Source organism: Mesorhizobium sp. W067 (assembly GCF_054719525.1).
Genome location: NZ_JBTTII010000001.1, coordinates 5,848,309 through 5,904,761 on the forward strand (window position 1 = coordinate 5,848,309; position 56,453 = coordinate 5,904,761).

Genomic DNA, 56,453 nt, shown 5'->3' on the forward strand with positions numbered 1-56,453 from the left:
CTTCGGCAACCCCGTCCTGCGCGACGTTTCAATCGCTCTCCAGCCGGGCCGCGTGCATGCGCTGCTCGGCGAGAACGGCGCCGGAAAGTCGACCTTGATCAACCTTTTGTCCGGCGCCTTGAGACCGGATGGCGGGACGATCGAGGTCGATGGACGCGCGGTCTCACGCATGACGCCAGCTGTTGCGCGGCAGGCCGGCATCGCCGTCGTCCAGCAGGAACTCAGCCTGACGGCCAGTCTTTCCATCGCCGAAAATGTTGGTCTCGGCGCCTATCCCAAACGGTTCGGCCTGATCGACTACCGCGAACTCGCTGCGCGGGCGAGGGCCGCATGCGAACTTGTCGGGCTGCACGAGCCGCTGTCGACGCCGGTCGGGAATCTGTCGCTCGGCCGCCGCCAAATGGTGGAGATCGCCAAGGCGCTCTACCGCCGGCCGCGCGTGCTCATTCTCGACGAACCGACATCGTCGCTATCGGCAACCGAAACCAAAATCCTCACCGATCTGCTGCAGCGGTTGCGCGGCGAAGGCATCGCCATTCTCTACATCTCGCACCGACTGAACGAAGTCATGGCGCTGTGCCAGCACGTCACCGTGCTGAAGGACGGCACCTGCACGGCCGACCGCGCCCTGGAAGGCACCGACGCCGCCGGGTTGGTTCGGCTGATGGTCGGCCGCGATCCCGGTGATCTTTTTCCGCAATGGCAGCCTTCCAGTTTGCTTGCCGACGCTATCTCCGTCCGAAATCTTTCGGCCGGCCTGATGCGCGACGTCGATCTGGATATCAAAACGGGCGAAGTGCTTGGCATTGGCGGCCTGGTCGGGCAAGGGCAGGAAGATCTGCTGCTCGGTCTCTACGGCGCCATTCCGGCACGGACGGCGTCGGCGACCGTCAACGGCGCCTCCGGCCTGCCCGGCGGCGTGCCGAAAGCCAACGCGCTGGGGCTGGCCTATGTGCCCGCGGATCGCAAGCGCGAGGGCCTGCACCTGATCCATCCCATCATCACCAACATGATGCTGCCCGCCTTTGCCAGGCTGCCGGCGCTGAAGCTGCGCAGCCGCCGCGCAGAGCGCGAGACGGCCAAAAGCCTTGCCGCCCAACTCGGCATCAAGGGTCACCTCGGCCGGGCGGCGCAGGCTCTATCGGGCGGCAACCAGCAGAAGGTGGCGCTGGCGAAATGGATGCCGCACGACCCGTTGGTGCTTCTGCTCAACGATCCGACGCGCGGCGTCGACGTCGAAACCAAGCGTGAGATCTACATGATGCTTCGCAATTTCGCCGCCGCCGGCAAGGCGGTCGTGCTGCTCAGTTCCGACACGCCCGAACTCGTGCACCTTTGCGACCGTGTAGCCATCGTCCGCGAAGGCCGCATCGTCGCCATGCTGGCGCGTGGAGCGCTGAGCGAGGAAGCCATCGTCTCCGCGGCGATGGGCGCCGAACAGCGGAAGGTTGCGGCATGAACACATCTTCCTCCGCCCGGCAGACCGGCGCGCTCTACTGGCCGGTGCAACTGCGTCGCAATGTCGGCGTGCGCAGCCTGTTTGCCGTCGTCCTGGTGTTTCTCATCGCCTATGGCGTCCTCTTTCCGGGTCTGTTCACGGCGTCCGGCTTCGCCAAATTCACGCAGAGCTGGTTTCCATTGGCTCTGGTCGCGATGGCGCAGGCGATCCTGATGCTCACCGGCGGCATCAGCCTGGCCATCGGCGCGACGGTCAGCTTGGGCGCGGTCATCGCCGCGACGACGATGGCCGGGCCGCTGGGCGTCGCCGGGGGCACTGCCGCGGTGGCGCTGACGGGCCTCGGCATCGGGGCGGCGACCGGCTTCATCGTGGTACGGCTTCGGCTGCCGGCCATCGTGGTGACGCTTGCCGGGTCGTTCATCATCGGCGGCGCCGCACTGCTGATCCTGCCGCGGCCCGGCGGCGCAATCCCGGCGTGGCTGTCCGACCTGCTTGCCGGCAACACACCGGCGGCATTCGTGCTGCTGGTGCTCATCGTTCTCCTGTGGAAGCTCTATCTCGCCACGCCGCTTGGCTTGAGCCTCTATGCCGCCGGCGAGAATCCGGTCGGCGCCTATCGCTCCGGCGTGCCGGTCGACGGCGCGCGCATTGCGGCCTATGCGATCAGCGGTCTGCTCTCCACCGGCGCCGGCTTGTTCGTCGCCGCACAGACCGGTTCGGGCGACCCGGTCATCGGCGCCGCCTTTACCCTGAACTCGATTGCCGCTGCGGTGCTCGGCGGCATCGGCTTCCTCGGCGGCCAGGGCACGATGCGCGGCGCGCTTGCCGGCAGCCTGCTGCTAAGCCTGATGATCAGCGTCATGTTCTTCCTCGGCTTCACGCCGGTCGCACAATATGTGGCCCAGGGCCTGATCATCATCGGCGCGGTCGCCATCCCGCAATTCCGCAAGGCACAGCAATGACAGCATGGAATGACAGCGCGGGCGGCAAACGCGCCCTGACGGTCCTGCGCAGCCGGCCGTTTCTCACCGTTGCCATCGTTGCCGCGGTCTGGATCGTGGCGAGCTTCGTTTCGCGCGGCTTCGGCGCTTATGGCCATCTGCGCTATCTGGTGGAGCTCGGCGCCGTCATCGGCCTGGTTGCCGCGGGCCAGACTTTTGTGGTGATCGCCGGCGGCATCGACCTTTCCGTCGCGGCCATCGTCACGGTCAGCGCCGTCAGCCTGCCGCTGCTGTCGTGGCAGGTGGATCCGACCGGCATCACCGCCATTCTTGCCGTTCTGGTGCTGACCACGGCAATCGGCCTGGTCAACGGGCTCGGCGTCGCTTTGCTGCGCGTCCACCCGATGATCATGACATTGGCCATGGCGACATTCTTGCAGGGTCTGTTGATCATCATCGCCGGCGGCAGCGCCGTGACCGCCGAGAACCCGCTGGTCCACTGGCTCGGCAATGGCCGGCCGGCCGGCATTCCCGCTGGCGTATTGTTGTGGGTGGTCGTCTCGGCGATCGTGCTGACCACGATGCATGCGACATCGCTCGGCGCCCGGATTTTTGCCATGGGCGCCAACCCGCTTGCCGCGGCGCTGTCCGGTGTTCCGGTCACGTCCACGACGCTTGCGGTCTACGGCATCAGCGGCTTCTGCTCGGGACTTGCCGGCGTGCTCGTGTTGGGCATGAACGGACAGGGCTATGTCGGCATCGGCGATCCCTATCTGCTCGCCTCGATTGCCGCCGTGGTCCTCGGTGGCACCTCGATCCTCGGCGGGCTTGGCACCTATGCCGGCACCATCCCCGGCGCCATCCTGCTGGTCACCATCACCGCGCTGATCACCGTCGTCAACGCATCGCCCGGCTGGCGCAGCATCCTGTTCGGCTCGCTGATCCTCGGCCTGCTGCTGCTCTCAGGCCGGGAGCAGGCGCGCCGATGACACATCGTCGAGCCGATAGATGCGCCTTGCGTTGCCGAAGAACAGCGCCGTCTGCTCGTCGGCGGAAAAGTCCGCTGTGATGGTTTTGAAGCCGTCATATATGTCATCGAACGAGGCATGCAGGCCGGCGACCGGAAAGTCGCTGCCGAACATGGCGCGACCGGTGCCGAAACAATCGATGCAATGCAGGACGACGGGCTTCAGGCTGTCGAGCGTCCAGTCATGATCGTAGGCGACCAGATCCGATATTTTGATGGCGACGTTGTCGAATTGCGACAGAAGCCGCAGCCCGTCGCGCCACACCTGCATGCCATCGGCGTCGCGGTCGATCGGGCTACCGCAATGGTTGAGCACGAATTGCTGATCGGGGAAGGCCCTGGCAAGCAGCCCCGCGTCGGCGAGCTGGCGCGGAAACACCATCATGTCGAAGGCCAGCCGATGCTGGCCAAGCAAGGCAAGCCCGGCGCGCCAGGCCGGATCGTCCATGATGCCGTCACGGGCCGCAAAACGGCGGGCAGGGTCGGGATCCCAGCTCAATATGTCGCGCACGCCGGCGACACGCTCGAACGCGGCTTGCGCTTCGATCAGCGCCGGCGCCTGGCGATCGGCGAGCGGCACGTGAACGACATAGCGGGCGGCGACGCCGCGCGATTTGTCGAGTGTTTCAAGCCAGCGCGTTTCTCCGATGCAGTCGCCACTCGCCCAGCCGGCTTCGACATGGACGGTGGCGACGACATTATGCCCTATGGCATCGCGCGCATAATCCCCGGGCAGATAGTTCCGCCGCAAGGGGCCAAGCTCGCCGAGGCCGCCGCGCTCGCTGGCCGTGGCGGCGAGCCAGGGATGCCGTCCCAGTCTGAGATCCCAAAGATGATGATGGGCGTCGATGATCGGTCCGGCGTAAGGTTCTGGCACGTATCTCTCTCAGGCTGTGACCGGCGATCGATCCTGGCTTCGTTCTGCGACGGTAAAAGGGTTAGCATCGCATGACTGAAAACTCACCGGTTCCAGCCCTTTCGGTGCGCGAAAATTTTCGGCTCGACGACCGCATCCGCGGCGTGCCTCCCGGCACAACCGGGCTGGACAGCAGCCTTGTCGCGGCCGAGCACTGGCATCCGGCCGATGGACGCATGGCGCTTCCGGTGCTGACCCTCGACGAGGCGGCCTTCTCCGCCAATCGCGACCTGTTCCTGCGCTATGCGCGCGAACACAATGTTGCGATCGCTCCGCATGCCAAGACGCCGATGGCGCCCGATCTTACCCGGTCGCTGGTCGAGGCCGGCGCATGGGGCACGACGGTCGCCGACATCAGGCAAGCGACAGTGATGCTGAAGGCCGGCTTGACACGGCTGATCATCGCCAATGAGGTTGGAGGAGCCGGCGGCGCCAACCGGCTGGCCGTGCTTGCTGGTGCCTGGCCGGATGCCGAGCTCTATGTCTTTGCCGACTCGGTCGACGCCGTGAACGCGCTTGCCGAGGCTTGGCGCGCCAATGCGGCGCTGCCGCCGCTGCGCGTGCTGGTCGAACTTGGTGCGGGCAGGGCGGGCGCCCGCACCACCGCGCAAGCCGAGGCCATCGCCGATGCGATCACGGCTGCCGGCGGGCGGCTGCTGATCGCCGGCGTTGCGACCTATGAAGGGGCGGCGGCGCAACCCGAGCCCGGTCGCACCGATGAGGTGATATCCGGCCTGCTGGCAATGACCGCCGACATGTTCCTGCGGCTGCGTGCCCGCGTCGGCGGCGACGCACCGCTGATCGTCACAGCCGGCGGCTCCGCCTTCTTCGACCAGGTGGTCGCGGCGCTTGCACCCCTCGTTTCCAGCGACGGCAACGCAACGCTGGTGCTGCGCAGCGGCGCCATCTTCTTCCACGACCACGGCACCTATGACCGTTCGCTCGGCGCCCTCGATGCCCGCAAAGGTTTTGCCATAGGCGGCATCAGCGCTTCGGCGCGGCATTCCTTTCGCCCTGCGCTACGCCTTTGGGCCGAAGTGCTGTCGCGTCCGGAGCCGGGCCTTGTCATCTGCGGCATGGGCATGCGCGACGTGTCGTTCGACCAGGGCTTTCCAACGCCGCTCACCGTCTTTCGTGCCTGCAAGCCGCTGCCGATGCCGGCGGCGCGCGCCGAGGTGGTCAAGCTCAACGACCAGCATTCCTTCCTGTCGATTGCACCGAGCGACGACGTGGCCGTCGGCGACGTCGTCGAATTCGGCATCTCGCATCCCTGCACCTGCCTCGACCGTTATCGCGTGATCTTCGGCGTCGACGCGACCGGCCACGTCCGCCACGCTTTCCCCACCTGGTTCGGCTGACCAGATCCCCCAAAAAGAGAACCTCGAAAGGATCCGATATGATCAAGTATTTTCAGTCCGGCTCGCGCATGTCGCAGGCAGTCGTCTATGGCGGCCTCGTTCACATAGCCGGCCAAGTGGCCAACGATCGCAAGGCCGGCATCGAAGGCCAGACCAGCGACGTGCTTGCCAAAGTCGAGGCGCTGCTGGTCGAGGTCGGCAGCAGCAAGTCGAAGTTGGTGGCGGTCAACATCTTCCTGCCGCAGATCGGTGATTTCGAGGCCATGAACAGCATCTACGATGCCTGGATCGATCCTGCCCGCCTGCCGGCGCGGGCCTGCGTCGAGGCGCGGCTTGCCGACCCTGATCTCCGCATCGAAATCACCGCGGTCGCGGCGGTCTGACCATGCACACCGGCCTCGCCCACACGCTCGATTTCGACCGCGACGGCAAGACGCTCAGCCATCTAAGCATTCCGTTCTCGATCGATCGCTCGCCCTACTTTCAGGTCAAGGTGCCGATCTGCCTCATCCGCAATGGCGACGGCCCGTCACTGCTTTTGATGGCCGGCAATCACGGCGACGAATATGAGGGCGAGCTGTCGCTGGCAAAACTGGCGCGCCGGCTCGATCCGAAGCGGATCAAGGGCCGCATCACCATCATGCCGATGGCCAACGCCCCTGCGGTGATGGCCGCCAAGCGCTGCTCGCCGCTCGACGGCGGCAATCTCAACCGGGCGTTTCCCGGCGATCCCTCGGGAACGCCGACAAGCCGGCTCGCCAATTTCCTTGAGACGGAGCTGTTTCCTCGTCACGACGTCGTCTTCGATATCCATTCGGGCGGCACGTCGATGGAGCATCTGCCGACCGCGCTGGTCGAACGCAACGCCGATCCCGAGCGCCACCGGCGTGGCGTCGAGCTGATGCGCACGCTCGGCATGCCCTACGGCTTTATCGCTGACAACGGCCAGGCCTCGCCAACCTCGATGGGCGCAGCGCGCCGCGCCGGCGCCGTCGGCGTCAGCGGTGAGTTCGGCGGCGGTGGCACCGCAACGGTCGATTCGATGGCGATCACGGCCCGCGCGCTCGACCGTCTGATGATAGCAATGGGTGTGGTCGACGCGCCGGTTCTTGGCGCTGGCGAAAAGCCTTCAGCGCCGACAAGGCTGCTGTCCCTGTCCAGGCACAGTCAGGGCCTCTATGCCACCCGCCGCGGCTGGTTCGAGCCCGCCGCCAGGCTCGGCGACAGTGTCACTTCAGGACAATTGGCCGGCTGGTACCACGATCTCGAGCGGCTCAATGTTGCCGAGGAGGCCCTGCATTTCGCCGAAAGCGGCTTGGTGCTGTCGCGCCGGCTGCACACGATGTGTGAGGCGGGCGACTGCCTAATGCAGGTCGCAGAGCCGGTCGACGGCTGAGCCAAAGGCAGAGGATATTCCATGCAGCAACTGTCCATGTGGACCTATCCCTGGGACATCCAGGATCTCGGCCTGGAGACGGTCGAACGTGATCTTGTCGAGCGCGCCGGGCTCAACATGATCAGCCTGGCGACATCCTATCATGCCGGGCGCTTCCTGCAGCCGCGCAGCCCGCGCCGCAAGGCCTATTTCCCTGAGGACGGCACCATCTATTTCAAGCCGACCGCTGCGCGCTGGGGAAGTCTAGCCATCCAGCCCAAGGTGGCTGACGTGATCGCTGAGGGCGGCGACGTGCTCGGTCAGCTTATCCGCAGGCGCGACGCAGGCGGGCTAGGCGTTTCGTGCTGGACGGTCTGCCTGCACAACACCCGCCTGGGCATGCTGCATCCGCAGGCCGTCACCCGCAACGCCTTCGGCGATGCCAACTACTACAATCTCTGCCCGTCCCATCCCGATGCGCGCGCCTATGTCCGCGCGCTGATCGCCGACATCTCGCACAGCTACCGGCCGGACCGGATAGAACTTGAAAGCCCGTCCTTCATGGGCTTTGCCCATGAATACCATCACGAGAAGGACGGTGTCGGGCTGACGCCGGAAGACGATTTTCTTTTGTCTCTGTGCTTCTGTCCGTCCTGCGTCGCCCGTGCGGCAAAAGCCGGCATCGATGCCGAGGCGGCGCGCAAGCTGACCAGGCAATGGATCGTCGAGACCTGCGAGCGTGCGGTGCCTGAGCGGCGCTTTCCCGATTTCCCCGCCTGCGGCCTCGACGCCTTTGCCCCGTGGCCGGAGCTCCATGCCTATCTCTTGTGGCGATTCGAGCCAGTGACCAGCCTGGTCGCCGAACTGCGCGAGGTAGCCGATCCCACGACGCGGGTCGTTATTATCGATCTGAAAGACGGCTGGCTTGGCGGTTGCGATCTGGCAGCGCTGGGCAAGGTCTGCGACGGGGCGATCCTGTGCGCCTACGACATGCAGGCCGGCGATGTCGCCAGCCTGATGGCGGCCGGCCGTGCGGCACTGGGCGCGGACAAATTCCTCGGCGCCGGCTACCGGCTGTTCTATCCGGAAATGGTCCGCCCCGACATCCTCGCGGCCAAGGTGAAGCCGGCGCTGGCGCCCGGTGTTGACGGCATCAATTTCTACAATTACGGCCTCATTCCAGCCGCGCGGCTCGACTGGATCCGCGCTGTTCGGCGGTCTTGAGCCAGCCGGCCAATGCTCGTCGGCCACGAGGCGTTGAGGCCGGATTCGCGCGCGAGCGCTGCCAGGTGAATCAAATCAGCGAAACCTGAAGCGATCCATGGTGTAATCCGGGTAGGCGTCCATCGTGTCGAACAGATCGAACAGGTCAGGGGTCTCCGCCAATATTCCTGACAGAACCAGCACCGTGGCCACGCCGGCAGCAAGTCCGCCGGCGATGTCGTGTTCGACACTGTCGCCGACGCAGACCACAGTGCCGCGGTCTGGATCGCCTGCCAGCGCTAGTGCGGCGCCGAATATGGCGGGGTAAGGCTTGCCGATACGCGTGACGCTACCACCGAGGTCCTCGTAGAGATCCGCCAGCCGGCCGGCGCCGAAGCGCGGCCCCACTGCCGTCAGCATGATCTTGTCAGGGTTGGTGCAGAAGCATGGCACCTGCCGCACCGCAGCCGGCGCAAGAAGTCGGCGATAGTGCTCAAGATCATAGCGGTCGCCCTCGCTGGCCGAAATCAGCACCAGCCCGGCATCGTCACCGTCCTTAGTCAATGCGAACGGCAGACCTTCGATCGCCGAGCGGTCATCGTCGCGGCTTATCAACAGGCATTTCGTGTTTGGCAGTAGCTTTCCGGATACCGCCATGTCGTGGAAGAACTCCCACGCGACCTCGCCGGAAGAAACAAAATGGTCCCAGCTTCCCGGTTCGAAGCCGAGCTTTAGCAGCCGGCTCTCGTTAGGCCCCGCCCGCTTGCCGGAGTTCGAGATCAGCACAATGGTCTTGCCGGCGCGCTTCAGCGCCGACAGTGCTTCCACTGCCCCTGGATAGGGGCTGGCGCCGTCATGCAGCACGCCGAACTGATCGAGCAGGAAAAAATCATAGCGCTCGGCCAGCTGGTTGACGCCGTTGAGGTGTTCGACTGTTTTCGCGCTCATAGAAGCCCCGCCGCGCTTGCGCCCATCAGCGCCAGCCGCGCTGTGCCGGCGGCGGCTTCGTCCGAAAGCGCCGGCAGGAAATCAACACCAAGTCTGCGCTGCCGGATCGCCGTCCAGGCGGCATTCGCCGCACCGCCGCCGACGCTTCTGACCGACGTCAGCTGCGGAGCGCCGAGCTCGGCGAGCCTGTCATAGCCGAGCGCCTCGATCGCGGCGATACCCTCCAACATGGCTTTCAGATAGTCGGCGTCCTCCACCGGTCGCGGCACAAGACGCGGCGGCAGTGCCGGATCGGCGATCGGAAAGCGTTCGCCTGCAGTGGCAAGAGGATAGTAGTCGAGGCCGGTCTCGGTCATCGGGTCGATCGCCATGCTCAGCTCGACGATGCGCGCCAGAGGGAAATGCTGTGTCAGCACCTTGCCGCCGGAGTTCGATGCGCCGCCCGCCAGCCAGACATCTCCAAGCCGATGGCTGTAGATGCCGAAGCGTGGCGCCGAGATAGGCCGGTCGGACAGGATCTTGACGGTCAACGACGACCCCAGCGCGGTGACGCCGTCGCCTATTGCCGCGGCACCTGTCGCCAGGAACGAGGCGCAGCCATCGGTCGTTCCGGCGACGACGGCGATTTCGCGCGGTAAGCCGAACATATCCGCGGCATCCGCGGTGAGTTTGCCGACGACATCGCCCGGCCTGGCGATACCGGGCAGCAACTCCATGCGCATTTCGGTGGCCGCAATCCAGTCCGGCCAGCAGCGGGCCGTGATGTCGTAACCGGTTTTCAAGGCATTGTTCTCGTCGCTGACATCGAAGCGACCGGAGAATTGTCCCGCGATCCAGTCCGCCTGATGCAGCACCGCGGCAACACCGGGCGTGCGCTGGAACCAGAGCGCCTTGGCGAGACCGGACGTCGCCCCAAGTGCGGCACTGGTCGCTGGGGCTTCGCGAGCGATCGCGACCAGAATGGCGTTGTCGGCGACCGTATCGTTGTACATCAGCGGCTCGGCCAGCGGCCGCCCGGCGCCGTCGACCGGCAGCAACGTACCTGAAGTGCCGTCAACAGCGATCGACCGGACCGCTGTTCGGTCGATGCCCGAAAGCAGTTCCGCCAGCGCTGCGCCGACCGCTGACCACCACACTGCAGGGTCGCGGGCATTCCGGCCAAACAACTCGAGCGAAACGGCGGAACGCGCGGCAATGGAAAAATCCGGACGCATGGCGACCGCGCGCGCGCCGGACGTGCCGATGTCGATGCCTATGGCAAGCGGCGTGTCAGCGGCTGGCGGCATTGAGTTTCTGGCGATACTTCTCGGCGTCCCAGTTGACCAGTTCATCGTTCTCGGCGGCGGTGAGGTAGTTCAGCCGCGCTGCAATGTCGATGCGTGCCGTCACGTCGGCAAGGCAGCGTTGCATGGCGTCGGCGCCCGCACTGGCATCGCCGCGCATCAGCACGCCCAGCCCGGGAAACAGGATCGCCACGGGGTTTGTACCGCACCGCTCGATGACGCGCGGCACATCCTCACCGGGCTTTGCCACCACCGACCCCCGACCCAGAAAGATGACGTGATCGGGGTAGAGGCTGCCCCCGGACGCCATGCGGCGGCTTTCGGGATCGATGGCGACCGCGTGCGCCTCGATTTCCGCCGGCAGCCTGTAACCGGTTTTCCCGGTCAGCGCCGCCAATCCCGCAACATCCGGTTCCGCCACTTGGCGCGCCGGCCGCGCCAGAAGCAGCGTGACGCGGCGCAGCAGCACTTCGGCCTCGGCGACGGTATCGGCCGCGACGACCAGCCCGTGATTGGCAAGGATTAGCACGTCGACCCCAGCCTGAAGCCGCTCGCCAATACCCTGGGCAAGCGGCAGGCCTGGCCGGAAATAAGGAACATACGCCCATTTGAGACCATCAAGGCGTCTGGCGGCTTCCACCTCGCAATTGGCCTGTACCGCCAGCGAAATGGTTTCGACGCAATGGACATGCAGGACGACGCGCTGCGGCATCAGCGCGTGAACGGTGGTTTCAATCGAAGGGCGCAGGCGCCGGGCGTTGAGCGTCTCGATGGCGAAGATCTGCGGCTGGTCGGCGGCGCTGTCGCGCTGTTCGACAGCCCTGAGCAGCGGCGCCATCGCCACCGGGACCATGATGTCTTCGGAGAGCGCATCCTTCAGCCATGTGCCGGAAGCCTTGATCCACAGCGTGTCGCCGGCTTTCAGCGAGGTGTTGCCGCCGGCGGCCTGGGTCAGGTTTGGATTGCGCCCGATGCTGGCCGAAAGCGCCCGCAAGGCAGCCATTTCCTGCGCATCCGCATAGCTCGCCATGGCGCATTTCCTCTATCAGCTCCGTCAGCCTCGCAGCTTCGGATACCCGTCGTGGGATGTTGATGTGTATCGCAGATGCGAGCGACTTACGTCAATAGTGATCTAATGTCATCAAAGGTTCTTGCAATCGGAAAGATGTTGAGTAAGTTACGTCAAATGCCGTGGCAAAAACGGCTCCTGGGAGGAAAAACGATTGAGCGACTCCGGCCGCCAGCGTCAGATCGTCGAGTTGCTGCGGGATCGCCCCTTCGCGTCGGTGCGCGAACTGCAGGAGCAGCTCGGCGTGTCGGCGGCGACGGTGCGGCGCGACATCGACAAGATCGACGAGGCCGGTGAAGCACGGAAGGTCTATGGTGGCATCTCGGCGCTCGACGGCGCTTCACAGGCGGGTGTTGCCTATGCCAGGCCCTATGACGAGAACCGCGACCTCGCGGTCGAGGCCAAGCGGCAGATCGCCGCTCTCGCGGCCACGATGGTGCGCGACGGCGATGCGGTCATCGTGCATGGCGGTTCGACCTGCTTCCACCTTGGGGTCAAGCTGGCTGAGCGCAGCATCCGTCTCTATACCAATTCGATGCCGCTCGCGGCCTATCTGAGCGACCACGGCCATTGCAGCCTGACCGTTGCCGGCGGCGATCTGCATCGTGAGCCGGGCATCATCCATTCACCGACCCAGGCGGAGCCGTTCTACGCATCGAAGTTCTTTCTCGGCGCGCAAGGCCTTGGCCAGGAGGGCGTGCTGGAATCGCACCCGCTGCTGGTCCGCTCCATCGCCGATCTCAGCCTGTGTGCCGACCAGATCGTGGTGCTGGCCGACAGCCGCAAACTGTCGATCCACGCCCGTAACATCGCGCTGCCCTTGTCGCGCATCGGCACGCTGGTGACCGATGACGGCCTGTCCGACGTCGACGCGCGCATGCTGGAAGACGCGGGCGTCATGGTGCGCATCGCTTCGGCTCCGGGAGCCATCCAGTGAAGATGGCCGTCCTCGATTTCGGCAAGACCAATTCGAAGCTGTTCGTCTTCGCTCAGGACGGGCGCATCGTCGACGAGCGCCGGACCCGGCCGAACTGGATGCGCAAAGATGGCTTCAGCGTGCTTGATGAGGCAGCACTTCACGATTGGGCGGTTCGCGCCGTTAGCGAGGCCGCCGACGTCCATGGCGTACAGGGCGTGATGGTGTCGGGCCATGGCTGCACCTTTGCCCTGGTCGACGAGGCGGCGCTGACGCATCCGATACTCGATTATGAGCAAGAGCCGCCGGCTGATATTGCCGCGCAAATTGATCGCCTCGTTCCGGATTTCACCGAGACCTTCTCGCCGCGATTGCCGCTCGGCTTCAACTACGGTCGCCACATGCTGTGGCTACAGGCGGTGCAACCCGGTGCATTCACGGCCGCGAAATCGATCCTCGGCTATCCACAATACTGGAGCTGGCGGTTTGGCGGCCGGGCGGTCTCGGAAGTGTCCTATCTCGGCTGCCACTCGCATTTATGGGCGCCGCGCAAGCGCGACTTCAGTTCGCTGGTCGACATCGAGGGCTGGCGCGACCGGATGCCCGCTTTCGAGCGGGCGGGCTCGGTTATCGGCGAGCAACGCCTCGGCGACACGAAGCGGCGGATCGCCATCCACAATGGTGTCCATGACAGCAATGCCGCGCTCCATGCCTATCGCCGGCAGGAGCTTGGCCCGGTCACCGTCGTCTCGACCGGCACCTGGGTCGTCGTGCTTAATCCGGATTGCCTGCTCGACGCGCTCGATGGCCAGCGCGACATGCTGGTCAATGTCGATGTCGACGGCGGCCCTGTGCCGACCATCCGCTTTATGGGCGGGCGCGAATTCGCCACGATCAGCGACGGCTGGCAAGGCGCGATCGCGCCGGCGACAGTGCAGCGGGTGATCAACGCCGGCAGCATGGCGCTGCCGAGCTTCGCGCCGGGCGGACCAATGCCCGGCCGCGCCGGCAAATTGGTCGGCCGCATGCCAAGCGCCGAGGAACGCGCAGCCGTGGCGCTGCTCTACGTCGCGCTGATGGTCGACCTCTGCCTCGACCAGATCCATTCGGACAACACCGTGATCGTCGATGGCGGACTGAACGCTGGCGGCCTGCTCGCCGGGCTAGTGGCGCAACTGCGTCCCAGCCAGGCCTTCCTGCAAGGGGCCACACTGGAGGGCAGCGCCACCGGGGCGGCGGCGCTTGCCTTCGAGACCGTCGGCCGCGAATTTGCCGCGGAAGTGCCGGAGCCCGTGCGTGCCGCAAGCTTCACCGGACTTGCCCGATATCGCGACACATGGCGTGGCCTCATCGGCGAGCAGGGCATCCCCCGCGCGGCAGCGGGAGGCGCACGGTGATCGTCGCTGCTCAGGCCGAAGTCACGCGCCAGCCAGTGCTGGAAATGCGGCACATCTCGAAGACGTTCGGGCCAGTCCGCGCCTTGCAGGACGTGTCGCTGACCGTCCATGCCGGCGAAGTCCATGCGCTGATGGGTGAAAACGGTGCCGGCAAGTCGACTTTGATGAAGGTGCTGTCCGGCGCCTATCGGCCTGATGCCGGCGGCGAGATACTGATTGACGGCGTGCCGGTCGCCACCGGCGACCCGATCAAGGCGCGGGCTCACGGCATTGCGGTTATCTATCAGGAACTGTCGCTGGCGCCCAACCTGACGGTCGCGCAGAACATCTTCCTCGGCAATGAGCCGAGGCGTTTCGGCATCGTCGACCGCGACCAATGCTACCGGCGCAGCAATGAGATCATCAAGCGTCTCGGCGTGTCCTTCTCCGCACGGGCCCAGGTTTCCAGCCTGTCGCTCGGCGAGCGTCAGCTGGTCGAAATCGCCCGCGCGCTTTCGACCAGCGCGCGCATCATCGTCATGGACGAGCCAACCACCTCGCTGACCTCGCGCGAGACCGACCGTCTGTTCGAGGTCATCGCGACGCTGAAGTCGCAAGGCATCGCCATCATCTACATCAGCCACCGCATGGAAGAGGTCTACCAGTTGGCCGACCGTGTCAGCGTGCTGCGCGACAGCGGCTATGTCGGCACACTCGAGCGCGCCGAGCTGAACGCCTCGCGCCTCGTCTCGATGATGGTTGGCCGCGACCTGTCGGCTTTTTACAGGAAGGATCATCGCCCGCCGGACAGCAAGCGCGCGGTCGCCTTGTCGGTGCGCGGCATGGCGGACGGCAATCTCCTGAAGAACTGCTCCTTCGAACTGTACAAGGGCGAGGTGAGGCTCTGGCTGGCCTTGTCGGCTCGGGCCGCACCGAACTCGCGCGACTGATCTTCGGCGCCGACAGACGCATCGCCGGCACGCTGGAACTCGACGGCAAGCCAGTAACCATCGGCTCGCCAAGCGAGGCACTGAATGCCGGCATCGCCTATCTCACCGAAGACCGCAAGGAACTCGGCCTGTTTCTCGACATGTCGATATCCGACAACATCAGCATGGGCGTGCTGGCCAGGGATGCGCGGCCCGGCGGCTTGCGCGATTTCAAAGCCGCCGAGAGACGTGCTGCCACGGCCGTTTCGGATCTCTCCATCCGCACCAGGTCGGTACAGGCCAATGCCGGTTCGCTGTCGGGCGGCAACCAGCAGAAAGTGTTGCTTGCCCGCCTGCTCGAGACCGAGCCGCAAGTGGTCATCCTGGATGAACCGACGCGCGGCGTCGATGTCGGAGCGAAGTCGGAAATCTACCGGCTGATCGACAATCTCGCCAAAAAGGGCATCGCCATCCTGATGATCTCCAGCGAACTGCCGGAGGTGATCGGCGTTGCCGACCGCGTGCTGGTAATGCGCGACGGCACGATTGCCGGCGAGGTTACGGCGTCCAAAGACCAGCCGCTGCGCCAGGAAGCAATCATGGAACTTGCAACGGGAGCGGCCAAGGGATGACCGACAAGGCGACCGAGATCAGTGGCCAGGTTGTCGGCAGGAGCCGGCGGTTGCGCACCGCCTTCGCCGCCCTTGGCATGCTGCCGATCCTGATCCTGCTGGCGGTCGGCTTCCAGTTGATGAACGCGCGCTTCTTCACCCAGACCAATTTGCTGATCGTCATGCAGCAATCGTCGATCAACATCGTGCTGGCAGCGGGCATGACCTTCGTCATCCTGACCGGCGGGATCGACCTGTCCGTCGGCTCGATACTTGCCGCCTCGGCGATGGTGGCGGTGATGGTGTCGCTGGTGCCCGATTGGGGACTGCTGGGCGTGCCGGCGGCCATTCTCGTCGGCCTCGGCTTCGGCGTCATCAACGGGCTGCTGATCGCCTATATCAGACTGCCGCCCTTCATCGTCACGCTGGGGTCGCTGACCGCTGTGCGCGGCGTCGCCCGCCTGCTCGGCCAGGACACCACGGTGTTCAACTCGGACCTGCCGTTCGACTTCATCGGCAACGGTTCGCTGTTCGGCATTCCGTGGCTGGTCATCATCGCCTTGTCGATCGTGGTGCTGTCCTGGCTGGTTCTCAAGCGCACCGTGCTCGGCACCTGGATCTATGCCGTTGGCGGCAATGCCGAAGCGGCGCGGCTGACCGGCATCAAGGTGCCGCTGGTGCTGCTCTTTGTCTATGGCGTTTCCGGCCTGCTGGCCGGCCTTGGCGGCGCCATGTCAGCGGCCCGGCTCTATGCGGCCAACGGGCTGCAGCTTGGGCAGTCTTACGAACTCGACGCCATTGCCGCGGTCATTCTCGGCGGCACCAGCTTCGTCGGCGGCGTCGGCTCGATCTGGGGTACGCTGATCGGCGGCCTGATCATAGCGGTGCTCTCCAACGGGCTTATCTTGGCCGGTGTCTCGGACATCTGGCAGTACATCATCAAGGGATTGGTCATCATCGTGGCAGTCGCCCTCGACCGCTACAGGCTCCAGGCAGGAGCGAGAACGTGATTGACCTTGGTCGCCGGCGTAAACGACCGGTTTGTGTAACGCACCGTGAGAGGCGCGGGGCAATTGGAGGAAAGCAATGAAGACCATCGCTAAACTGCTCTGCGGCGTCGCACTCGCGGCCGCCGCCATCGCGCCCGCATCGGCCAAGGACCTCAACAAGGTCGGCATCTCGGTCGGCCTGCTCGGCAACCCCTTCTTCGTCGCCACCATCAAGGGCATCGAGGACGCAGCCAAGAAGATCAACCCGAAGGTCGAGGTAACCTCAGTGTCGGCCGACTACGACCTCAACAAGCAGGTCTCTCAGGTCGATTCCTTCATCGCCGCCGGGGTCGACGTGATCATGCTCAATGCGGTCGATGCCAAGGCGATCGGCCCGGCGGTGAAGAAGGCGCAAGCAGCGGGCATCGTCGTTGCCGCCTTCGACGTCTCGGCGCCAGGCGCCGACGTCACCGTGATGACCAACAACGTCAAGGCCGGCGAAGAGGCCTGCCAGTATCTGGTCGACCACACCGGCGGCAAGGGCGACTACGTTATCCTCAACGGCCCGGCGTCGTCGTCGATCCTGGAGCGGGTGAAGGGCTGCAAGGACGTCCTTGCAAAACACCCCGACATCAAGATCCTCTCCGACGACCAGAATGCCGAAGGCTCGCGCGACGGCGGCCTGAAGGTCTTCCAGTCGCTGCTCACCCGCTTCGACAAGATCGATGCGGTGTTTGCCATCAACGATCCGACGGCGATCGGCGCCCAGCTTGCGGCCAAGCAGCTCAATCGCTCGGAGTTCATCTTCACCGCAGTGGATGGCGCTCCCGATATCGAGAAGGAACTCGCTTCCGGCACCTCGATGATCAAGGCCTCGGCTTCGCAGGATCCCTACGTGATGGCTGGCCAGTCGCTGACGATGGCGGCTGAGCTGCTTGCCGGCAAGAAGCCGGCGGAGCCGACCGTGCTGCTCGACCCGAAGCTGATCACGGCCGAGAACCTGAAAGACTACAAGGGCTGGACCGCAGCCCGCTAAGCCTCCCAAGGCCGATGCGGCCGGGGCAACCCGGCCGCAGCTCAATTCCAGAAACGGGAGACGATCATGTCGCGCATCGGTATTCATTCCTTCGTCTGGTCGGCGAGTTCGGCGCAAGGCGACCTCGAACGCACGCTGGCCAACACCAGAGAGGCCGGCTTCGACCTGATCGAGTTCTCCTATCTTGACCCGGCCAATGTCGACGTTGGCGGGTTGGCCAGGCGCATCGCCGACCTCAAGCTCGGCGTCGCGATCAGCATCGGCCTGCCGGCCGACGGCGACATTTCGAGTGCCGACAAGGCGGTTGCCGCGCGCGGCGTCGAGATCCTCAACGAGACGATCGCGCTCACCCGCGATCTCGGCGGCCAGAAGATTGGCGGCATCCTCAGCACCAGCCACGGCTTGCAGACGCAGGCGCCGACGCGCGATCAGTGGAACCGCAGCGCGGGGACACTTGCGAAGGTTGCGGAGACGGCCAAGGCAGCCGGCGTCACGCTCAATCTGGAGATCGTCAACCGCTTCGAAAGCAATCTGCTCAACACCGCTTCACAAGGCCTGGCCTTCATCGCGGACACCGGCTCCGACAACATCTTCCTGCATCTCGATACCTTCCACATGAACATCGAGGAGGCCGATGTCGGACTGGCTATCCGCCATGCCGCTGACAAGATCGGCTATGTCCATATCGGCGAGAGCCATCGCGGTTTCCTCGGCACCGGTAATATCGACTTTGCCGCCATCTTCGATGCGCTGACCGCAATCGGCTATAGGGACGACCTCAGCTTTGAATCCTTCTCGTCGAAGATCGTCGACGAGAACCTCTCACGGAAGACCGCGATCTGGCGCAATCTGTGGGCCGACAATATGGAACTGGCCCGGCATGCGCGCGCCTTCATCTCAATCGGGCTGGAGACGGCGCAGCGCAAGGCAGAGCTTGTCGCATCGAGACATCGTCCTTAGCAGGAGCGCGCTGCCAAAGCGCCAATGTTGTCGTTCATCCGGCCCGCGCGTTACGTGCAAGGAATCGACGTCGGAGGCGCTGAGTGTGGCGGAGGCAGTCGAGCGGGGTGACGCTGACGAGAGCTTTCTGATTTTGGCTCACGAAACGCAATAAAATCAACATCTTCATACGCCCTCCGGGGCCATCCGATCTCCATACTGGACGGGGATGACGTTTGACACAGCGCGGCGGAAGGAAGCAGGATGGCTGATAGAGTCGACATCGCATAATGATGTCACTATATAGCGGCGGCTTCGACCGTGTAGCTGTGGCGGTGTACCACGAAGCAGCAGAAAATGTGTTACGCGTTGTGATCCCTATTGTGATACAAATCGGCCGTCGACAGCAGGAAAAGATCGTAAGAACAATAGCATAGAGCCGAAGCCGATCCCGGCCAACGTACCACTCTATCAAACAATCAGAACGTGCTCATTGAACCCTTCCCTTCATTCGGCTCTTCGGACCTCCGACAAGATCAACTTGCCGGGCGAAGCCGATTCGGTTCGAATGGCAGCATGCATCCTTTACCGGGTGCGGACGTTTACGGTTACCAACCGGCATAGCCGCCAGGGAAAAGCAGTATGAGTGAACATGCGATCGAGTTCTTGCGCGGATGGATCGGTGAAAAGGTCCACTGCCAGCACTCGCCGGTAAAGATCGAGAAGCAGGCCGAGACCCTCGCCAAGGAGTGCGCGGCCAAGGCCGCTGAGGTCGGCATTCCGCTGGAAGATATCCAGGAAGAAGTCGGCGACATCCAGGAACTGATCGCATCGCGGCTCGAAGAGGCGGCCGAGGCCGACCAGAGCAACGCGGCCAAACCGTGACGCAACAGGCCTGGTGCCGCCAGGCCTTGTCCTCTATCCAAATCGATCTTTCAGCCAGGCCTTCGGCAGCGCCGGCACGAAATTGCCGTCGCGTCCGCTCATATCCTCATTGGCGACCATTGCATTGAGGATCGCCTCCTCTACGCCTTGCGCCACCGCATCGAAGAACGGATCGATATCGACGTCCGGGATGTAAGCGACGTTTGCGGTTCGTCCCGATGGTGCAAGTGCTGCTTGCGGATTGGCGGTGGTGAAGGCCAGAAAAATGTCGCCCGAACTGTGGTACCCGAAGCCGCCTGTCATGGCGATGCCGAGCGGCACGCGCTTTGCCAGCCGCTTCATCTGGTGCGGCAGAAATGGCGCATCGGTGGCGACGATGGCGATGATCGAGCCCTTTTCGGCACGCGGCGTGCCTTCGCGCATCGCCGGCTCTACCAGATCGGGCCCGACGCGGGCGCCGCGCAGTGTGAAATTGCGCCGCTTGCCGAAATTCGCCTGCACGAATACGCCGACCGTATGCCTGATGCCCTGCCACTCGACGATGCGCGATGCCGTGCCCGAGCCGGCCTTGAAGCCAAAGGCAATCATGCCGGTGCCGCCGCCGACACTGCCTTCCTCGATCGCTCCACCGGCGGCACCGTCGAGCGCGGCTTCGACATGTTCGAAGCCGACGTGATGACCGTTGATGTCGTTGAGGAAACCATCATAGGTCTCCGCCGCAACCGGCAGGTCCCAGCCGCTGTCGAGCGCCGCCGACAGCACGCGTTGCATCCAGCGCAGCGTGCCGTCGCGGGTAACGCCGCAGGAATGCGTGTTGGTGATCGTGACCGGCAGGTTGAAGGCGCCGACTTCCTCGATAATGTGCGACCCCGTCAACTCGCCATTGCCGTTCTGGCTGAAGACACCGGCAAACACCGGCGTGGCGAGCTCAGCCAACGGCCGCGGCAGGATGGCGGTGACGCCGGTGCGCACCGGCCCCGTGCCAACCTTGAGCAGACCCTCGCCGGAAATCAGCGTCGCATAGCCGACCGATACGCCGAGCACATCGGTGATGGCGTTGAAGCCGCCCGGCGTGCCCTCGAAGGCAATGCCGAAAGCACGCGCGCGCGGCTTGCCCGCCGGCGTTTGAAGATGCGGGTCATGTCCGGTCATGCGGTCCTCTAAAAAAGCGAGCCCTGATTGCCCGGCTCTTTCGGTTTGCTGGCCGTCGGCTTTGCAGCGGGTTTGCTGGCGGGCGGCGTGGCCGCTGGTTTGGCAACGGCCTGCACCCGCTCGGCGTCGCCGGTCGCGACTGCATTTACGATGCCGTCGGCGAACTCCAGCTGCAGGCCAGCGCCCGGCGCCACATCAACTGCCAGTTTGATCACCGCGCCGTCGGCATCCTTGACCAGCGCGAAGCCGCGGGCCAGCACAGCCTTGTGCGACAGCGTTGCCATCAGCCTCTCGGATTGGACGATGCGGCCGCGCAGTCGCTCCAGCCTGAGCAGTACCGCTTGCGTGCCGCGTCTCGTCAAAGCTGTCAGCAGATCCCTCTGCACGGTTTGCCGCCGTGCCGTTGGCTCGATCGTAATGCGGCCTTGCAGCAAAGCCAGTTGCTGCCTGTGCCGTTGCAGGGATGCTTTCGCACATTTTGGCAACTGATCCGCCGCACGATTCAACTCCGCGCGCCGGGCTCTCGCCAATGCGCGCAGCGCCCCTTGAGCGCGCAAAAGGTTGCGGTCGTTGGTGCGTCGCGCCTCGGCAATTCGCCGCGACAGCGTTGCCGGAGTGAGCTTCACGGCGAAGAACCGAGCTTGCTTTCTTTCGGTGGAGACCATCAGCCCCCGGCTAAGCCGGCTGGCCGCCTCGTCCAGCCGCCGTCGCGGCAGCGCCAGCAACTGGTCGGGCGAGGGCAGCGCGCGGGCGGCCGCACGCGAGGCCTGCCGCTTGCGTTCGAAATTGCGCAAGGTAGCTGCTTTGAGCCGTGCGCCAAGACTGGCTAGTGTCGCTTCGAGGTCCGCTTTCACCGGCACCGCGATCTCCGCCGCACCTGTCGGCGTCGGTGCGCGCATGTCGGCGACGAGGTCGATCAAGGTCCAGTCGGTCTCGTGCCCGACGGCCGAAATCACCGGAATGCGCGAGGCGGCGACGGCGCGCGCCAGCCCTTCATCGTTGAACCCCCAGAGGTCCTCGAGGCTGCCGCCGCCGCGCGCCACGATCAGAAGGTCGGGCTGGGCAATCGCGCCATCCCAGGCCAGCGCGTTGAAGCCGTTGACGGCGGCCGTCACTTCCGCCCCCGCCGTCTCGCCCTGGACTCTTACCGGCCAGACCAGCACATGCAGCGGAAAGCGGTCCTTGATGCGATGGATGATGTCACGGATCACCGATCCGGTCGGCGAGGTGACGACGCCGATGGTGCGCGGCATGAACGGCAGCCGCCGCTTGCGGCCGGCATCGAAAAGTCCTTCGGCCTGCAGTCGCCGCTTGCGCTCTTCCAAAAGCGCCATCAGCGCCCCGGCGCCGGCGGGTTCTAGATTGTCGATGACGATCTGGTAGTTGGATTTGCCGGGATAGGTGGTGAGTTTGCCGGTGGCGATCACCTCCATCCCCTCTTCGGGACGGAATTTCAGCCGGCTCATCGTGCCTTTCCAGACCACGGCATCGAGCCGCGCGCGGTCGTCCTTCAGGGTGAAATAGGCATGGCCGGAAGAGTGCGGCCCGCGATAGCCGGAAATTTCGCCGCGCACCCGCACATGGCCGAAGACATCCTCGACCGTGCGCTTCAGCGCGCCGGAAATCTCGCTCACCGTGTATTCGGTGGCATTGGTTCGTGATTCGGATTCTGCGTCGCTCATCGGCCGATTGAGCGGCTGTTGTCGCTCCGCGTCAAGATTCCATAACTTGATCTTAAGCCTGGCCTGATTGACTCTGGGCCAAGGAGGACGCATGAGCGCCCGCAAACAACGCAGCCCGTTGACGTTCCAGGTCACCCTGACGGTGCTGACGCTTGCCGTTTTTGCACTGGCCATCGTTGTCGGCTTCGGCCTTTACGCCACCATGCAGGCCGACCGGGTCTCGCTCGAGCGGGAGAAGGTTTTCCTTGCCAACGGCCTGCAGGACCAGATCGCCGCGGTAAAGCGCGAGCAGGAAAGCGTCGCCGTCTGGGATGATTCCGTTATAAACGCCAAGGCCGGCAACCAGACCTGGATGGCCGAGAATTTCAGCGTCTGGATGTACTCGTATTACGGCCACAACCGGGTCTATGTGCTGGACAACGCCAACCGGCCGGTCCACGCCATGCGCGAAGGCAAGGTCGTGTCGCCTGCCGTCTTTGGCGAGGACGAACCCGCTTTGCGGCCGACCATCGCCAGGTTGCGCCAGATGATGAGCAAGGACGCAAGCCAGGCCGGCGCAAAATTCGTTGCCGACGATCTGGTCTCGCTTGGCGGTCAGCCTGCCATACTCAGCGTCATGCCTCTGGTGCCGAGTTCGGATCGCGTCACCCAGGCATCCGGCAGCGAATATCTGCATGTCTCCATAGAGTTCATCAACGACGCGGTGATCGGCAAGATCGCGCAGAAATATCTGCTGGCGGGGGCGCATCTCCTGCCGATGGCTCAGCCGCTTGGCTCGGCTGCCATTCCGCTTATCGACAAACAGGGTGTCATCCTCGGCTATATTGCCTGGGACCAGGAACGGCCCGGCCTGACGCTGGTGGGCAAGGCCAGCCCGGCCCTGGCTCTGGCCGCGCTGGTTGCGGCGAGCGTGCTCGCCTTTCTGCTCCGGCGTCTGCGCCGTGCGTCATCGGCGCTGCAGACCAGCCAGGCCCAGGCGCAATATCTCGCCTTTCACGACACGCTCACCGGCCTGCCCAACCGGGCACTGTTCGAGGACAGGCTGCGGCGTGCCTTGCTTACCTCCGGCAATGAAAGCAAGGTCGCGCTGCTTTATCTCGATCTAGATCGCTTCAAGCATGTCAACGACACGCTTGGTCACCCGGCAGGCGACGAACTCGTGCGCCAGACGGCGGCCAGGCTTCAGCATACGGTTCGCGACGTCGACACGGTGGCAAGACTGGGTGGCGACGAATTCGCGGTGATCCTGATCGATGTCCGCGACGTAAGGAACGCCGAGGATATTTCCGAGAGGGTGCTGCAGAAACTGCAGGAGCCGTTCAAGCTGATGGACGATCAGGTCTTTATCAGCGCCAGCATCGGCATAGCCTTGTCGACAGGCCCTGATGCCGACGCAGACGATCTGCTGCGCAAGGCCGACATCGCGCTCTACGAAGCCAAGAAGAACGGCCGTGGCCGCTACCAGGTCTTCGCCGGCGACATGGACGACCTTTTGCTGCGCAAGCGCAAGGTCGAGAGCGAGCTGCGCAGCGCGCTGAATGGCGGCACCGGTATCAAGCTCGCCTACCAGCCGGTCTTTGGCAGCGACGGCAAGACCATTGTCGGCGCCGAGGCGCTGATCCGCTGGGCGCATGAGGTCCATGGCGCATTGCCGGCAGCGCAGTTCATCGCCATCGCCGAGGAACGCGGCATGATCGGGCAGCTCGGCGCATGGGCCCTGCTGGAAGCCTGCCGCTTCGCCGTGAAGACCAAACTGCCGTGGCTCGCCGTCAATGTCTCGCCGCTGCAATTGCGCGACGCCGGCTTTGCCGAAGAGGTTGCCTCGATCCTCGCCGAAACGGGACTGGCGCCGAAGCGCCTGCAGCTCGAGATCACCGAAAACGTTCTCCTGGAAAACAACGACACCACCAGAGCGGCTCTGGCAGCCTTGCGCCAGTCGGGCGTCGGCATTGTGCTCGACGATTTCGGCACCGGCTATTCGTCGCTGAGCTATCTGCGCCGCCATGCCATCGACAAGCTCAAGATCGACCGCTCCTTCGTGCGGCTTCTCGACGGCGACGGCAATTCGGGCGCCATCGTCAAGGCGCTGATCGATCTCGCCGGCGCGCTCAAGGTCGAGGTCACCGCCGAGGGAGTAGAGACCGAGGTGCAAAAGGCGCTGCTGGTCGCCATGGGCTGCCAGCAGCTGCAGGGCTACCTCTTGTCGCCGCCGCTGGAGCCGGCGCAATTGGTGGCGCTGCCCGGCCTGTCGTCGGCCAACGCAACGACGGAAGCGGCAGCGTCGGCCTGATCGTTCCTACCAGCCAGGCAGGATCTGGTTCGGCTTGCTCCGCTTCATCTTGGCGAAGGCGAGCGAGGCAAAATCGAAGCTTCCCGTTTCTTCGCCGAGCGGCACGGAAATATTGTCGAGGCTTTCCGAGATGTGCCGGGCCAGCGCGTCGACGATTTCGGGCCGCGAGGTCTGGCCGCGCATGATGCCGATGCGGCAGTCGGGCAGGGCGCCAAAACCGTCGGCTTCGCCCAGCACCCGCATGCCGGGCCGCAGCGCGCATTCCGGCAGCACCGAGATCGCCAGTCCCGACAGCACCGCGGCGGTGATGACGGTGGCCGAGAAGCTGGTGAACAGGATTCGATAGTCGCGGCTTTGCCGGTCGAGCACATCGACGGCGGCGCGCCGCCAGATGCAGTTCGGCCGGCCGAAGGCCATCGGCAGCACTTCCTGTTCGTGCGTGGCATGGTTGGCCGAGGTCACCCATAGCAGCGGCTCGCGCCGCACCACTTCCGACTGGCCGCGCGTGTCGTTGTGCGTCACCAGCGCAAGATCGAGATTGCCGCGCTTGATATGCTCGACCAAGCCTGGTGTCGGCTCGCAGATGACGGTCAGCTCGACGCGTGGGTTGGAGCGCGTGAAGCGTGCCATGATTTCGGGCAGGAACCGGTCGGCATAGTCGTCGGGGGTGCCGATACGGATGGTGCCTTCGAGCCGCTGATCATCGAAGGCGGCCAGCGTTTCGCGGTTGAGATAGAGCAGGCGGCGCGCGTAGGAGAGCAGCTTGTCGCCTTCCTCGGTCAGCCTGTTGGTGCGGCCGTCCTTTTCGAACAGCGGCTTGCCGATCCGCTCTTCCAGCCGGCGCATCTGCATCGACACCGCCGATTGCGTGCGCAGCACTTCCTCGGCCGCACGGGTGAAGCTGCCGGTATCGGCAATCGAGATGAAGGTCTGCAACTGGTCGAGATCGAGTGGCGCTTTCATCGGTCCAATCCATCACTAGCGTTGATGCTAAAGATTAGAAACATTCGTTGGATTAATCAATCGGTGCGTGGCAAATTCACATTGTCCACATGAAGGCATGTGAACAATTCACATTGTCCACATGAAGGCATGTGAATCGAGACCGGAACGGCCGCTGTCCCCAGCGCCGATCGCCTGGTCTTGTCCAGTTCGAGTCTGAAGGAGACCGACATGACCACGTTTGATTTCGCCACAGAGACCTCGCGCATCACCTCGCGTCCGGCCGTTGCGACGCGCGTGGCCAACACTCTTCTCAATGCCTACCAGGCCTGGAAAAATCGCCGGGCCTTCTATCGCCTCGGCGAGATGTCGGACGCCGAACTCGCCGATATCGGCCTGACGCGCGCGGATCTCCATGTCGCCATCGATGTGCCGTTCGGCGCCGATCCGACCGTGAAGCTGCGTGCGATTGCGAGCGATCGTGCCGATACGATCGAAGATCTCGCCCGCCAGATAGCGTGATATCGGGCGCATTGTTTCGGTTGCCGTGAACCTTTCTCAGGCTCGCTGCGACCAACGAGTATAGCAGGCTCCCCACTCCCTGCCGGTTCCCCGCCGGCCAGCCTGCACACTGGCCCGGTCCTCCTCCAGGACCGGGCTTTTCTTTTAAAGCTCCGTCGTCATCGTGCGGTCTGCGCCGCTCGCTTCGTTCCTTGCTCCGAAGCCGCGAAGGTCAGCGCCCAACTACCGCCAACTACCGCCGGTCCATGTCCCGCTTGAACTGGTCGAAGATCGTTTCCACGCCCTTCTGATAGTCGTCGCGCTGCTGGGCGCCGGTCTCGAACATCTTGCCGAAAATATCGTCGAACGGATTGCGTGGCCTGCCGCTCGGATTGCCCTGCGGTTGCGGCGCCTCGCGCTCCTGCGGTGCCTGTCGCGGCTGGGGTGCTTGCGGCTGCTGCGGCGCCGGCTGCCCACCGGGCAGGCCGAAGCCGCCACCACCGCCTTGCCGCATCATCTCTTCAAAAATCTTGCCCAGCGGGTTGTCGCCGTAAGGGCTCTGCGTCTGTTGCGGCTGTGTTGGCTGCTGCGGCCGGCCCTGCGGTTGCTGTGCCGCGCCACCGCCGAACATGTCCTGCAGCACCTTGCCCAGCGGATTGTCGCCATAGGAGTTGGGCGCCTGTTGCGGCTGGCTTTGCGGCTGTTGGGCGCCGCCGCCGAACATGTCCTGCAGCACTTTGCCCAGCGGGTTCTCACCGTAAGGATTGGGTGCTGGCTGCGGCGCAGGCTGTGCCCCGCCGCCCGCCTGCCGCATCATCTGTTCGATGATCTCGCCGAGCGGATTGCTGCCGCTGCCGAAGCCACCGGCGGCCTGCATCTGACCCCCGGTCAACTGGTTTGTCGTCTGCTTGAACAATCCGCCCATCACCATCGAAGCGATGGCCGGCAGCATCTGCTGCAGGATCTGCTGGCTGACGCCGGTCGCCTGCGCGGCCTGGCTGGCCACCGCGCGCGACAGCTCCTTCGAGCCGAACAGATGACCCAGAATGCCATTGCCCTCATTGACGCCTTGCGGTGAGAAAGCCCTGGTCGCGTCCTCGAAATATTTCGCGTGCTGGCCGCTCGCCATCGCAGTCATGAAGGCGCCTAGCCCATAGGGATCGGCGGTGTTGCGTTGCAACCCTTGCGAGAAGGCCGGCAGCAGAGCGGCGACAGCCGCCTGCGTCTGCTGCATGGAAAGCCCGTACTGCTGGGCAAGCGCCTGCATGCCGTTGCCGTTCTGCGCCTGCGCCAATATGTCGAACAAGGTAGGCATCGGTTTCTCCTCCGGGAAATCCTCGAGGGAGAACCTAGTTCGTTTCGATGTTCGATTGAAGCGGCTTTTGCCGCTGCTCAAGGCGCGACGCTAATACGCATATTCCATGAACACCGGCTCGATCGAGCCGCCCCAGCGCGTGTGGTAGGCCGACAGCATTTCCTCAGCACTGGTGGTACCGCGCGCCACGACTTCGTCCAGCGTGTTGAGGAACGAGGTCTCGTCATAGCCGTCGCGGTTCTTCCTGCCGCGATTTTTCAGCCCAAGGCGCGAAATCGTCATTACATCGCGGCCGATCTCACGCAGCGTCGTGTTGCGGAACGGCGCGGAAATGCCTTGTTCCGGCACCGCATTGCGCATCGCCAGCGTTTCTTCATACGTCCAGCTCGAAGTCAGCGCCTCGGCGGCGTCGAGCGCGGCCTCGTCATAGAGCAGCCCGACCCAGAAGGCCGGCAGTGCGCAGATGCGGCGCCACGGCCCGCCATCGGCGCCGCGCATTTCGAGGAAGCGCTTCAGCCTGACGTCGGGGAACAGCGTCGACAGATGGTTCGCCCAGTCGCCCATGGTCGGCAGTCCGTCTGGTACTTCATTGCGGGCAGCGCCGGCCATGAACCGGCGGAAGGTGATGTGCGTCATGTCGTGATAGTGGCCGTCGCGGATGACGAAATACATCGGCACGTCGAGCGCCCATTCGACATAGTCGGCAAAGCCGAACTCGGGCGAGAAGCAGAATTCGAGCAGGCCCGAGCGCTGGTTGTCGGTGTCGCGCCAGATGTCGCCGCGCCAGCTCTGCAGCCCGTTCGGCCGGCTGTCGGTGAAGGGCGAGTTGGCAAACAGCGCCGTCGACAGTGGCTGCAGCTTCAGCGACACCTGCATCTTGCGGCGCATGTCGGCTTCGCTTTCGAAGTCGAGGTTCACCTGGATGGTGCAGGTGCGATACATCATGTCGAGACCCTTGGTGCCGACCTTGGGCATGTAGCGGGTCATGATTTCGTAGCGCGATTTCGGCATTTTCGGCGTCTCGGCCAGCGACCATTTCGGGCTGCCGCCGAGGCCGAGAAAGCGGATGCCCATCGGCTCGGCGATCTCGCGGACCTGCGCCAGATGCGCATTGCCCTCGCGACAGGTCTGGTGGATCGTTTCCAGCGGCGCGCCCGACAGCTCGAACTGGCCGCCCGGCTCGAGCGAGATCGCGCCCTGGCCGGTCGGCTCGACCAGGCCGATGATGCGGCCGTCATCGATGATCGGGTCCCAGCCGAGCTTTTGCTGCATGCCTTCGAGGATGGCGCGGATGCCGCGCTCGCCGCCATAGGGCACCGGCGCGTTGCCGTCGACATAGAAGGGGAACTTCTCGTGCTCGGTCCCGATGCGCCACTTGTCGCGCGGCTTGTTGCCTTCGGCCAGATGCTCGACCAGTTCGTCGATGCCTTCGATTGGCCGGAAATCGGTTGTGTCGCGCGCCATGGGGCCCCCTCTGCGGCTCTCGGAGCCCGCCGGCGCTAAATGGACGAAATGTCAGCAGCCGATCAAGCGAAAAATCCTGAGCCACAGGTCAACAGGAATTGATCTTTACGCTTCTTACCAGTCTCCGACCGTCGCCTGCATCACCGCAAGCGCCGCTACAGCTGCTGTGTCAGCGCGCAGGATGCGCGGTCCGAGCGGGATGGCAGTGACGAAGGGGAGCGCCCGCAGCATCTTGCGTTCGTCATCGGAAAAGCCGCCTTCCGGCCCGACCAGCAGCGCCAGCTTCCTCTCAGGTATTGCCTGCAATGCCGGCAGCGGGTTGTTGGTCGAGGCATCCTCGTCGCAGAAGATAAGCCGGCGTTCCTTGTCCCAGCCGGAGAGCAGGCGCTCGAATTTCTCGGCCTCGCGCACTTCCGGCACCGCCAGTATGCCGCATTGCTCGGCCGCCTCGACGACATTGGCGCGCAGCCGGTCGATGGAGGGTTTTGCCACTTGCGTGTGCTGGGTGATCACCGGCTGCAGGATGCCGGCGCCCATCTCGACCGCCTTCTGCACGAGATAGTCGAGCCGGCCCTGTTTCAGCGGCGCAAAGCAATAGATCAGGTCAGGCAGGGGCGGTTGCGGTCTCTGCGAGGCCAGCACCTTCAGCCGCACCGCCCTTTTCGACCTGGTGGCAATCGCCGCCGACCACTCGCCGTCGCGGCCGTTGAAGACCAGGATCTCGGCGCCTTCGCCGAGCCGCAGCACATGCGTGAGATAATGGCTCTGCTGCTGGCCGGCATCGAATTCGATGCCTGCCGCGAGGTCGTCCGGCACGAACAGCCGCTGCATCTTGTAATTGGCGCGCATCGCCGAGGAATGGGGGAGGCGGTGCCTGGCGTCAAGTCTCGGCGGAACGATGCCACACCGGTTCAAAACCGTGCCGCAGCACCGAAACGGTCGTGGCCGGTGTGAGCAGGCGCAGCGACCGGCCGGCAAGGCTGTCGAAGGCCGCCGCATCGCCATAGCCTGCGAACGACCAGGGCAGCGCGTTGCCGCCGCGCAGCGCATAGGCCGAGCCGCCATCCGCGATCATCGCTCCGTCCGGCAATTCGGCAAGCTCTCCCATGGTGACATCAGGTGGCTTGCCGCCGGAAGCCAGCCGCTCCTTGTGCAGCCGCTTGTCCACCATTGGCGCGCGCGGTTCGTTTACACCGAAGACTTTGCCGAAACGCCCGACAAAATCCGTGGCTCGCTCACGCCGGCAATAGAAACAGGGACGGTGCCCGGCGGCCAGCGCCGTCACCTCGTCGAGGAAGAACAACTCGGTCCAGCCGGCCCTGCCGCCCGGCCGGTTCCTGCCCATCGGCTCGCGCCGCACATTGCGGAATTCGCAAACGCAGATGATCCAGGCCGGCAAGGCCCAACGCTTTTTCAGCAGCGTCTTGGTCTCAGGATCGTGGATGATGCCGCGATTGCCGGTGAACAGACCGCGCTCGGATATGGCATGGATGGCGCCGAACGGATCGACCCGGTTCTGCAGTGGCATAGCTCTCTCCCGAATACGCATCTTGGCTGCAATGCTGGCGACATGATATCGCTCGTCGCGTCATTTCATGTCAGCAGGGTTTTGCGATGCGGGTGCTGGTGGTCCAGAACTACGACAACACCGGCCTTGGCCAGGTTGGTGCCGCGCTCGCCGAAGCCGGCGCCGATCTCGACCTGCGCCGGCCCTACAAGGGCGATGCGCTGCCGGACGACGCGACCGGACACGATGCCATGGTGATGCTGGGCGGCGGCCAGAATGCGCTGGCCGACGATGACTACCCGTATTTCCCGGTGCTGCTCGAACTGACCCGCGATTTCGCCGCCAAGGATCGCTCGGTTCTCGGTATCTGCCTGGGCAGCCAGTTGGTTGCCCGCTCTTTCGGCGGTGAGAACCAGATCGGCGGCGCCTCGGAATTCGGCTGGCACAAGGTATCGCTGACGCCGGACGCCAGAACCGATCCGGTGCTTGGCGCACTTCCCCAGGATTTCCCCATCTTCGAATGGCACGACGACACTTTCGCGCTGCCGTCAAATGCGGTGCGGCTTGCCGGCAGCGAAATTGCCGAGAACCAGGCGTTCCGTATCGGCCGCGCCGTCTACGGCTTCCAGTTCCATTTCGAGGCCGACCAGCCGATGGTGAGGGACTGGAGCACATCCTTCGCGCCGCTGATTGCCGATCGCCATCCCGACTGGCAGGATCGCCTCGACAGCGAAATGGCACGCAACGGCCCCGAGGCCGACGCCGCGGGCTTGGCCATTGCCCGCGCCTGGGTGGCGACGATCTGAGACTGGCCGCGCGCAGTCAGCAATTCCAGGAAAAGTGTGAAGCGGTTTTCCGTCCGGAATTGCGTCAGATAAAAAGATAGAGCGGTTTGCCGTAGCGGCGAACCGCTCTATCCGTTGCATAATTGGCACGCGGCGGGGAATCTGCCGGGGACAACTTCTTTCGTCCTTGGTTTGTGGCCGAACGCTATCCTACAAGGCGCGCGCTATGCAACGGCAATGCAACCGCGATGAACCTTCTGTGTGATCCGCGCGACACACCGCCGATACGGAATCGACCTACAAGCGCGAAATCGTCGAAACTTTGAGACGAATTCTCGGTTTCAACCCATTGGTAACCGCCTCGTGCCCAGATGCAGGAAGCTCAACTAGAGATGACGTCCGTGAAAGCAGCGCTTCTGTCCTTTGTCATGCTGTCTGCCATCGTTTTGTGCGGTCTCGGCATTTATTCCGCCGATGCAGCCAACAACCATCAGGCCGTCGACGGCTACGGCGTCACCGCCGCGCTTCGCTAAAACGCTTTTCCCTGCACAGTCAGGATACGCTTGTCCGCGCCGTCCACGGCGAGCGCGCTGAGCATGCCTGACTGCCAGGCGAGTGTGTCGACATTGACGCGGTTCGGCATCACCTCCGCCTGCGGCACCGGTGTGTGGCCGTGCACGATCACCTTCGGGTAAAGCCCTGGATGGTTGTGGAAGACGTCGCGGATCCAGACCAGATCCTGCGGGCTCTGGCTCGCCAGCGGCACGTCAGGCCTGACGCCGGCATGGCATAAGAAGAAATCACCTGATATCAGTGACAATTGCAGCGACCGCAGGAAGTCGACATGGGCTTGCGGTACAGCATTGACCAGTGCCTGGTGTCCCCGCCGTAACGCCTCGGCCTTGCCGAACCAGCTTGCGTGTCCCGCTAAGTCGACACCATAGGATTGTGCCGTCTGCACGCCGCCATAACGGATGAACAGCCCTTCCGGGTCAGGCTCGTCGAGAAAGTCGAGGAAGCCGATATCGTGGTTGCCGGCGAGCATCAGATGCCGCGGATCGCGTTTCTGTGCCTCGATCAGGAAGTCTATGACGCCCTTGGACTCTGGTCCGCGGTCGACATAGTCGCCGAGGTGGATGACGCGCCAATCGCTGGTCGGCTTGTATTCGAGTTCGCTCTCGATGCGGCGATGCATGGCGGCGAGCAGATCGAGCCGGCCATGCACGTCGCCGATCGCATAGAGGCGCATGCCATCGGGTGCGCGCGCGTCGAGGTAGTGGATGCCGGTCTCGGTCAAGGCGGCTTCGTCTCCGTGATCCAGCGAGGCTAGGGTCTAATCGGTGAACAAGACCCTATCGCCGCAACTGGTCCTTGCCCATCTCGGTCACCAGCCGTTTGCCGCACAGTGCCAGCGTGATGTCCATCTCCTTGCGGATGATGTCCAGCGCCAGGGTCACGCCTTGCTTGCCCATGGCGCCCAACCCGTACAGGAACGGGCGGCCGATATAGGTGCCCTTGGCGCCGAGGCAAAGCGCCTTCAGCACGTCCTGGCCCGAGCGGATGCCGCCGTCCATATGCACCTCGATCCTGTCGCCGACGGCATCGGCGATCTCCTCCAGCGCCATGATTGACGACGATGCGCCGTCGAGCTGGCGCCCGCCATGGTTGGAAACGATGATGGCGTCGGCGCCGGTCTCGACCGCCATCAGCGCGTCCTCTTTGTCGAGAATACCTTTCAGGATCAGCTTGCCGCCCCAGCGCTCCTTGATCCAGGCGACGTCCTTCCACGACAGGTGCGGGTCGAACTGCTCCGTCGTCCACGATGCCAGCGAAGCGACGTCGCCGACGCCCTTGGCATGGCCGACAATGTTGCGGAAGGTGCGGCGCTTGGTGCCGGCAATGCCCATCAGCCAGCGTGGCCGCATGGCGATGTTGGCAATGTTGGCCAGCGTCATCTTGGGCGGCGCCGACAGCCCGTTGCGGACATCCTTGTGGCGCTGCCCCAAGATCTGCAGGTCGAGCGTCAACACCAGCGCCGAGCATTTTGCAGCCTTCGCCCTGTCGATCAGGTCGAGCACGAAATCCTTGTCGCGAAGCACGTAGAGCTGGAACCAGAACGGCTTCTTGGTCACCGACGCGACATCCTCGATCGAGCAGATGCTCATCGTCGACAGCGTGAACGGCACGCCGAATTCCTCTGCCGCCTGCGCGGCCAGCATCTCGCCATCGGCATGCTGCATGCCGGTCATTCCAGTTGGGGCAAGCGCCACCGGCATCGCCACTTTCTCGCCGATCATGGTCGATTCCAGCGAGCGGTTGCTCATGTCGACCAGTACGCGCTGACGGAATTTTATCTTCTGGAAGTCCTCTTCGTTGGCGCGGTAGGTGCTTTCGGTCCAGGCGCCGGAATCGGCATAGTCGAAGAACATCTTCGGCACCCGCCGGCGCGCCAGGTCCTTGAGATCGGCAATGGTGAGGATGTCGCTCATGGTGGTTCCTCGTTAGCCAGTCGTCTTGAAGCCGTCGTCGGCGTCGGAGCGCTGCTTAAGCCTGAGCCGCGACACGCGCTGCCAGTCGCCGCTGCGTTCGGCCTCGAGCATCGAGCGCTCGACATAGGAGATATGGTCCATCGCCGCTTGGCGGGCAGCTGAGGGATCGCCGGCCTTCACGGCTTTGTAGATCGCGCCGTGCTGGGCCAGCAGCGCCTCGCGCGCTCCGGGCACGCTGAACACCAGAAGCCGGTTCTGGAACACGCCTTCAGACAGCAGCCGGTAGCAGGAGCGCAGCGTGTGCAAGAGGATGATGTTGTGCGCGCATTCGCACACAGCATGGTGGAACTCGACGTCGATTTCCGCCTCGTCGTCGAAATCGCCGGTGCGGTGCGCCTCGTCCATGCGCGCCATGATGCGGTCGAGCAGCGCAATGTCGTCCGCTGTCGCGCGCCGCGCCGCATATTCGGCCGCCACGCCTTCGATCTCGCGGCGGTATTCCAGATAGTCGGTCACCGCCTTGCGGTGCATCGAGATAAGGTCGGTCACCGGCTTGGTGAACAACTGGCCGATGACGTCGGCGACATGGGTGCCGCCGCCGGCCTTGGTGATCAGCAGCCCGCGCCCTTCCAGCGCCTTCAGCGCATCGCGCAGGATCGGCCGCGACACGTCGAACTGGCGCGCCAGCTCGCGCTCGCCCGGCAGCCGGTCGCCGGTGCGCAGCACGCCTTCAAGGATCAGGCTTTCGATCTGCTGCACCACCTCGTCGGCGGTGCGCGAATGCTCGATCCTGGAGAAAATATCGCTCAACGGGGGCCTGGGAAATTGAACCGGTGTCGCGCAAGATAAAGCCAGCCTCGCCAACTGGTCAAATTATTTATCCAATTCGCCCAATCGGGTCGGTCTGCGCGTCGCGCCGGCAGGACCTACGATGCTAGACTTTGGTGTTTACGCGCCTCATGGATTGCCTTTAGAGGACGCCATCACACGAAGGGTCGAGAACAGGGGGACCACCGTGTCGGACGAGACGTCCAACCTCGAATTCCAGCCGCGCGCCCAGGGCAGCGTGATGGGCTTTCCCGCGCATGAGGGACGGCCCGGCGCGATCGGCGAGGTCCATGCCCGGCCGCATCCGCTGATCGAGAAGCCGCGCGTGCTTGTGCAACTCGCCTTCATGACCGAGGGCGGCTCCGGCGTCGACATGGCCGTGCTCTCCGAACTGTCGCGGCGCCTCGGCATCGCGGCGCCCGACCGTCATGCCCGCCACCACGCCATGAAGTGGGGCAAGGGTACGCTGCGCTGGGAGCGGCATACGGAATTTTCAACCTATCTGTGGGAAGGGCCGCTGGCCGAAAGCAGCAGGGCGGCGCAAGAAGACTCTCCTTTCGGCAACGGCTTCTCGCCGCCGGGAACGGTGATCTCAGGTATAAGGCTGGAGATCCGCAAATGGACGCCGGCAAGCGAGAAGCTGATTGCGGCCTTCGACCCGACGAGCCTCTGCTATTCGCTGGTCGAGCGCGGCAATGCGGCCATAGTCACCGATTTCCGCCAGGACGGCGACGGCCTGACCCGCATCCTGGTGCTTGATCGCGGCCTGACGCCGGCGCGGACCGGCGCGCTGTCGCAGCGGCTGATCGACGTCGAGACGTATCGCACGCTTGCCATGCTCGGCCTGCCGCTGGCGCTGACGCTGTCGGGCCGCGCCCGCCGCATCGAGGACCGGCTGGCGCAGACCACGCTGGAAATGAAGGCCGCTGAAACCCGCGACAGCCAGACGCTGCTCGCCGACCTGACCGAGCTTGCCGCTGAACTCGAGGCTGATGCCGCCTCCAGCCTCTATCGCTTCGGCGCCAGCCGCGCCTATGACGGCATCGTTGTCGAGCGGCTGGAAGCGCTGGACGAAGAAGCCGTGCCCGGCTACGAGACTTGGGGCGGCTTCCTGCAGCGGCGGGTGGCACCCGCCATGCGCACCTGCCGTTCGGTCGAGGAGCGCCAGGCCAACCTGTCGCGAAAACTGACCCGCGCCACCACGCTGCTGCGCACCTGGGTCGATGTCGAGGTCGAGAAGCAGAACCGCGATCTGCTGGCGTCGATGAACAACCGCGCCCGGCTGCAACTGCGGTTGCAGCAGACGGTGGAAGGCCTGTCGGTGGCAGCAGTGTCCTACTATGTCGTCGGCCTGATCTCCTATCTCGCCAAGGGCGCATCGATCTTCGGCCATGCCTTTGCACCCGAAATCGTCACTGCCGCGGCGGTGCCGGTCGCCATCGTGCTGGTCTGGTGGGGCGTGCGGCGAGTCAGGCGGATGCACTCCGAGCCGGCGAAACATCCGGGGGAGTAGGAGCGCACTTTACCCTCCCCCTTGTGGGGAGGGTCGATCCGCATAGCGGATCGGGGTGAGGGTGCTCGTAAAGAGCTTTCGTCGCGCGGACCCCCACCCCGCTCACTGCGTTCGCGACCCTCCCCACAAGGGGGAGGGTTAAGATCCATAGCGGCAGATTGCCGCTGCGGAAGGCTGGCAGTACGCTCTTTGCCCGACGCGGTGTTTGCAACATCCGGATGTAACTGGTAAAAGATTTTTACCAGCCAAGCGGAGGACGCCGCCAATGTCCGGCCTTGTCATGCCCAAGCCAGACGACGCCACGATGCGAAGGCGCGCAGAGATCGTCGCCGATATGCGCATCATCGTGCCGGGCGAGGGCGTCGTCGACGCCACCAACGAAATGCGCGCCTTCGAAAGCGACGGTCTCACCGCCTACCGGCAATTGCCGCTGGTCGTGGTGCTGCCGGAAACGGTGGCGCAGGTGTCGCGGGTGCTGAAATACTGCAACGACCGCAACATCCGTGTCGTGCCGCGCGGCTCCGGCACCTCGCTCTCCGGCGGCGCGTTGCCGCTCGAGGATGCCGTGCTGCTGGTCATGAGCCGCTTCAACCGCATCCTTGCCATCGACTATCCCGATCGCGTCGTCGTCGCTCAGCCCGGCGTCACCAATCTCGGCATCACCACCGCCGTCGAGCAGGAGGGCTTCTACTATGCGCCCGATCCATCCTCCCAGATCGCCTGCTCGATCGGCGGCAATGTCGCTGAAAATTCCGGCGGCGTGCACTGCCTGAAATACGGCCTGACCGCCAACAATGTGCTGGGCATTGAGATGGTGCTGATGAACGGCGAGGTGGTGCGGCTTGGCGGCAATCATCTGGACTCGGAAGGCTATGATCTCCTCGGCGTCATGACGGGGTCCGAAGGCCTGCTCGGCGTCGTCACCGAGGTCACCGTGCGCATCCTGAAAAAGCCGGAGACGGCCCGCGCTCTGCTGATCGGCTTTCCGACCAGCGAGCAGGGCGGCCAATGCGTCGCCGACATCATCGGCGCCGGCATTATCCCTGGCGGCATGGAGATGATGGACCGGCCGGCGATCCATGCCGCGGAAGATTTCGTCCATGCCGGCTACCCCCTTGATGTCGAGGCGCTGCTGATCGTCGAACTCGACGGGCCGGGCGTCGAGGTCGATCACCTGATCGGTCTCGTCGAAGCGATCGCCTATAGGAACGGCTCCACCACCTGTCGCATCTCGCAATCCGAACAGGAGCGGCTGAGTTTCTGGGCCGGCCGCAAGGCGGCCTTCCCGGCGGTCGGCCGCATCTCGCCCGACTATTACTGCATGGATGGCACCATCCCGCGCAAGGAATTGCCGCGTGTGCTCGCCGGCATGCGCGAACTGTCGGAGAAATACGGCCTCGGCGTCGCCAATGTCTTCCACGCCGGCGACGGCAATCTGCATCCGCTGATCCTCTATGACGCCAACGTGCCGGGCGAACTCGACAAGGCGGAAAGTTTTGGCGCCGACATCTTGCGGCTCTGCGTCAAGGTCGGCGGCGTCTTGACCGGCGAGCACGGCGTCGGCGTCGAGAAGCGCGATTTGATGCCGGAGATGTTCAACCAGATCGACCTCGACCAACAAATGCGCGTCAAATGCGCCTTCGATCCCAACCATCTGCTCAACCCGGGAAAAGTGTTCCCGCAACTGCGCCGCTGCGCGGAGCTTGGACGCATGCATGTGCATCGCGGGCAGGTGGCGTTTCCGGATATTCCGAGGTTTTGATGGGGGCGGAATGTCTCACGTCGGCGATCCTTCGCGCCCCCCTCTGTCCTGCCGGACATCTCCCCCACAAGGGGGGAGATCACCAGTCATCTCTGCCTTCGCCAATCTTCGACGTTGCTAGAGAGGCGCGGTCGCCAAAGCTGCTAATCTCCCCCCAAGTGGGGGAGATGTCCGGCAGGACAGAGGGGGGCACGAAGGAACTCGACGTCTCTGCACTCGCAAGCGGCGCGTCGCCATGACCACCTTCACTCCCACCTCGTCCACCGAAGTCCTCTCCACCGTCCAATGGGCGGCTGCGGAGGAATCGCCGCTGGAGACCATCGGCCACGGCTCCAAGCGCGGCATCGGTCGGCCATCGCAAACCGAGCACACGCTCGATCTCTCAAAACTCACCGGCGTCACGCTCTACGAGCCGGCCGAACTGGTGCTGTCGGCGAAGGCCGGCACACCGCTTTCCGATATAGAAAGCCTGCTCGCCGAAAACGGCCAGCAACTTGCTTTCGAGCCGATGGACTACGGCCCATTGTTCGGCGGCATCAAGGGAAGAGGCACGATCGGCGGTGTGCTTGCCGCGAACCTGTCCGGCCCGCGCCGGCTGAAGGCGGGCGCCGCGCGCGACCACATCCTCGGCATCAACGCCGTTGCCGGCCGCGGCGAGGCTTTCAAGTCCGGCGGCCGCGTCGTCAAGAATGTCACCGGCTACGACCTGTCGAAGCTGATGGCCAACAGCTGGGGGACGCTGGCCGTGTTCACCGACGTCACCTTCAAGGTGTTGCCGGCGGCCGAGACCGAGGTCACGCTTGCCGTGCGTGGCCTGCTCGACGATGCGGCGGCCGCCGCCATGGCGCTGGCGCTCGGCTCCAGCGCCGAAGTGTCGAGCGCCGCGCATCTGCCGGAGCGGATCGCCGCGCGTGTCGCCGACGGCGCGCTCGGCACTGACGCCGCGACGCTGCTGCGCGTCGAAGGGTTCGGCCCTTCGGTCGCCTATCGCATCGAGGCACTGAAAACCCTGCTGAAAAATGCCGGCCCGTTGCAGGACATTGCCGGCGAGGCCTCGCATGCCCTTTGGCGTGATATCAGGGATTGCGCTCCCTTCGCCGACGGCAGTGAAAAGCCGGTCTGGCGCGTTTCGATGGCGCCGTCCCAGGCCCACCAGATGGTACTGACGCTGCGCATGCAGATCGGCGTCAGCGCCTTTTACGACTGGCAGGGTGGGCTGGTCTGGCTGCGCATGGAGGAGGGCGATCCCGAGGCCGCCCTGCTGCGCGGGCTGATCAGAAAACATGGCGGCGGCCACGCGACGCTGGTGCGCGCCGCGCCCGCGCATCGCGCCGCCGTGCCGGTGTTCGAGCCACAGGCGCCGCATCTGGCCGCCCTGTCGGCTAGGCTCAAGGCCGAGTTCGATCCCAAGGCCATCCTCAATCCCGGCCGCATGGCCCAGGGCTAACGCGATGCAGACCAATTTCTCCCTTGCCCAGCTCGCCGATCCGCATGTCGCGGAATCGGAGAAGATCCTGCGCAAATGCGTGCATTGCGGCTTCTGCACCGCCACCTGCCCGACCTATGTCACACTCGGCAACGAGCTGGATTCACCGCGCGGGCGCATCTACCTGATCAAGGATATGCTGGAGAACGGCCGTCCCGCCGACAAGGAGATCGTCACCCATATCGACCGCTGCCTGTCCTGCCTCGCCTGCATGACGACCTGCCCGTCGGGCGTCAACTACATGCATCTGGTCGACCATGCCCGCGCCCATATCGAGGAGACTTACAGGCGGCCGCTGCTCGACCGGCTGACCCGCGCCCTGCTGGCCCTAGTGCTGCCTTACCCCGCGCGCTTTCGCGCCGCGCTGAAGCTGGCGAGATTGGGCAAGCCGTTCATCGGCCTGTTCGAAAAGGTCCCAGCCTTGAAGCCGCTCGGTGCTATGCTGAAGCTGGCGCCGGCCTCTATTCCCGCCGCCTCGCCAATGGCCTCTCCTGGCGTCCATGCCGGGCAGGGAGCGAAAAAGGGCCGCGTCGCCATCCTCACCGGCTGCGCCCAATCGGTGCTCGATCCCGCCATCAACGAGACGACGATTGCATTGCTGACCAGGCTCGGCGTCGAGGTCGTGGTGCCTGAGGGCGAGGCCTGCTGCGGCGCGCTGGTCCATCATATGGGCCGCGAGGCAGCAGCCCTTGCCTCGGCCCGGCAGAATGTCGATGCCTGGACACGCGCCATCGACCAGGGTGGGCTCGATGCCATCGTCATCACCGCGTCCGGCTGCGGCACCACCATCAAGGACTATGGCTTCATGCTGCGCCTCGATCCCGCCTATGCCGACAAGGCTGCAAAGGTCTCGGCGCTGGCCAGGGACATCACCGAATATCTCGCAAGCCTCGACCTGCCGGAGCCGGTGCGCAAGCCCGGCACGGTCGTTGCCTACCACTCCGCCTGTTCGATGCAGCACGGCCAGAAGATCACCCGCCAGCCGAAGGAGTTGCTGGCCAAGGCCGGCTTCGTCGTGCGCGAGCCGCGCGAGGGCCATCTGTGCTGCGGCTCGGCCGGCACCTACAACATCCTGCAGCCGGAGATTTCGGAGAAGCTGCGCGACCGAAAGGTGAAAAACATCGAGGCCACCGGCGCGGAGATCGTTGCCACAGGCAATATCGGCTGCATCACCCAGATCGCTTCGGCTGCAAAGCTGCCGGTGGTGCACACGATCAAGCTGCTCGACTGGGCCTATGGTGGTCCGAAGCCGGAGGGCGTCTCCGAAGGAAACCTGGTCGCCGCCGAGTAAGCAGCTATTCCGCTGCCAGCCGGTCCACCACGCCATACGTCGCCTGGTAGCGCGCGCGCTGGCGGCTGAGCGCGACCATTGTGTTGCGCAAGAGGATCGCCACAGTGATCGGGCCGACGCCGCCCGGCACCGGCGTGATCCAGGACGCGACTTCCTTCACGCTCTCGGTGTCGACGTCGCCGACGATGCGGCTCGTGCCGTCCGGGCCGATCTCGGAATTGATGCCGATGTCGATGACGGCCGCACCGGGCTTCACCATGTCGGCCTTGATCAGCCGCGGCTTGCCGACGGCGACGAACAGCGCATCGGCGCGGCGCGCATGTGCCGCCACCGAGCGCGTCATGTGATGGCACACCGTCACCGTCGCGCCTTCGCTCATCAGCAGGAAGGCAATCGGCTTGCCGACGATCTCGGAATGGCCGACGACGACGACTTCGAGCCCCTTGAGGTCGAGGCCGGTTTCCTTGAGCAGCTCGACCGAGGCCGCAGCCGTGCAAGGCGCGAGGTCGAGCTGATTGTAGACGATATTGCCGATCGACGCCGGATGCATGCCCTCGACGTCCTTCAGTGGATGCACCGCCGCTTGCAGCGTCTTGATCGGGATATGCGCCGGCACCGGCCGCTGGATGATGATGCCGGTGACGCGCGGGTCGGCGTTCAGGCCATGGATCGCCGCCTCGAGTTCGCCGGCGCTGATGTCGGCGGGGAACCGCCGCTCCTCGAAACCGATGCCGGCAAGCGCGGCTTTGGCGCGCTGGTTGCGCACATAGACATCGACGGCAGCGGTATCGCCGACGGTGATCGACACCAGCTTGGGCGGAAAACCTTCGGCGGTGGCGATGGCGGCATCCTCGCGCACGGATGCCATGATGCGCTGGGCGACCGGACCGCCCCGGAGATAGCGGCTATCGTCTGGCGGAGACATGGCTGAACCTTTGCAGCGAGTTTGGCGCAGGGGAGTTTGGCCGTCCCTATAGCAGGGGAAATGCGGCAAGGCAGCGTGAAAGCGAACCGTCATCCCCCTGGCGCGACGTTCTGGCGCAGCCTGGCTCAGCTACCGCCGCAAAGAGAAAGGGCAGCACGGTTTCCCAGGCTGCCCTTTTCTGACGGGCCGCATCCCCACACGGCCCGTCCCCCGTAAACTCTTCCCGATCCCTGAAGGTCTAGCCTTCTGACCAGATGATTCGGTAGCCGACTATATCACGACCACGGTCGTTCCAACATTGACCCTCTCGTAAAGGTCAACCACGTCCTCGTTGCGCATGCGGATACAGCCGGAAGATACCGAGCCGCCGATGGTCCATGGCTGGTTGGTGCCGTGGATGCGGTATTCCGTCGTGCCGAGATAGAGCGCGCGGGCGCCGAGCGGATTCTCTTCGCCACCGGCCAGATAGGTCGGGAGGTAGCGGCCCTTGGCAGCCTCGCGCTTGATCATCTCCGCTGGCGGGCGCCAGTCCGGCCAGACGCGCTTGTTGGTGATCTTGTGCGTGCCAGACCATTCGAACCCAGGCTTGCCGGTGCCGACGCCATAGCGCCGCGCCTTGCCGTTCTTCTCGACCAGGAACAGGAAGTTCTGCGTCGTATCGATGACGATCGTGCCCGGCTTCTGCGGGCCGTCATAGGCGACTTCCTGCGGCAGGTAGAGCTGATTGATCTGCGGCCGCATCACCACGCGCTTGGCCGGCGCCTGCACGGAAGCAGTGCGCACCCGATCGGGTCGCGCTGGCTGCGCATAGCGAAGGCGTGGCTGCTGCTGCACGAACTGGCGGCTCTGCCGCACGATGCCAGGCGCGCGGCCAAGCTGCAGCACCCAGGGTGCGGAAAGGTCGGGGCTCACCATCACCGGCGGCCTGTCGGCATAGCGGTCGTTGGCGGCAGAGGAGGTGACGCCGGCGGCCAGAATGGCCACGGCGCCGAGCACGGAACGCAAAAAGATCTTCATCAGAACGCACCTTGATCGTCGAACGGACGGAGGCGGAACTTGCCCCCGGTTGCGCGATCCTTGGCGCGAAGCGGCAACCGAAACATGAATCGGAATGCGTAAAATGCCGCTTTGTCAGTAAACCTTTTGGTGTGGTTACCGCCGGGTTCAGGAATCTGGTAAAGCCGCGGTAAATGCAGCGCGAAAGCGCGTTAACGGATGGATTGGCCATGGCGCAAGACAACACCGGACTGCTTACCGGCTCCGACGGGATCACGCGCTGCTTCTGGCACGGCAATCTGCTGGACTATCTGCACTACCACGACCATGAATGGGGCCGGCCGGTCGCCGACGACCGCAGGCTGTTCGAAAAGATCTGCCTCGAAGGCTTTCAGTCCGGCCTGTCCTGGCTGACCATTCTGCGCAAGCGCGAGAATTTCCGCGAGGCCTTCGCCGGTTTCGACTTCGACAAGGTCGCTGCCTTCACCGACGAGGATGTCGAGCGCCTGGTCGCCAATGCCGGCATCATCCGCCACCGCGGCAAGATCGTCTCGACCATCAACAACGCCAAACGGGCGTGCGAAATGGTCGACGAGTTCGGCTCGCTGGCCGCCTGGTTCTGGAAGTTCGAGCCGGGGCCGAAGGAGCGGCCGGCGGTGGTGGACATGGCGCATCTACGCGCCAACCCGACGACAGGGGTCTCGATCAGGATTTCGAAGGAGTTGAAAAAGCGCGGCTGGACCTTTGTCGGCCCGACGACGATCTACGCCTTCATGCAGGCGATGGGTCTGGTCAACGACCATCTCGAAGGCTGCGTGTGCCGGGAGCAGGTGGAGAAGGAACGCAAGGCCTTTAAGAGGCCGAAGTAGGGCGCTGTCCCCCTACCTCCCCCTTGTGGGGAGGTCGCGCCGAAGGCGCGGGTGGGGGTATCTTGGCGCTGCACCCCCACCCCGACGCTACGCGTCGACCCTCCCCACAAGGGGGAGGGTAAGGAGCTCACGTCCCACTTGCGCCAGTCAGGAACAATCCCGCGACAATCGCCGCCAGTGCCGCAAAGGTCGGATAAATCACCAGCAATCCTGTCATCAGCGCCTCGCGCATGGTGGAACGCTTGCGCTCGTCGGCGGTGACCTCGAACGGACCGAGGCTCGCCGTCACCGGCGCACGGTTCTCGGCCGGCCGCAGTCGAACTTCATGCAAGCCGTCGTCTCTGATGTCGAACTTGTGTGCCGCAGTCATGGCCCCAACCCTTTGTTTCGGCGCGCTTATCGGCTCTGATTGTGTCGGCACGATGCCGCGCCGATGGCGGAATTGTTTCCTTTTGGTGCGTTTTGTTTCGGAGGAGAAGGAAAAAGCGCAAACCCTTGCCGCACAAAGCCGCTTCGGTTAGGACACGCCCACTCCAAACAAGTCATCGATTACTAAGCGAAAAGACCCATCCTATGGCCGACAAATCGGAAAAGACGAAAGCGCGGCTGCCGCGCGGCTTTGCCGACCGCAGCGCTGAAGACATCCGCGCCGTCGAGAAGATGATGGCCACGATCCGTTCGGTCTATGAGCTCTACGGTTTCGAGCCGGCCGACCAGCCGCTGATCGAGTACACCGATGCGCTCGGCAAATTCCTGCCCGACCAGGACCGGCCGAACGAAGGCGTTTTCTCGTTCCAGGACGATGATGAGCAGTGGCTGTCGCTGCGCTATGATTTGACTGCGCCGACGGCGCGTTTCGTCGCCGAGAATTTTGAGAAGCTGCCGAAACCCTATCGCAGCTACCGCTCCGGCTGGGTGTTCCGCAACGAAAAGCCCGGCCCGGGCCGCTTCCGCCAGTTCATGCAGTTCGACGCCGACACGATCGGTACGCCGGGCGTCGCAGCCGACGCCGAGATGGCCATGATGATGGCCGACGTGATGGAAGCGCTTGGCATCAAGCGTGGCGACTACGTCATCCGGGTCAACAACCGCAAGGTGCTGGATGGCGTGCTGGAGGCGATCGGCCTTGGCGGTGACAACAATGCCGGCCGCCGGCTGACCGTGCTGCGCGCCATCGACAAGCTGGACAAGCTCGGGCCGGAAGGCGTGAAGCTTCTGCTTGGGCCGGGCCGATGGGATGGCGGCAAGGAAGGCGAGGGCGACTTCGCCAAGGGCGCTGGTTTGGACGACGGGCAAGCTGAAGCAGTTCTCCTCGCCACGGCAAGGAACGCACAGGTCGACCAGGTTTCCATAGTGAGCTCGAACCCGACTTACCAAGAAGGCGTCGGCGAGCTCGCGACGATTGAAGCCCTGGTCAGGGCGGCCGGATATGGCGAAGATCGCATCGCCATGGACCGCTCCGTCGTGCGTGGCCTCGAATACTACACCGGCCCGGTTTTCGAGGCCGAGCTTCTGGCCGAAATCCCCAACGAAGACGGCCAGATCGTGCGCTTCGGTTCGGTCGGTGGTGGCGGCCGCTATGACGGGCTGGTCTCGCGCTTCCGTGGCGAGCCGGTGCCGGCGACCGGCTTTTCGATCGGCGTCTCCCGCCTGATGACGGCGCTGAAGAACCTCGGCAAGCTGGACACCACCGATGTCATCGCGCCGGTCGTCGTGCTGGTGATGGACAAGGATACGGAAAGCCTCGGTCGCTACCAGAAGATGGTGGCCGATCTGCGCGCGGCCGGCATCCGCTCCGAAATGTATCTCGGCGGCGCCGGCATGAAGGCGCAGCTGAAATATGCCGACCGCCGCGGCAGCCCGGTCGCCGTTATCCAGGGCGGCGACGAGCGCGCCAAGGGCGAACTGCAGATCAAGGATCTGATCGAAGGCGCGCGGATGTCGGCTGAGATCACCGACAACGCCGAATGGCGCGCCGCAAGACCGGCACAGGTCACGGTGCCGGAGGCTGAGCTGGTCGCCGAGGTGAAGAAAATTTTGGCTGCGCAGGCCGCTGACCGTGCGAAGGGTGGCGCTTGAACGCCCCCCTCTGGCCTGCCGGCCATCTCCCCCTCAAGGGGGGAGATTGGATGTTGCGTAGGCTTTCGCCAATCTCCGCCGGTGAAGAAGAGGCGCTGCGCCGCAAGCTGCCAATCTCCCCCCTTGAGGGGGAGATGGCCGGCAGGCCAGAGGGGGGTGCCTCGCGCCGCCCATGACCTCCCGCCCCGCAATCGCGACGGAAATCACCAAGCTCTTCGCCACCCGCAACACCCATGCGGTCGAGGTCGCGGTGCTGCAGCCGGCCGACCCATTCCTCGATATGGCCGGCGAGGATCTGCGCCGCCGCATCTTTCTCACCGAAAGCGAGACCGGCAAGACGCTGTGTCTGCGGCCCGAATTCACCATCCCCGTCTGCCTCGACCACATCGCCTCGCAGGCCGGCACGCCGCGCCGCTATTGCTATCTCGGCGAAGTGTTCCGCCAGCGCCGCGAGGGCGGCAACGAGTTTTTCCAAGCCGGCATCGAGGATCTCGGCGACCGCGATACGGCCAAGGCCGATGCGCGTTCGCTGGCCGATGCGCATGCGCTGCTGCAGCTGGTGCTGCCGGCGCAACCTCTTGCGATCACGCTCGGCGACCAGACCATCTTCGAGGCGGTGCTAGCGGCCCTCGGCCTGCCGCGCGGCTGGCGCATGCGACTTGCGCGTGCCTTCGGTTCGGCGCCGATGCTGCAGGCAGCGTTGTCCGATCTCGCCAACCCGCCACGCAACGGTCAGCTTGACGGCGAAGTCGCGGCCCTTGTCCTCAATGGCGATTTCGAAGCGCTTTCCGCCCACATTGCCGGCGGCATGGAAGAGGCCGGCCTGCTGGCATCCGGCGGACGCGCGCCCGCCGACATTGCCCGGCGGCTGATCGAAAAGGCCGAACTGCGCAGCGTGCGGTTGTCGAACGAAGCGTTTGCGGCGCTCAGGGATTTTCTCGCCATCGACGTGCCGCTCGACGGCTCGAGTGCTGCGCTCGAAAGTTTTGCGGCCTCTGCCGGGCTTTCGCTGGGCGCGGCGCTGGAAAAATTCGCCGCCCGCGCCAAAGCCATCGAGGCACATGGCCTGCCTGCAAAGACGATCCGCTACGACGCTGCCTTCGGCCGTCCGCTGGATTACTACACCGGCATCGTCTTCGAGATCGCAGCACTTGGTGGCGAGCGGCCGCTGGCCGGCGGCGGTCGCTACGACCGGCTGCTGACCCTGCTCGGCGCCAAGACGCCGATCCCCGGCGTCGGCTTCTCTGTCTGGCTCGACCGCATCGAAGCGCTGCGGGGAGAGCCGCAATGATCACGCTGGCGATCCCATCGAAAGGCCGGCTCAAGGAGCAGGCCTTGGAGGTACTGGCCAGGGCCGGGCTTGCCGTCAGCCTGCCCGGCGATGAGCGCCAGTACCGCGCCCGCATCGACGGCGCCGAGGGCATCGAGGTGGCGTTCCTGTCGGCGTCCGAAATCGCCGGCGAGATTGGGCAAGGTTCGGTCGACCTCGGCATTACCGGCGAGGATCTGCTGCGCGAAAACCTCGCCGACTGGGAGGCGCGCGCCGAAATCGTCGCTCGCCTCGGCTTCGGCCATGCCGATGTCGTGGTCGCGGTGCCCGGCATCTGGCTCGACGTCGATACTATGGCCGATCTCGACGATGTCGCCGCCGATTTCCGCCAGCGCCACGGCAGGCGACTGAGGATCGCAACCAAATACTGGCGGCTCACGCAGCAGTTCTTCTCGCAAAAGCACGGCATCCAGGTCTACCGCATCGTCGAAAGCCTCGGCGCCACCGAAGGCGCACCGGCCGCCGGCCTCGCCGATGTCATCGTCGACATCACCACCACCGGCTCGACCCTACGCGCCAACCATCTCAAGGTGCTGGCCGATGGGGTTGTGCTGGAGTCGCAGGCTTGCCTGGTGGCTGCCCGGAAAGATCGTGCGCCGGCGGATGAGGCGCTAGTGCGGGAAATAGCCGCGAAGATGAGCGCGCTCCCTCCCCCTTGAGGGGAGGGTGGACAGCCGCCAAAGGCGGATGGACGGGTGGGGTCGCTCCGGCAGTGCTCGACGCGAGACGACCCAAGCCGGGTCGACCGTGACCAAGGAGTCGAGCACTTCGCCGAGGACCCCACCCGCCTCGCTTCGCGAGGCACCCTCCCCTCGAGGGGAGGGAAACCGCCTGTACTTTCCACCACCCCATCAGGCTGCTAGGCTCACTCATCGGGAGGAGACGGCGATGGCGATCAATCTCGACGAGCTCAAGAACGCCACCAATCTGCGCGGGCGCGGCAGGGCGTTCATCGCGCCGATCGATGGCAGGGCGCATGTCTCCGGCGAGCGCACCCCGTCGCTGCTCGACAAGACGATCCCTCAGCTTTTCTCCGGCACGGTCAGCAAATACGCCACGCAGGATGCTGCCGTCTTCGTCGGCCAGGACAAGCGCTTCACCTGGAGCGAACTGTCGGACACGGTCGATACGCTCGCCGCCGGCTTCCTGGCGCTTGGCCTCGAAAAAGGCGACCGTGTCGGCATCTGGTCGCCTAACCGCTGGGAATGGCTGGTCACCCAGTTCGCCACCGCTCGGATCGGCCTGATCTTGGTCAACATCAACCCGGCCTACCGGCTGACGGAGCTGGAATATGCCCTCAACAAGGTCGGCTGCAAGGCGCTGGTCACCGCCGCCAGCTTCAAGACCTCTGACTATCTCGGCATGCTCGAGACGCTGGCGCCGGAGCTGGCCAGGGCCACCCCCGGCAAGCTCAGGGCGCAGAAATTGCCGGCGCTGAAGATCGTCATTCGCATGGGCGACGACAACTCGCCCGGCATGTTCAATTTCGCCGATGTGCTGTCGATGGCCGGCCGCGACGAGCATGACAGCCTCGACCGCATCTCCGAAGGGCTGAAGCCGGGCGAGGCCATCAACATCCAGTTCACATCAGGCACGACGGGCGCGCCCAAGGGCGCGACGCTGACCCACACCAACATCGTCAACAATGGCAATTTCGTCACCGCTGCGATCAAGCTCACCGTCGACGACCGGCTCTGCATCCCGGTGCCGCTCTACCACTGCTTCGGCATGTCGATGGGCACGATGGGCTGCGTTACCAAGGGCGCGACCATGGTGTTTCCTGGCGAGGGTTTTGACGCCGGCGCGACGCTGAAGGCGGTGGCGCAGGAACGCTGCACCGGCCTCTACGGCGTGCCGACCATGTTCGTCGCCATGCTCGACCACGCCGACTTCACCAGCTTCGATCTCTCCAGCCTGCGCACCGGCATCATGGCGGGCTCGCCATGCCCGATCGAGGTGATGAAGAAGGTGGTGTCGCTGATGCATATCGAAGAGGTGACCATCGCCTACGGCATGACCGAGACCAGCCCGGTCTCGTTCCAGAGCAGCGTCGACGATCCGCTGGAAAAACGCGTCTCCACTGTCGGCCGCATCCATCCGCATGTCGAGGTCAAGGCCATCGACGCCGAGGGCGCCACCGTCGCCGTCGGCGCGCCGGGTGAGCTGTGCACCCGCGGCTATTCCGTCATGAAAGGCTACTGGGACGACGCGGAAAAAACCCGCGAGGCGATCGACGCCGACGGCTGGATGCACACCGGTGATCTCGCCACCATCGACGCCGAGGGCTATTGCAACATTGTCGGCCGGGTCAAGGACATGGTCATCCGCGGCGGCGAAAACGTCTATCCCAGAGAGGTCGAGGAATTCCTCTACCGCCATCCCAAGGTCAAGGAGGTGCAGGTGTTCGGCATTCCCGACGCCAAATATGGCGAGGAGCTGTGCGCCTGGATCGTGCTGAAGCCCAACCAGATCGCCACCGAGCAGGAGATCAAGAATTTCTGCGCCGGCCAGATCGCCCACTACAAAATCCCCCGCTACATCCGCTTCCGCACCGAACTGCCGATGACGGTGACGGGCAAGCCGCAGAAGTTTTTGATGCGCGAGGCGATGATGGAGGAACTGGGGCTGGTGGTGCAGAAGACGGCTTGAGGGGCTGAGGCCGGTGATGGAGATTGCCGGCTTCGCAATGACATCGGGGTGCTCCATACAGGCCTGCCGCAAGGTTCGCAGAAACGCATGGGGGCTTGAATGACTGGTTTCGCACGATTGGTGACGTCCTATGCGATGCCATTGGCTGCCGTCGCGATGGCCGTTGCGGTCAGAGCCAGCGGGCTATCGGTGGACGAAGGTTCGCAGAGCGTCAGGGTCCTCGTCGGAGCGCTTTCGAGTGCGATCATGTTCATCACCATTTTCGTGGTGCTCGACCACGCCGAGGCGGTTGCCCACCGTGTGGGAGAGCCCTACGGCACATTGGTGCTGACTTTTGCCGTGACGGCTATCGAGGTGTCGATCATCGTTTCCATGATGCTGCATGGAGAGAACAACCCCACGCTTGCACGTGAGTCCGTCTTCTCGACGGTGATGATTGCCTCCACGGGCGTTGTCGGAATGTGTCTCACGTTTGGCGGCTGGCGTCACCGCAAGCAGGCAATTGTCCGGCAAGGGACCAGCGCATATCTGGCCGTTCTGGTCGCACTGACCGTCATGACGCTTATCCTGCCGACCTATACACGGACCACCGATCCCGGCACATTTTCAGCAGCTCAACTTGGTTTTGTGAGCGTACTTTCTGTGCTGCTCTATGCAAGTTTTGTGTTCGCGCAAACCGTCCGGCACCGGGACGACTTCATCGAAGGACTGGCACACGACGTTCCGGCGCGAACCGCCCCTCACAAAAGCGTCTCTTCCAGCGCTCTGCTCCTGGTCATCGGACTGATCGGAATTGTCATGCTCGCCGAGCAGGTCGCCGCAAGTGTGGAAGATGCGCTCGTTGCCTACCAGGTGGCCCAGGCTGACAGCATTGTGGGAGCAATGATCGCGGGTCTGGTTTTGATGCCGGAGGCCATTTCGGCGGTTCGCGCTTCACTCAACAACGAGCTGCAGCGCGGGCTGAATGTCGCAATGGGTTCGGCCTGCGCCACGATTGGTTTGACAATACCGGCGGTCGCAGCAGCCAGCCTGCTGACGGGGCGAGGGTTAACCCTGGGGCTGCCGGAGGCTGATGCAGTGCTTTTGGTTTTAGCGCTTTTCATATGCGGCGTAAGCTTTAGCAACGAAAGGACGACCTTCCTGACCGGAATCGTCCATGCCGTGGTATTTTTCGCGTATGTATTTCTGGTATTTATCCCTTGAGGCTTTGGTGCGATCTGGCGACCAGCCGTCAAGGCGGGTATTCTCGAACGCGCCTGATTTGAGTTTCTTTTCGGGGTTCCCAAGGCGCCATCCAAGACCCAAACGACTCACACCCCCAGCACCGCCGCATCCAACCCCCGAATGATCTTCGCCAGTTCCACGCATTCATCATGCCGCACCTTGTTGCGGCGCCAGGCGAGGCAGATCGTGCGTTGCGGCATTGGCTCCTGGAACGGCACGATCTTGAGGTCCGGCATGGCGCTGGCCGGCCTTGCCGCCATTTCGGGGATGAGCGTGACGCCGAGACCATGCGCCACCATCTGCAGCAGCGTCGTCAGGCTGGTGGCGCCGTAGCTTGCCATTGCTACGGGACGCACGCTGCCGCACAGGGCCAGCGCCTGTTCGCGCAGGCAGTGGCCTTCCTCCAAAAGCATCAACCGCTCCAGCGCCGGGCTTTCCGGCGGCACCGGTGGCGAGGCGAAGGCTGGATCTCCGGCTGGCACGGCGAGGAAGAAGCGGTCGGCGAACAGTTCCTCGGTGACCAGGCCCGGCTGCTCGAGCGGCAGCGCGGCGATGAAGGCGTCGAGCCGTCCGGTTGCCGTGTCCTCGACCAGTGATGCCGTCACTGCTTCGCGCAGTTCGAGCTGCAGGGACGGAAAATGCCGCTTCAGCTCCGGGAGCACATGCGGCAAAAGATACGGCGCCACGGTCGGGATGATGCCCAGCCGGAAGCGGCCTTCCATGGCCGGGCGGCCGCGCCGGGCCGTCGTCTCGACATCACTGATGTCGCGCAGGATGCGCTCGATGCGTGGCAGCAGCGCTTGCGCCTCTTCCGTCATCCGCACCGTCTTGCCGCCGCGCTCGAACAGCCGGCAGTTCAGCCTTTGCTCCATCTCGGCGATCTGCGCGGACAGCGCCGGCTGGCTGACGCCGGCGAGTTTTGCGGCGCGGCCGAAATGCAGCGTTTGCGCCAAAGCCTCGAAATATTGCATCTGCCGCACGGTCAAGCCAATCATAAGGAAAGCCTATCGCAACAAACAGGAAAGGCAATTTGTTTTTATCGAAGAGACGGCTTAGTCTGGAACCATTCCAGAGTGGCGCGGCTCCCGGCCGGCCCGGAAAAAACAACACATAAAATCAGCAATTCGGAGGCCAAGATGGACGCGATGACCGACGACAACAGCGCCGGCAAATGCCCGGTCGCGCATGGAACCTCCGCCAGGACCAACCGCGACTGGTGGCCGAACCAGCTCGACATCGGCGTTCTCCACCAGCAGTCGAGCCTTTCGGACCCGATGGGCGAAGCTTTCGACTACGCCGCGGAGTTCAAGACGCTCGACCTCGACGCGGTGATCGAGGATTTGCACAAGGTGATGACGGATTCGCAGGATTGGTGGCCGGCCGATTTCGGCCATTACGGGCCGCTGTTCATCCGCATGGCCTGGCACAGCGCCGGCACCTATCGCATCGGCGACGGCCGGGGTGGCGCCGGTGCGGGCCAGCAGCGTTTCGCGCCGCTGAACAGCTGGCCGGACAACGCCAATCTCGACAAGGCGCGCCGGCTTTTGTGGCCGGTCAAGCAGAAATACGGCCGCAAGATCTCCTGGGCCGACCTGTTGATTCTCACCGGCAACGTCGCGCTGGAATCGATGGGCTTCAAGACCTTTGGCTTTGCCGGTGGCCGCGCCGATGTCTGGGAGCCCGAGCAGGATGTCGACTGGGGTTCGGAAACCAAGTGGCTCGACGACCAGCGCTATTCCGGCGACCGTGAGTTGCACGGCCATCTCGGCGCGGTGCAGATGGGCCTGATCTACGTCAACCCGGAAGGGCCGAACGGCAAGCCGGATCCGCTGGCCTCGGCCCGCGACATCCGCGAGACCTTCGGACGCATGGCAATGAACGATGAGGAAACCGTGGCGCTGATCGCCGGCGGCCACACCTTCGGCAAGACCCATGGCGCCGGTGATGCAACACTGGTCGGCGCCGAGCCGGAAGGCGCGGGCATCGAGGCGCAGGGCCTCGGCTGGTCGAGCAAGCATGCCACCGGCATTGCCGGCGATGCGATCACGTCCGGCCTCGAAGTTACCTGGACGACGACGCCGACCAAGTGGAGCAACAACTTCTTCGACAATCTCTTCAACTTCGAATGGGAGCTGACCACGAGCCCGGCCGGGGCTCATCAGTGGACGCCGAAGGGCGGCTCTGGCGCGGTTACGGTGCCGGACGCGCACAATCCCTCGAAGCGTCATGCGCCGGCAATGCTGACCACCGACCTCGCGCTGCGGGCCGACCCGGCCTATGAGAAGATCTCGCGCCGCTTCCATGAGCATCCGGAGCAGTTCGCCGATGCCTTCGCCCGTGCCTGGTACAAGCTCACCCATCGCGACATGGGGCCGGTCGTGCGGTATCTCGGCCCGTTGGTGCCGAAGGAAGAGCTGATCTGGCAGGATCCGGTTCCGGCCGTCGACCATGAGCTGGTCAGCGACCAGGACATCGCATTGCTGAAGGCCAAGATCCTGGCTTCGGGCCTCAGCGTTTCGCAATTGGTCTCGACCGCCTGGGCCTCGGCCTCGACCTTCCGCAACTCCGACAAGCGCGGCGGCGCCAATGGCGCGCGCATTCGCCTGGCGCCGCAGAAGGACTGGGAGGTCAACCAGCCTGTCGAACTGGCTACCGTGCTGGCGAAGCTCGAAGCCATCCAGAACGAGTTCAACGCAAGCGGCAAGAAGGTCTCGCTGGCCGACCTCATCGTGCTCGGCGGCGTCGCCGCGGTCGAGAAAGCCGCAACGGATGGCGGCAATGCGGTGAAGGTTCCCTTCACGCCCGGCCGCACCGACGCCTCGCAGGCGCAGACCGACGTCCATTCCTTTGCGGCGCTCGAGCCGAAAATTGACGGCTTCCGCAACTATGTCAGGGGCAAACCGCCGATGTCGGTCGAAGCCATGCTGGTCGACCGGGCGCAACTGCTCAACCTGACGGCGCCGGAGATGACGGTGCTGGTTGGTGGCCTGCGCGTGCTCGGCGCCAACACCGGCGGCTCGAAGCATGGTGTGTTGACCGACAGGCCGGGCACGCTGACGAACGACTTCTTCGTCAACCTGCTCTCGATGAGCACCATCTGGGATCCGGCCTCCGACCCGGGCTCGCATGAGGTCTACGAAGCACGCGACCGCAAGACCAGGGCGGTCAGGTGGACCGCCACGCGCGCCGACCTGATCTTCGGCTCGCATGCGCAGCTGCGCGCGCTGGCCGAGGTCTACGGGTCGGCGGATGCCGGGCAGAAATTCGTCGGTGATTTCGTCAAGGCGTGGACCAAGGTGATGAACGCCGACCGTTTCGACATCGCCGCCTGATAGCAGTGCCTCCCAAGCAAAAAGGCGCGGGCCGAGGCCCGCGCCCTTCGTTTTCGCAGGCTTCGAAATCAGTCCTTTTCGAAGATGCGTGCCTTGGCGACGACGCCAGCGATTGCGCCGCCGATCAGCGGCGCAACGATGAACAGCCAGAGCTGGCTGAGGGCTGCGCCGCCGGTAAACAGCGACGGGCCGATCGAACGCGCCGGATTGAGCGAGGTGCCGGTCACCGGGATCATTGCGAAGTGCAGTCCGGCCAGTGTCAGGCCGATGACCAGGCCGGCGAACGCCGTCGAGTGCTTCTCGGCGGTGACGCCGAGGATGACGGTGACGAAGGTGAAGGTGCCGATCAGCTCCCACAGGAAGGCCGAACTCGTCCCCCATTTCGCCACGTCCCAGCCATTGGCGCCGAAACCGGTGGTGTGCCCGCCGGTCTGGCCGGAGACGATGATCCACAGGGCCAGCGAGGCCAGAATGGCGCCGATGATCTGCGCGATCCAGTAAGGAATGACATCCTTGGCCGGCAGCCGGCCGGCAAGGAAGACGCCGAGCGTGACGGCCGGGTTGAGATGTGCGCCTGAGATGGGACCCACCGCGTAAGCCGCCGCAATCAGGCCGATGCCGAACGCCAGGCCGATGGCTTCCTGGCCCAGCGGCAAGTCGGCGAGAAAGCCACCCGTCGCCACCGACGCCGTGCCGATAAACACCAATAGAAATGTCCCTAGAACTTCCGCAAGATACGTTTTCATTGCCCTCTCCTCGTATCGATCCGTCGGTCCGCTTTTCCGCGCCGCGAATCATGGCGCAAAGAGTATTCCCAACGCAAAAGCTTGGAAAGCAGAGCAATTGCGCCACAGATCGTGCTTACGGCGGCCAGTTACCAACATTAGAGACCTTGCATATATTTGAGATTTGTTATCGCCGGCGGGCGGACATTTGCCGGCGGGGAAAATCGTCGCCGCGAGCGGAAGGCCTCGTCGCCGCGAAATTCAAGCGGGGTTCAATCTCGACGCGAAACGCTCTAAGAGCAGGCCGAAAGATACTGTGCTCGATAGATGGAATGACGAATGCGACTGGGCGGACGGCTGGCGGCAGCCATTGAAGTGCTGGACGACATTGGCCGGCGCCACCGGCCGGTGGCCGATGCGCTGAAAGATTGGGGCCTGTCGCATCGCTTTGCGGGCGGCGGCGACCGCGCGGCGATCGGCAACATCGTCTACGACGCGCTGCGCCACAAACGTTCCGCCGGCTGGCTTTTGGGTGAAGACACGCCCCGCGCCATCGGCTTCGGCGCGCTGCTCATCGAATGGGGCCAGACGCCGCAATCGCTTAACGATGCGCTCCAGGGTGACAAGTTCGCGCCGCCGCTGCTCAGCGCCGCCGAGTTGCAGGCGCTGGCCGAGCGCCGGCCTGAAGGCGCGCCGGAGGCGGTGCGAGCGGACGTACCCGACTGGTGCGCGCCGTTGTTCGAACGAGCCTTTGGCGCAGGCTGGGTCGCGGAAGGTGCTGCCTTGGCGACCCGCCCGCCGCTCGACATCAGGGTCAACACGCTGCAATCCGACCGCGCCAAAGTGCTGGCTGAACTCGCCGACACCGGCGCCAAACCGGCTGCTATCGCGCCGCAAGGCATTCGCATCCCGCCCATCGACGGCGACGGCAGGCACCCGAACGTACAGGCCGAGCCGGCCTTCCAGAAAGGCTGGTTCGAGGTCCAGGACGAGGGTTCGCAGATCGTTGCCGCCCTTGCCGGCGCGCAGGCCGGCATGCAGGTGCTCGACTTCTGCGCCGGCGCCGGCGGCAAGACGCTGGCGCTGTCTGCGGCGATGGCCAACAAAGGCCAGGTCTTCGCCCATGATGCCGAAAAGGCGCGACTGGCGCCGATCTTCGACCGCATCCGCCGTTCGGAAAACCGCAACGTGCAGGTCGTCACCAAGCCGGCTGAACTCAGCCCCCTCGTGGGCCATATGGACATTGTGCTGGTCGATGCGCCCTGCACCGGCAGCGGCACCTGGCGGCGCCGTCCCGACGCCAAATGGCGGCTGACGCAAAGACAGCTCGATGCCCGCAAGGGCGAGCAGTCGGCGATCCTCGATGCGGCGAAGGCCTATGTCAAACCGGGCGGCCTGCTGGTCTACATCACCTGTTCGGTGTTCGACGAGGAGAATGGCGAGCAGGTCGCCGCCTTTCGCGAACGGCACAAGGGCTTCGTTCCGGTCGATCATCGCGCGCTTTGGGATGCCAGCTTCCCCGGTCACGCAGCGGCCGCCCGGATCGGCAAGACAAGCGATATCTCGCTGTCGCCGGCTCTGAGCGGCACCGACGGCTTCTATTTCTGTGCGCTGCGTCGGGCGAATTGACGCTGCGATTGACAGGCTGACATAGCGCTCCAGTTGCAGATGCGCGGCGTCGGCCGCCAGACGGGGTAGAATTCTTGCAAAGATATGTGTCGCTTCTGCTTTTCCTCCTTCTGGTGCTCGGCGGCGGCCTGTTGATCGGCTATGCGACGCTGCCGGGTGAATGGTATGCCTCGCTCGCCAAGCCGCCCTTCAACCCGCCCAACTGGGTCTTCGCGCCGGCCTGGACGCTCCTCTATGTGCTGATCGCCGTGGCCGGCTGGCGGACATGGGAGCGGGAACGAGCAGGCGCCGCGATGAAGATCTGGGCCCTCCAGCTTGTTCTGAACTTCGCCTGGTCGCCGACTTTCTTCGGCGCCAAACTGGTGGCGCCGGCACTGGTCGTGATCCTGGCTCTTCTCGCCAGCATTGCGCTGTTCATAGCCACGGTG

At 64.4% G+C, this 56,453-nt stretch carries 49 protein-coding genes and 1 pseudogene (2 of these 50 only partly in view); 31 read left to right on the forward strand and 19 right to left on the reverse strand.

Annotation, left to right across the window (positions count from 1 at the left end; all coding sequences use genetic code 11):
* The 3 genes in view from ACYG97_RS28390 to ACYG97_RS28400 are tightly spaced (each overlapping or abutting the next) and all read left to right on the forward strand, a layout consistent with a single transcriptional unit that may run on beyond the window.
* A protein-coding gene (locus ACYG97_RS28390; RefSeq protein WP_198029674.1) for a sugar ABC transporter ATP-binding protein crosses the window boundary here: on the forward strand, nt 1-1,459 show its 3' portion. Its footprint begins 41 nt before the window's first position; only the last 1,459 of its 1,500 coding nucleotides appear in the window; its start codon lies off the left edge, out of view; its stop codon occupies nt 1,457-1,459.
* Complete coding sequence (locus tag ACYG97_RS28395; protein ID WP_023686801.1) at nt 1,456-2,421, forward strand: ABC transporter permease; 966 nt, start codon at nt 1,456-1,458, stop codon at nt 2,419-2,421. The genes ACYG97_RS28390 and ACYG97_RS28395 overlap by 4 nt, the downstream gene beginning before the upstream one ends.
* Complete coding sequence (locus tag ACYG97_RS28400; protein ID WP_023695084.1) at nt 2,418-3,389, forward strand: ABC transporter permease; 972 nt, start codon at nt 2,418-2,420, stop codon at nt 3,387-3,389. Before ACYG97_RS28395 ends, ACYG97_RS28400 begins: the two co-directional genes overlap by 4 nt.
* Here the strand turns inward: ACYG97_RS28400 and ACYG97_RS28405 are convergent.
* On the reverse strand, nt 3,363-4,304 hold the full coding sequence (locus ACYG97_RS28405) for an amidohydrolase family protein (protein ID WP_023686802.1): 942 nt from the start codon (nt 4,302-4,304) through the stop codon (nt 3,363-3,365). The two genes, ACYG97_RS28400 and ACYG97_RS28405, sit on opposite strands and share 27 nt — an antisense overlap.
* 71 nt (nt 4,305-4,375) lie before the next feature.
* Here ACYG97_RS28405 and ACYG97_RS28410 point away from each other — a divergent pair, with 71 nt between their 5' ends.
* From ACYG97_RS28410 to ACYG97_RS28425, 4 genes are read left to right on the forward strand one after another with little or no spacing between them, the layout of a single operon-like run.
* Nucleotides 4,376-5,701: an alanine racemase gene (locus ACYG97_RS28410; protein WP_023686803.1), complete on the forward strand. Its 1,326-nt coding sequence runs from the start codon at nt 4,376-4,378 to the stop codon at nt 5,699-5,701.
* Nucleotides 5,702-5,739: 38 nt separating this feature from the next.
* Nucleotides 5,740-6,084 (forward strand): RidA family protein, encoded by a 345-nt coding sequence (locus tag ACYG97_RS28415; RefSeq protein ID WP_023686804.1) that lies wholly within the window; start codon nt 5,740-5,742, stop codon nt 6,082-6,084.
* Between the two features lie 2 nt (nt 6,085-6,086).
* Complete coding sequence (locus tag ACYG97_RS28420) at nt 6,087-7,097, forward strand: succinylglutamate desuccinylase/aspartoacylase family protein (protein ID WP_023732356.1); 1,011 nt, start codon at nt 6,087-6,089, stop codon at nt 7,095-7,097.
* A 21-nt stretch (nt 7,098-7,118) separates the two neighbouring features.
* Nucleotides 7,119-8,300 (forward strand): hypothetical protein, encoded by a 1,182-nt coding sequence (locus tag ACYG97_RS28425; RefSeq protein WP_031194650.1) that lies wholly within the window; start codon nt 7,119-7,121, stop codon nt 8,298-8,300.
* 75 nt (nt 8,301-8,375) lie between these two features.
* Here the strand turns inward: ACYG97_RS28425 and ACYG97_RS28430 are convergent, their stop codons facing one another.
* Genes ACYG97_RS28430 through ACYG97_RS28440 form a run of 3 tightly spaced genes read right to left on the reverse strand, consistent with a single transcriptional unit; the run spans nt 8,376 to nt 11,540 of the window.
* Nucleotides 8,376-9,227, reverse strand: a complete 852-nt coding sequence (locus tag ACYG97_RS28430; protein WP_023732354.1) for a TIGR01459 family HAD-type hydrolase — start codon at nt 9,225-9,227, stop codon at nt 8,376-8,378.
* Nucleotides 9,224-10,513, reverse strand: coding sequence for an FGGY-family carbohydrate kinase (locus ACYG97_RS28435; protein WP_023723356.1), 1,290 nt, complete (start codon nt 10,511-10,513; stop codon nt 9,224-9,226). The genes ACYG97_RS28430 and ACYG97_RS28435 overlap by 4 nt, the downstream gene beginning before the upstream one ends.
* Entirely contained in the window at nt 10,497-11,540 is a 1,044-nt protein-coding gene (locus ACYG97_RS28440; protein WP_023732353.1) for a class II aldolase/adducin family protein, read from the reverse strand. Before ACYG97_RS28440 ends, ACYG97_RS28435 begins: the two co-directional genes overlap by 17 nt.
* Before the next feature lie 193 nt (nt 11,541-11,733).
* Here ACYG97_RS28440 and ACYG97_RS28445 point away from each other — a divergent pair, with 193 nt between their 5' ends.
* The 7 genes and pseudogenes from ACYG97_RS28445 to ACYG97_RS28475 all read left to right on the forward strand — a co-directional run bounded on the left by ACYG97_RS28445 (nt 11,734) and on the right by ACYG97_RS28475 (nt 19,260).
* The gene (locus tag ACYG97_RS28445) at nt 11,734-12,516 is read left to right on the forward strand and encodes a DeoR/GlpR family DNA-binding transcription regulator (protein ID WP_023732352.1); all 783 of its coding nucleotides are present in this window, start codon (nt 11,734-11,736) and stop codon (nt 12,514-12,516) included.
* Complete coding sequence (locus ACYG97_RS28450) at nt 12,513-13,892, forward strand: FGGY-family carbohydrate kinase (RefSeq protein WP_023732351.1); 1,380 nt, start codon at nt 12,513-12,515, stop codon at nt 13,890-13,892. The genes ACYG97_RS28445 and ACYG97_RS28450 overlap by 4 nt, the downstream gene beginning before the upstream one ends.
* Nucleotides 13,893-13,936: 44 nt before the next feature.
* Nucleotides 13,937-15,432: pseudogene (locus ACYG97_RS28455) on the forward strand (sugar ABC transporter ATP-binding protein).
* A complete protein-coding gene (locus ACYG97_RS28460; protein ID WP_023701287.1) occupies nt 15,429-16,421 on the forward strand; it encodes an ABC transporter permease subunit in 993 nt (330 codons plus the stop codon). Before ACYG97_RS28455 ends, ACYG97_RS28460 begins: the two are co-directional and overlap by 4 nt.
* Before the next feature lie 76 nt (nt 16,422-16,497).
* Nucleotides 16,498-17,436: an ABC transporter substrate-binding protein gene (locus tag ACYG97_RS28465; protein ID WP_023670567.1), complete on the forward strand. Its 939-nt coding sequence runs from the start codon at nt 16,498-16,500 to the stop codon at nt 17,434-17,436.
* Nucleotides 17,437-17,502: 66 nt separating this feature from the next.
* On the forward strand, nt 17,503-18,396 hold the full coding sequence (locus ACYG97_RS28470) for a sugar phosphate isomerase/epimerase family protein (protein ID WP_023681847.1): 894 nt from the start codon (nt 17,503-17,505) through the stop codon (nt 18,394-18,396).
* Between the two features lie 621 nt (nt 18,397-19,017).
* On the forward strand, nt 19,018-19,260 hold the full coding sequence (locus tag ACYG97_RS28475) for a DUF768 domain-containing protein (RefSeq protein WP_023670565.1): 243 nt from the start codon (nt 19,018-19,020) through the stop codon (nt 19,258-19,260).
* 33 nt (nt 19,261-19,293) lie between these two features.
* On the opposite strand, the gene ACYG97_RS28480 is transcribed toward ACYG97_RS28475, so the two are convergent.
* Complete coding sequence (locus tag ACYG97_RS28480; RefSeq protein ID WP_023732350.1) at nt 19,294-20,412, reverse strand: DmpA family aminopeptidase; 1,119 nt, start codon at nt 20,410-20,412, stop codon at nt 19,294-19,296.
* Nucleotides 20,413-20,420: 8 nt separating this feature from the next.
* Nucleotides 20,421-22,094 (reverse strand): exodeoxyribonuclease VII large subunit, encoded by a 1,674-nt coding sequence (xseA, locus tag ACYG97_RS28485; RefSeq protein ID WP_023686817.1) that lies wholly within the window; start codon nt 22,092-22,094, stop codon nt 20,421-20,423.
* Nucleotides 22,095-22,185: 91 nt separating this feature from the next.
* Here xseA and ACYG97_RS28490 point away from each other — a divergent pair, with 91 nt between their 5' ends.
* Complete coding sequence (locus ACYG97_RS28490; protein ID WP_050590352.1) at nt 22,186-24,384, forward strand: bifunctional diguanylate cyclase/phosphodiesterase; 2,199 nt, start codon at nt 22,186-22,188, stop codon at nt 24,382-24,384.
* Nucleotides 24,385-24,390: 6 nt separating this feature from the next.
* Here the strand turns inward: ACYG97_RS28490 and ACYG97_RS28495 are convergent, their stop codons facing one another.
* Nucleotides 24,391-25,347, reverse strand: a complete 957-nt coding sequence (locus tag ACYG97_RS28495; RefSeq protein WP_023670561.1) for a LysR substrate-binding domain-containing protein — start codon at nt 25,345-25,347, stop codon at nt 24,391-24,393.
* A 210-nt stretch (nt 25,348-25,557) separates the two neighbouring features.
* On the opposite strand from ACYG97_RS28495, the gene ACYG97_RS28500 reads away from it, so the two are divergent.
* Nucleotides 25,558-25,848: a DUF1127 domain-containing protein gene (locus ACYG97_RS28500; protein ID WP_023670560.1), complete on the forward strand. Its 291-nt coding sequence runs from the start codon at nt 25,558-25,560 to the stop codon at nt 25,846-25,848.
* Between the two features lie 232 nt (nt 25,849-26,080).
* On the opposite strand, the gene ACYG97_RS28505 is transcribed toward ACYG97_RS28500, so the two are convergent.
* From ACYG97_RS28505 to ACYG97_RS28520, 4 genes are all read right to left on the reverse strand, one after another.
* Nucleotides 26,081-27,142: a DUF937 domain-containing protein gene (locus ACYG97_RS28505; RefSeq protein WP_023732348.1), complete on the reverse strand. Its 1,062-nt coding sequence runs from the start codon at nt 27,140-27,142 to the stop codon at nt 26,081-26,083.
* A gap of 90 nt (nt 27,143-27,232) precedes the next feature.
* Nucleotides 27,233-28,606 carry a glutamate--cysteine ligase gene (locus ACYG97_RS28510; protein WP_023732347.1) on the reverse strand — a complete coding sequence of 458 codons (1,374 nt, stop codon included), beginning with the start codon at nt 28,604-28,606 and terminating at the stop codon, nt 27,233-27,235.
* A 114-nt stretch (nt 28,607-28,720) separates the two neighbouring features.
* A complete protein-coding gene (locus ACYG97_RS28515) occupies nt 28,721-29,455 on the reverse strand; it encodes a 16S rRNA (uracil(1498)-N(3))-methyltransferase (protein ID WP_023715634.1) in 735 nt (244 codons plus the stop codon).
* Nucleotides 29,456-29,486: 31 nt separating this feature from the next.
* A complete protein-coding gene (locus tag ACYG97_RS28520) occupies nt 29,487-30,134 on the reverse strand; it encodes a hypothetical protein (protein WP_023732346.1) in 648 nt (215 codons plus the stop codon).
* An 86-nt stretch (nt 30,135-30,220) separates the two neighbouring features.
* Here ACYG97_RS28520 and ACYG97_RS28525 point away from each other — a divergent pair, with 86 nt between their 5' ends.
* Both ACYG97_RS28525 and ACYG97_RS28530 read left to right on the forward strand, forming a co-directional pair.
* Nucleotides 30,221-30,919 (forward strand): type 1 glutamine amidotransferase, encoded by a 699-nt coding sequence (locus tag ACYG97_RS28525; protein WP_023681838.1) that lies wholly within the window; start codon nt 30,221-30,223, stop codon nt 30,917-30,919.
* Between the two features lie 371 nt (nt 30,920-31,290).
* Complete coding sequence (locus ACYG97_RS28530) at nt 31,291-31,431, forward strand: hypothetical protein (protein WP_006206855.1); 141 nt, start codon at nt 31,291-31,293, stop codon at nt 31,429-31,431.
* On the opposite strand, the gene ACYG97_RS28535 is transcribed toward ACYG97_RS28530, so the two are convergent.
* The 3 genes from ACYG97_RS28535 to ACYG97_RS28545 are packed head-to-tail and all read right to left on the reverse strand — an operon-like array spanning nt 31,428 to nt 34,197.
* Nucleotides 31,428-32,195: a metallophosphoesterase family protein gene (locus ACYG97_RS28535; RefSeq protein ID WP_023681837.1), complete on the reverse strand. Its 768-nt coding sequence runs from the start codon at nt 32,193-32,195 to the stop codon at nt 31,428-31,430. The genes ACYG97_RS28530 and ACYG97_RS28535 overlap by 4 nt on opposite strands.
* Nucleotides 32,196-32,250: 55 nt before the next feature.
* On the reverse strand, nt 32,251-33,387 hold the full coding sequence (locus tag ACYG97_RS28540; protein WP_023727716.1) for an alpha-hydroxy acid oxidase: 1,137 nt from the start codon (nt 33,385-33,387) through the stop codon (nt 32,251-32,253).
* Nucleotides 33,388-33,399: 12 nt separating this feature from the next.
* Nucleotides 33,400-34,197: an FCD domain-containing protein gene (locus tag ACYG97_RS28545; protein ID WP_023695102.1), complete on the reverse strand. Its 798-nt coding sequence runs from the start codon at nt 34,195-34,197 to the stop codon at nt 33,400-33,402.
* A gap of 205 nt (nt 34,198-34,402) precedes the next feature.
* Here ACYG97_RS28545 and ACYG97_RS28550 point away from each other — a divergent pair, with 205 nt between their 5' ends.
* The 4 genes from ACYG97_RS28550 (at nt 34,403) to glcF (ending at nt 40,267) form a co-directional block, all read left to right on the forward strand.
* On the forward strand, nt 34,403-35,728 hold the full coding sequence (locus ACYG97_RS28550) for a DUF3422 family protein (protein ID WP_460221620.1): 1,326 nt from the start codon (nt 34,403-34,405) through the stop codon (nt 35,726-35,728).
* 265 nt (nt 35,729-35,993) lie between these two features.
* Nucleotides 35,994-37,490: an FAD-linked oxidase C-terminal domain-containing protein gene (locus ACYG97_RS28555; RefSeq protein WP_023732345.1), complete on the forward strand. Its 1,497-nt coding sequence runs from the start codon at nt 35,994-35,996 to the stop codon at nt 37,488-37,490.
* A 235-nt stretch (nt 37,491-37,725) separates the two neighbouring features.
* Nucleotides 37,726-38,937: an FAD-binding protein gene (locus ACYG97_RS28560; protein WP_023732344.1), complete on the forward strand. Its 1,212-nt coding sequence runs from the start codon at nt 37,726-37,728 to the stop codon at nt 38,935-38,937.
* Between the two features lie 4 nt (nt 38,938-38,941).
* Nucleotides 38,942-40,267 (forward strand): glycolate oxidase subunit GlcF, encoded by a 1,326-nt coding sequence (glcF, locus tag ACYG97_RS28565; protein WP_023732343.1) that lies wholly within the window; start codon nt 38,942-38,944, stop codon nt 40,265-40,267.
* Between the two features lie 4 nt (nt 40,268-40,271).
* Here glcF and ACYG97_RS28570 read toward each other — a convergent pair whose 3' ends face one another.
* Nucleotides 40,272-41,192 (reverse strand): bifunctional 5,10-methylenetetrahydrofolate dehydrogenase/5,10-methenyltetrahydrofolate cyclohydrolase, encoded by a 921-nt coding sequence (locus tag ACYG97_RS28570; protein WP_023670547.1) that lies wholly within the window; start codon nt 41,190-41,192, stop codon nt 40,272-40,274.
* 270 nt (nt 41,193-41,462) lie between these two features.
* Nucleotides 41,463-42,209 carry a L,D-transpeptidase gene (locus ACYG97_RS28575; RefSeq protein WP_023732342.1) on the reverse strand — a complete coding sequence of 249 codons (747 nt, stop codon included), beginning with the start codon at nt 42,207-42,209 and terminating at the stop codon, nt 41,463-41,465.
* A 209-nt stretch (nt 42,210-42,418) separates the two neighbouring features.
* Between ACYG97_RS28575 and ACYG97_RS28580 the strand changes: the two genes are divergently transcribed.
* On the forward strand, nt 42,419-43,057 hold the full coding sequence (locus ACYG97_RS28580; protein WP_023732341.1) for a DNA-3-methyladenine glycosylase I: 639 nt from the start codon (nt 42,419-42,421) through the stop codon (nt 43,055-43,057).
* A gap of 127 nt (nt 43,058-43,184) precedes the next feature.
* Here the strand turns inward: ACYG97_RS28580 and ACYG97_RS28585 are convergent, their stop codons facing one another.
* Nucleotides 43,185-43,427: a hypothetical protein gene (locus ACYG97_RS28585; protein WP_023732340.1), complete on the reverse strand. Its 243-nt coding sequence runs from the start codon at nt 43,425-43,427 to the stop codon at nt 43,185-43,187.
* Nucleotides 43,428-43,630: 203 nt separating this feature from the next.
* On the opposite strand from ACYG97_RS28585, the gene hisS reads away from it, so the two are divergent.
* From hisS to ACYG97_RS28610, 5 genes are all read left to right on the forward strand, one after another.
* Complete coding sequence (gene hisS / locus ACYG97_RS28590; protein ID WP_023732339.1) at nt 43,631-45,136, forward strand: histidine--tRNA ligase; 1,506 nt, start codon at nt 43,631-43,633, stop codon at nt 45,134-45,136.
* Between the two features lie 172 nt (nt 45,137-45,308).
* On the forward strand, nt 45,309-46,427 hold the full coding sequence (locus tag ACYG97_RS28595) for an ATP phosphoribosyltransferase regulatory subunit (RefSeq protein WP_023732338.1): 1,119 nt from the start codon (nt 45,309-45,311) through the stop codon (nt 46,425-46,427).
* On the forward strand, nt 46,424-47,125 hold the full coding sequence (gene hisG, locus ACYG97_RS28600; protein WP_023710119.1) for an ATP phosphoribosyltransferase: 702 nt from the start codon (nt 46,424-46,426) through the stop codon (nt 47,123-47,125). The genes ACYG97_RS28595 and hisG overlap by 4 nt, the downstream gene beginning before the upstream one ends.
* Nucleotides 47,126-47,354: 229 nt before the next feature.
* Entirely contained in the window at nt 47,355-49,115 is a 1,761-nt protein-coding gene (locus tag ACYG97_RS28605) for an AMP-binding protein (RefSeq protein ID WP_023732337.1), read from the forward strand.
* A gap of 99 nt (nt 49,116-49,214) precedes the next feature.
* Nucleotides 49,215-50,318 carry a calcium:cation antiporter gene (locus ACYG97_RS28610; protein WP_023732336.1) on the forward strand — a complete coding sequence of 368 codons (1,104 nt, stop codon included), beginning with the start codon at nt 49,215-49,217 and terminating at the stop codon, nt 50,316-50,318.
* Between the two features lie 107 nt (nt 50,319-50,425).
* On the opposite strand, the gene ACYG97_RS28615 is transcribed toward ACYG97_RS28610, so the two are convergent.
* The gene (locus ACYG97_RS28615; RefSeq protein ID WP_023667719.1) at nt 50,426-51,334 is read right to left on the reverse strand and encodes a hydrogen peroxide-inducible genes activator; all 909 of its coding nucleotides are present in this window, start codon (nt 51,332-51,334) and stop codon (nt 50,426-50,428) included.
* Between the two features lie 141 nt (nt 51,335-51,475).
* On the opposite strand from ACYG97_RS28615, the gene katG reads away from it, so the two are divergent.
* Nucleotides 51,476-53,671 (forward strand): catalase/peroxidase HPI, encoded by a 2,196-nt coding sequence (gene katG / locus ACYG97_RS28620; protein ID WP_023732335.1) that lies wholly within the window; start codon nt 51,476-51,478, stop codon nt 53,669-53,671.
* A 68-nt stretch (nt 53,672-53,739) separates the two neighbouring features.
* On the opposite strand, the gene ACYG97_RS28625 is transcribed toward katG, so the two are convergent.
* Entirely contained in the window at nt 53,740-54,417 is a 678-nt protein-coding gene (locus tag ACYG97_RS28625; protein WP_023732334.1) for an MIP family channel protein, read from the reverse strand.
* 318 nt (nt 54,418-54,735) lie between these two features.
* On the opposite strand from ACYG97_RS28625, the gene ACYG97_RS28630 reads away from it, so the two are divergent.
* A complete protein-coding gene (locus ACYG97_RS28630) occupies nt 54,736-56,025 on the forward strand; it encodes an RsmB/NOP family class I SAM-dependent RNA methyltransferase (protein ID WP_023732333.1) in 1,290 nt (429 codons plus the stop codon).
* A 74-nt stretch (nt 56,026-56,099) separates the two neighbouring features.
* Nucleotides 56,100-56,453, forward strand: the 5' portion of a protein-coding gene (locus ACYG97_RS28635; RefSeq protein ID WP_023732332.1) for a TspO/MBR family protein. The gene runs 99 nt beyond the window's last position; only the first 354 of its 453 coding nucleotides appear in the window; it begins with the start codon at nt 56,100-56,102; its stop codon lies beyond the right edge, outside the window.

What these genes read in the sequence shown, in the direction of transcription:
- ACYG97_RS28395 (WP_023686801.1), top strand. Translation starts at nt 1,456, where the DNA reads ATGAACACATCTTCCTCCGCCCGGCAGACCGGCGCGCTCTACTGGCCG.
- ACYG97_RS28400 (WP_023695084.1), top strand. Translation starts at nt 2,418, where the DNA reads ATGACAGCATGGAATGACAGCGCGGGCGGCAAACGCGCCCTGACGGTC.
- ACYG97_RS28410 (WP_023686803.1), top strand. Translation starts at nt 4,376, where the DNA reads ATGACTGAAAACTCACCGGTTCCAGCCCTTTCGGTGCGCGAAAATTTT.
- ACYG97_RS28415 (WP_023686804.1), top strand. Translation starts at nt 5,740, where the DNA reads ATGATCAAGTATTTTCAGTCCGGCTCGCGCATGTCGCAGGCAGTCGTC.
- ACYG97_RS28420 (WP_023732356.1), top strand. Translation starts at nt 6,087, where the DNA reads ATGCACACCGGCCTCGCCCACACGCTCGATTTCGACCGCGACGGCAAG.
- ACYG97_RS28425 (WP_031194650.1), top strand. Translation starts at nt 7,119, where the DNA reads ATGCAGCAACTGTCCATGTGGACCTATCCCTGGGACATCCAGGATCTC.
- ACYG97_RS28430 (WP_023732354.1), bottom strand. Translation starts at nt 9,227, where the DNA reads ATGAGCGCGAAAACAGTCGAACACCTCAACGGCGTCAACCAGCTGGCC.
- ACYG97_RS28435 (WP_023723356.1), bottom strand. Translation starts at nt 10,513, where the DNA reads ATGCCGCCAGCCGCTGACACGCCGCTTGCCATAGGCATCGACATCGGC.
- ACYG97_RS28440 (WP_023732353.1), bottom strand. Translation starts at nt 11,540, where the DNA reads ATGGCGAGCTATGCGGATGCGCAGGAAATGGCTGCCTTGCGGGCGCTT.
- ACYG97_RS28460 (WP_023701287.1), top strand. Translation starts at nt 15,429, where the DNA reads ATGACCGACAAGGCGACCGAGATCAGTGGCCAGGTTGTCGGCAGGAGC.
- ACYG97_RS28465 (WP_023670567.1), top strand. Translation starts at nt 16,498, where the DNA reads ATGAAGACCATCGCTAAACTGCTCTGCGGCGTCGCACTCGCGGCCGCC.
- ACYG97_RS28470 (WP_023681847.1), top strand. Translation starts at nt 17,503, where the DNA reads ATGTCGCGCATCGGTATTCATTCCTTCGTCTGGTCGGCGAGTTCGGCG.
- ACYG97_RS28475 (WP_023670565.1), top strand. Translation starts at nt 19,018, where the DNA reads ATGAGTGAACATGCGATCGAGTTCTTGCGCGGATGGATCGGTGAAAAG.
- ACYG97_RS28480 (WP_023732350.1), bottom strand. Translation starts at nt 20,412, where the DNA reads ATGACCGGACATGACCCGCATCTTCAAACGCCGGCGGGCAAGCCGCGC.
- xseA (WP_023686817.1), bottom strand. Translation starts at nt 22,094, where the DNA reads ATGAGCGACGCAGAATCCGAATCACGAACCAATGCCACCGAATACACG.
- ACYG97_RS28490 (WP_050590352.1), top strand. Translation starts at nt 22,186, where the DNA reads ATGAGCGCCCGCAAACAACGCAGCCCGTTGACGTTCCAGGTCACCCTG.
- ACYG97_RS28495 (WP_023670561.1), bottom strand. Translation starts at nt 25,347, where the DNA reads ATGAAAGCGCCACTCGATCTCGACCAGTTGCAGACCTTCATCTCGATT.
- ACYG97_RS28500 (WP_023670560.1), top strand. Translation starts at nt 25,558, where the DNA reads ATGACCACGTTTGATTTCGCCACAGAGACCTCGCGCATCACCTCGCGT.
- ACYG97_RS28505 (WP_023732348.1), bottom strand. Translation starts at nt 27,142, where the DNA reads ATGCCTACCTTGTTCGACATATTGGCGCAGGCGCAGAACGGCAACGGC.
- ACYG97_RS28510 (WP_023732347.1), bottom strand. Translation starts at nt 28,606, where the DNA reads ATGGCGCGCGACACAACCGATTTCCGGCCAATCGAAGGCATCGACGAA.
- ACYG97_RS28515 (WP_023715634.1), bottom strand. Translation starts at nt 29,455, where the DNA reads ATGCGCGCCAATTACAAGATGCAGCGGCTGTTCGTGCCGGACGACCTC.
- ACYG97_RS28520 (WP_023732346.1), bottom strand. Translation starts at nt 30,134, where the DNA reads ATGCCACTGCAGAACCGGGTCGATCCGTTCGGCGCCATCCATGCCATA.
- ACYG97_RS28525 (WP_023681838.1), top strand. Translation starts at nt 30,221, where the DNA reads ATGCGGGTGCTGGTGGTCCAGAACTACGACAACACCGGCCTTGGCCAG.
- ACYG97_RS28530 (WP_006206855.1), top strand. Translation starts at nt 31,291, where the DNA reads ATGACGTCCGTGAAAGCAGCGCTTCTGTCCTTTGTCATGCTGTCTGCC.
- ACYG97_RS28540 (WP_023727716.1), bottom strand. Translation starts at nt 33,387, where the DNA reads ATGAGCGACATCCTCACCATTGCCGATCTCAAGGACCTGGCGCGCCGG.
- ACYG97_RS28555 (WP_023732345.1), top strand. Translation starts at nt 35,994, where the DNA reads ATGTCCGGCCTTGTCATGCCCAAGCCAGACGACGCCACGATGCGAAGG.
- ACYG97_RS28560 (WP_023732344.1), top strand. Translation starts at nt 37,726, where the DNA reads ATGACCACCTTCACTCCCACCTCGTCCACCGAAGTCCTCTCCACCGTC.
- glcF (WP_023732343.1), top strand. Translation starts at nt 38,942, where the DNA reads ATGCAGACCAATTTCTCCCTTGCCCAGCTCGCCGATCCGCATGTCGCG.
- ACYG97_RS28570 (WP_023670547.1), bottom strand. Translation starts at nt 41,192, where the DNA reads ATGTCTCCGCCAGACGATAGCCGCTATCTCCGGGGCGGTCCGGTCGCC.
- ACYG97_RS28575 (WP_023732342.1), bottom strand. Translation starts at nt 42,209, where the DNA reads ATGAAGATCTTTTTGCGTTCCGTGCTCGGCGCCGTGGCCATTCTGGCC.
- ACYG97_RS28580 (WP_023732341.1), top strand. Translation starts at nt 42,419, where the DNA reads ATGGCGCAAGACAACACCGGACTGCTTACCGGCTCCGACGGGATCACG.
- ACYG97_RS28585 (WP_023732340.1), bottom strand. Translation starts at nt 43,427, where the DNA reads ATGACTGCGGCACACAAGTTCGACATCAGAGACGACGGCTTGCATGAA.
- hisS (WP_023732339.1), top strand. Translation starts at nt 43,631, where the DNA reads ATGGCCGACAAATCGGAAAAGACGAAAGCGCGGCTGCCGCGCGGCTTT.
- ACYG97_RS28595 (WP_023732338.1), top strand. Translation starts at nt 45,309, where the DNA reads ATGACCTCCCGCCCCGCAATCGCGACGGAAATCACCAAGCTCTTCGCC.
- hisG (WP_023710119.1), top strand. Translation starts at nt 46,424, where the DNA reads ATGATCACGCTGGCGATCCCATCGAAAGGCCGGCTCAAGGAGCAGGCC.
- ACYG97_RS28605 (WP_023732337.1), top strand. Translation starts at nt 47,355, where the DNA reads ATGGCGATCAATCTCGACGAGCTCAAGAACGCCACCAATCTGCGCGGG.
- ACYG97_RS28610 (WP_023732336.1), top strand. Translation starts at nt 49,215, where the DNA reads ATGACTGGTTTCGCACGATTGGTGACGTCCTATGCGATGCCATTGGCT.
- ACYG97_RS28615 (WP_023667719.1), bottom strand. Translation starts at nt 51,334, where the DNA reads ATGATTGGCTTGACCGTGCGGCAGATGCAATATTTCGAGGCTTTGGCG.
- katG (WP_023732335.1), top strand. Translation starts at nt 51,476, where the DNA reads ATGGACGCGATGACCGACGACAACAGCGCCGGCAAATGCCCGGTCGCG.
- ACYG97_RS28625 (WP_023732334.1), bottom strand. Translation starts at nt 54,417, where the DNA reads ATGAAAACGTATCTTGCGGAAGTTCTAGGGACATTTCTATTGGTGTTT.
- ACYG97_RS28630 (WP_023732333.1), top strand. Translation starts at nt 54,736, where the DNA reads ATGCGACTGGGCGGACGGCTGGCGGCAGCCATTGAAGTGCTGGACGAC.